General features: G+C 46.8%; 69 protein-coding genes, 2 rRNA genes and 1 other annotated feature (1 of these 72 running past the window's edge). Of the genes, 70 read left to right on the forward strand and 1 reads right to left on the reverse strand.

Going from position 1 to position 56,390, the window contains the following annotated elements:
- The 10 genes from DFQ00_RS25370 to pssA form a co-directional block, all read left to right on the forward strand.
- A 23S ribosomal RNA gene (locus tag DFQ00_RS25370) occupies positions 1–95 on the forward strand; the annotation flags it as partial.
- A gap of 151 nt (positions 96–246) precedes the next feature.
- A 5S ribosomal RNA gene (gene rrf, locus DFQ00_RS25375) occupies positions 247–363 on the forward strand.
- Positions 364–566: 203 nt separating this feature from the next.
- Positions 567–1,751, forward strand: coding sequence for a GNAT family N-acetyltransferase (locus DFQ00_RS25380; RefSeq protein WP_110899254.1), 1,185 nt, complete (start codon positions 567–569; stop codon positions 1,749–1,751).
- Positions 1,752–2,221: 470 nt separating this feature from the next.
- Positions 2,222–2,683, forward strand: coding sequence for a CtsR family transcriptional regulator (locus DFQ00_RS25385; protein ID WP_110899255.1), 462 nt, complete (start codon positions 2,222–2,224; stop codon positions 2,681–2,683).
- A 30-nt stretch (positions 2,684–2,713) separates the two neighbouring features.
- Positions 2,714–3,232 carry a protein-arginine kinase activator protein McsA gene (gene mcsA, locus DFQ00_RS25390; RefSeq protein WP_110899256.1) on the forward strand — a complete coding sequence of 173 codons (519 nt, stop codon included), beginning with the start codon at positions 2,714–2,716 and terminating at the stop codon, positions 3,230–3,232.
- Between the two features lie 28 nt (positions 3,233–3,260).
- Positions 3,261–4,331, forward strand: a complete 1,071-nt coding sequence (gene mcsB / locus DFQ00_RS25395; RefSeq protein WP_110899257.1) for a protein-arginine kinase McsB — start codon at positions 3,261–3,263, stop codon at positions 4,329–4,331.
- Positions 4,332–4,524: 193 nt separating this feature from the next.
- Positions 4,525–6,987 (forward strand): ATP-dependent Clp protease ATP-binding subunit, encoded by a 2,463-nt coding sequence (locus DFQ00_RS25400; protein ID WP_110899258.1) that lies wholly within the window; start codon positions 4,525–4,527, stop codon positions 6,985–6,987.
- A 302-nt stretch (positions 6,988–7,289) separates the two neighbouring features.
- Positions 7,290–8,657 carry a DNA repair protein RadA gene (gene radA, locus DFQ00_RS25405; RefSeq protein ID WP_110899259.1) on the forward strand — a complete coding sequence of 456 codons (1,368 nt, stop codon included), beginning with the start codon at positions 7,290–7,292 and terminating at the stop codon, positions 8,655–8,657.
- Between the two features lie 13 nt (positions 8,658–8,670).
- Entirely contained in the window at positions 8,671–9,747 is a 1,077-nt protein-coding gene (gene disA / locus DFQ00_RS25410) for a DNA integrity scanning diadenylate cyclase DisA (RefSeq protein ID WP_110899260.1), read from the forward strand.
- Between the two features lie 42 nt (positions 9,748–9,789).
- The gene (pssA, locus tag DFQ00_RS25415) at positions 9,790–10,518 is read left to right on the forward strand and encodes a CDP-diacylglycerol--serine O-phosphatidyltransferase (protein WP_110899261.1); all 729 of its coding nucleotides are present in this window, start codon (positions 9,790–9,792) and stop codon (positions 10,516–10,518) included.
- 169 nt (positions 10,519–10,687) lie between these two features.
- Here the strand turns inward: pssA and DFQ00_RS25420 are convergent, their stop codons facing one another.
- On the reverse strand, positions 10,688–11,083 hold the full coding sequence (locus DFQ00_RS25420; RefSeq protein ID WP_110899262.1) for a nucleoside triphosphate pyrophosphohydrolase family protein: 396 nt from the start codon (positions 11,081–11,083) through the stop codon (positions 10,688–10,690).
- A 171-nt stretch (positions 11,084–11,254) separates the two neighbouring features.
- Between DFQ00_RS25420 and DFQ00_RS25425 the strand changes: the two genes are divergently transcribed.
- The 60 genes from DFQ00_RS25425 to DFQ00_RS25720 form a co-directional block, all read left to right on the forward strand.
- On the forward strand, positions 11,255–12,340 hold the full coding sequence (locus DFQ00_RS25425) for a PIN/TRAM domain-containing protein (protein WP_110899263.1): 1,086 nt from the start codon (positions 11,255–11,257) through the stop codon (positions 12,338–12,340).
- 95 nt (positions 12,341–12,435) lie between these two features.
- Positions 12,436–13,128 carry a 2-C-methyl-D-erythritol 4-phosphate cytidylyltransferase gene (gene ispD, locus DFQ00_RS25430; protein ID WP_110899264.1) on the forward strand — a complete coding sequence of 231 codons (693 nt, stop codon included), beginning with the start codon at positions 12,436–12,438 and terminating at the stop codon, positions 13,126–13,128.
- A complete protein-coding gene (gene ispF, locus DFQ00_RS25435) occupies positions 13,125–13,601 on the forward strand; it encodes a 2-C-methyl-D-erythritol 2,4-cyclodiphosphate synthase (protein WP_110899265.1) in 477 nt (158 codons plus the stop codon). Before ispD ends, ispF begins: the two co-directional genes overlap by 4 nt.
- 33 nt (positions 13,602–13,634) lie before the next feature.
- Positions 13,635–15,098: a glutamate--tRNA ligase gene (gltX, locus tag DFQ00_RS25440; RefSeq protein ID WP_110899266.1), complete on the forward strand. Its 1,464-nt coding sequence runs from the start codon at positions 13,635–13,637 to the stop codon at positions 15,096–15,098.
- Positions 15,099–15,600: 502 nt separating this feature from the next.
- On the forward strand, positions 15,601–16,254 hold the full coding sequence (gene cysE, locus DFQ00_RS25445) for a serine O-acetyltransferase (protein ID WP_110899267.1): 654 nt from the start codon (positions 15,601–15,603) through the stop codon (positions 16,252–16,254).
- Between the two features lie 81 nt (positions 16,255–16,335).
- Entirely contained in the window at positions 16,336–17,736 is a 1,401-nt protein-coding gene (gene cysS / locus DFQ00_RS25450; protein WP_110899268.1) for a cysteine--tRNA ligase, read from the forward strand.
- A 53-nt stretch (positions 17,737–17,789) separates the two neighbouring features.
- The gene (locus tag DFQ00_RS25455) at positions 17,790–18,257 is read left to right on the forward strand and encodes a Mini-ribonuclease 3 (protein WP_110899306.1); all 468 of its coding nucleotides are present in this window, start codon (positions 17,790–17,792) and stop codon (positions 18,255–18,257) included.
- A 56-nt stretch (positions 18,258–18,313) separates the two neighbouring features.
- Positions 18,314–19,060 carry a 23S rRNA (guanosine(2251)-2'-O)-methyltransferase RlmB gene (gene rlmB, locus DFQ00_RS25460; protein ID WP_110899269.1) on the forward strand — a complete coding sequence of 249 codons (747 nt, stop codon included), beginning with the start codon at positions 18,314–18,316 and terminating at the stop codon, positions 19,058–19,060.
- Positions 19,061–19,065: 5 nt separating this feature from the next.
- The gene (locus tag DFQ00_RS25465) at positions 19,066–19,587 is read left to right on the forward strand and encodes an NYN domain-containing protein (protein WP_110899270.1); all 522 of its coding nucleotides are present in this window, start codon (positions 19,066–19,068) and stop codon (positions 19,585–19,587) included.
- A gap of 172 nt (positions 19,588–19,759) precedes the next feature.
- A complete protein-coding gene (gene sigH / locus DFQ00_RS25470; RefSeq protein WP_024633601.1) occupies positions 19,760–20,404 on the forward strand; it encodes an RNA polymerase sporulation sigma factor SigH in 645 nt (214 codons plus the stop codon).
- Between the two features lie 309 nt (positions 20,405–20,713).
- Positions 20,714–20,863, forward strand: a complete 150-nt coding sequence (gene rpmG / locus DFQ00_RS25475) for a 50S ribosomal protein L33 (RefSeq protein WP_072735843.1) — start codon at positions 20,714–20,716, stop codon at positions 20,861–20,863.
- A 21-nt stretch (positions 20,864–20,884) separates the two neighbouring features.
- A complete protein-coding gene (gene secE / locus DFQ00_RS25480; protein WP_024633600.1) occupies positions 20,885–21,076 on the forward strand; it encodes a preprotein translocase subunit SecE in 192 nt (63 codons plus the stop codon).
- A gap of 22 nt (positions 21,077–21,098) precedes the next feature.
- Positions 21,099–21,632 carry a transcription termination/antitermination protein NusG gene (gene nusG / locus DFQ00_RS25485; RefSeq protein ID WP_024633599.1) on the forward strand — a complete coding sequence of 178 codons (534 nt, stop codon included), beginning with the start codon at positions 21,099–21,101 and terminating at the stop codon, positions 21,630–21,632.
- A gap of 68 nt (positions 21,633–21,700) precedes the next feature.
- Complete coding sequence (gene rplK / locus DFQ00_RS25490; protein ID WP_017692062.1) at positions 21,701–22,126, forward strand: 50S ribosomal protein L11; 426 nt, start codon at positions 21,701–21,703, stop codon at positions 22,124–22,126.
- Between the two features lie 94 nt (positions 22,127–22,220).
- On the forward strand, positions 22,221–22,913 hold the full coding sequence (rplA, locus tag DFQ00_RS25495) for a 50S ribosomal protein L1 (protein WP_090924686.1): 693 nt from the start codon (positions 22,221–22,223) through the stop codon (positions 22,911–22,913).
- A 68-nt stretch (positions 22,914–22,981) separates the two neighbouring features.
- Positions 22,982–23,129 (forward strand) — a sequence feature (ribosomal protein L10 leader region).
- A 23-nt stretch (positions 23,130–23,152) separates the two neighbouring features.
- A complete protein-coding gene (rplJ, locus tag DFQ00_RS25500) occupies positions 23,153–23,656 on the forward strand; it encodes a 50S ribosomal protein L10 (RefSeq protein WP_110899271.1) in 504 nt (167 codons plus the stop codon).
- 71 nt (positions 23,657–23,727) lie between these two features.
- Positions 23,728–24,090: a 50S ribosomal protein L7/L12 gene (gene rplL, locus DFQ00_RS25505; protein ID WP_110899272.1), complete on the forward strand. Its 363-nt coding sequence runs from the start codon at positions 23,728–23,730 to the stop codon at positions 24,088–24,090.
- A gap of 98 nt (positions 24,091–24,188) precedes the next feature.
- Positions 24,189–24,791 (forward strand): class I SAM-dependent methyltransferase, encoded by a 603-nt coding sequence (locus DFQ00_RS25510; protein ID WP_110899273.1) that lies wholly within the window; start codon positions 24,189–24,191, stop codon positions 24,789–24,791.
- Positions 24,792–25,204: 413 nt separating this feature from the next.
- Positions 25,205–28,750, forward strand: a complete 3,546-nt coding sequence (rpoB, locus tag DFQ00_RS25515) for a DNA-directed RNA polymerase subunit beta (protein WP_110899274.1) — start codon at positions 25,205–25,207, stop codon at positions 28,748–28,750.
- 113 nt (positions 28,751–28,863) lie between these two features.
- Positions 28,864–32,478, forward strand: coding sequence for a DNA-directed RNA polymerase subunit beta' (gene rpoC, locus DFQ00_RS25520; protein WP_110899275.1), 3,615 nt, complete (start codon positions 28,864–28,866; stop codon positions 32,476–32,478).
- A gap of 200 nt (positions 32,479–32,678) precedes the next feature.
- A complete protein-coding gene (locus DFQ00_RS25525; RefSeq protein WP_110899276.1) occupies positions 32,679–32,927 on the forward strand; it encodes a ribosomal L7Ae/L30e/S12e/Gadd45 family protein in 249 nt (82 codons plus the stop codon).
- A 152-nt stretch (positions 32,928–33,079) separates the two neighbouring features.
- Positions 33,080–33,502: a 30S ribosomal protein S12 gene (rpsL, locus tag DFQ00_RS25530; RefSeq protein ID WP_017692070.1), complete on the forward strand. Its 423-nt coding sequence runs from the start codon at positions 33,080–33,082 to the stop codon at positions 33,500–33,502.
- An 87-nt stretch (positions 33,503–33,589) separates the two neighbouring features.
- The gene (gene rpsG / locus DFQ00_RS25535) at positions 33,590–34,060 is read left to right on the forward strand and encodes a 30S ribosomal protein S7 (protein ID WP_007432586.1); all 471 of its coding nucleotides are present in this window, start codon (positions 33,590–33,592) and stop codon (positions 34,058–34,060) included.
- 49 nt (positions 34,061–34,109) lie between these two features.
- Positions 34,110–36,188 carry an elongation factor G gene (fusA, locus tag DFQ00_RS25540; RefSeq protein ID WP_110899277.1) on the forward strand — a complete coding sequence of 693 codons (2,079 nt, stop codon included), beginning with the start codon at positions 34,110–34,112 and terminating at the stop codon, positions 36,186–36,188.
- A gap of 95 nt (positions 36,189–36,283) precedes the next feature.
- The gene (gene tuf / locus DFQ00_RS25545; protein ID WP_110899278.1) at positions 36,284–37,474 is read left to right on the forward strand and encodes an elongation factor Tu; all 1,191 of its coding nucleotides are present in this window, start codon (positions 36,284–36,286) and stop codon (positions 37,472–37,474) included.
- A 432-nt stretch (positions 37,475–37,906) separates the two neighbouring features.
- Positions 37,907–38,215, forward strand: coding sequence for a 30S ribosomal protein S10 (rpsJ, locus tag DFQ00_RS25550; protein ID WP_017692074.1), 309 nt, complete (start codon positions 37,907–37,909; stop codon positions 38,213–38,215).
- A 47-nt stretch (positions 38,216–38,262) separates the two neighbouring features.
- A complete protein-coding gene (gene rplC / locus DFQ00_RS25555; protein WP_110899279.1) occupies positions 38,263–38,886 on the forward strand; it encodes a 50S ribosomal protein L3 in 624 nt (207 codons plus the stop codon).
- Between the two features lie 25 nt (positions 38,887–38,911).
- A complete protein-coding gene (rplD, locus tag DFQ00_RS25560) occupies positions 38,912–39,535 on the forward strand; it encodes a 50S ribosomal protein L4 (protein ID WP_110899280.1) in 624 nt (207 codons plus the stop codon).
- A complete protein-coding gene (rplW, locus tag DFQ00_RS25565; protein WP_110899281.1) occupies positions 39,535–39,825 on the forward strand; it encodes a 50S ribosomal protein L23 in 291 nt (96 codons plus the stop codon). Before rplD ends, rplW begins: the two co-directional genes overlap by 1 nt.
- A 31-nt stretch (positions 39,826–39,856) precedes the next feature.
- Positions 39,857–40,687, forward strand: a complete 831-nt coding sequence (gene rplB / locus DFQ00_RS25570; RefSeq protein ID WP_076292169.1) for a 50S ribosomal protein L2 — start codon at positions 39,857–39,859, stop codon at positions 40,685–40,687.
- Between the two features lie 71 nt (positions 40,688–40,758).
- On the forward strand, positions 40,759–41,037 hold the full coding sequence (rpsS, locus tag DFQ00_RS25575) for a 30S ribosomal protein S19 (RefSeq protein WP_056697694.1): 279 nt from the start codon (positions 40,759–40,761) through the stop codon (positions 41,035–41,037).
- A 35-nt stretch (positions 41,038–41,072) separates the two neighbouring features.
- Entirely contained in the window at positions 41,073–41,405 is a 333-nt protein-coding gene (gene rplV, locus DFQ00_RS25580) for a 50S ribosomal protein L22 (protein ID WP_110899282.1), read from the forward strand.
- 15 nt (positions 41,406–41,420) lie between these two features.
- Positions 41,421–42,086, forward strand: coding sequence for a 30S ribosomal protein S3 (gene rpsC / locus DFQ00_RS25585; protein WP_110899283.1), 666 nt, complete (start codon positions 41,421–41,423; stop codon positions 42,084–42,086).
- A 2-nt stretch (positions 42,087–42,088) separates the two neighbouring features.
- Positions 42,089–42,523 carry a 50S ribosomal protein L16 gene (gene rplP / locus DFQ00_RS25590; RefSeq protein WP_024633581.1) on the forward strand — a complete coding sequence of 145 codons (435 nt, stop codon included), beginning with the start codon at positions 42,089–42,091 and terminating at the stop codon, positions 42,521–42,523.
- Positions 42,513–42,710, forward strand: a complete 198-nt coding sequence (gene rpmC / locus DFQ00_RS25595) for a 50S ribosomal protein L29 (protein WP_017692083.1) — start codon at positions 42,513–42,515, stop codon at positions 42,708–42,710. Before rplP ends, rpmC begins: the two co-directional genes overlap by 11 nt.
- A 46-nt stretch (positions 42,711–42,756) precedes the next feature.
- On the forward strand, positions 42,757–43,023 hold the full coding sequence (rpsQ, locus tag DFQ00_RS25600; protein WP_110899284.1) for a 30S ribosomal protein S17: 267 nt from the start codon (positions 42,757–42,759) through the stop codon (positions 43,021–43,023).
- A gap of 36 nt (positions 43,024–43,059) precedes the next feature.
- Positions 43,060–43,428, forward strand: coding sequence for a 50S ribosomal protein L14 (gene rplN / locus DFQ00_RS25605; RefSeq protein ID WP_024633579.1), 369 nt, complete (start codon positions 43,060–43,062; stop codon positions 43,426–43,428).
- Positions 43,429–43,469: 41 nt separating this feature from the next.
- On the forward strand, positions 43,470–43,823 hold the full coding sequence (gene rplX, locus DFQ00_RS25610; protein WP_090924672.1) for a 50S ribosomal protein L24: 354 nt from the start codon (positions 43,470–43,472) through the stop codon (positions 43,821–43,823).
- Between the two features lie 32 nt (positions 43,824–43,855).
- Positions 43,856–44,398 carry a 50S ribosomal protein L5 gene (gene rplE / locus DFQ00_RS25615; RefSeq protein WP_110899285.1) on the forward strand — a complete coding sequence of 181 codons (543 nt, stop codon included), beginning with the start codon at positions 43,856–43,858 and terminating at the stop codon, positions 44,396–44,398.
- A gap of 74 nt (positions 44,399–44,472) precedes the next feature.
- A complete protein-coding gene (locus tag DFQ00_RS25620; protein WP_013312154.1) occupies positions 44,473–44,658 on the forward strand; it encodes a type Z 30S ribosomal protein S14 in 186 nt (61 codons plus the stop codon).
- A 32-nt stretch (positions 44,659–44,690) separates the two neighbouring features.
- Positions 44,691–45,089, forward strand: a complete 399-nt coding sequence (gene rpsH, locus DFQ00_RS25625) for a 30S ribosomal protein S8 (RefSeq protein WP_110899286.1) — start codon at positions 44,691–44,693, stop codon at positions 45,087–45,089.
- 30 nt (positions 45,090–45,119) lie between these two features.
- A complete protein-coding gene (rplF, locus tag DFQ00_RS25630) occupies positions 45,120–45,662 on the forward strand; it encodes a 50S ribosomal protein L6 (RefSeq protein WP_110899287.1) in 543 nt (180 codons plus the stop codon).
- Between the two features lie 117 nt (positions 45,663–45,779).
- Positions 45,780–46,148, forward strand: coding sequence for a 50S ribosomal protein L18 (gene rplR / locus DFQ00_RS25635; protein WP_110899288.1), 369 nt, complete (start codon positions 45,780–45,782; stop codon positions 46,146–46,148).
- A gap of 27 nt (positions 46,149–46,175) precedes the next feature.
- Positions 46,176–46,673, forward strand: a complete 498-nt coding sequence (gene rpsE, locus DFQ00_RS25640; RefSeq protein WP_024633574.1) for a 30S ribosomal protein S5 — start codon at positions 46,176–46,178, stop codon at positions 46,671–46,673.
- A 12-nt stretch (positions 46,674–46,685) separates the two neighbouring features.
- Positions 46,686–46,871, forward strand: a complete 186-nt coding sequence (gene rpmD / locus DFQ00_RS25645; RefSeq protein ID WP_090924668.1) for a 50S ribosomal protein L30 — start codon at positions 46,686–46,688, stop codon at positions 46,869–46,871.
- Between the two features lie 45 nt (positions 46,872–46,916).
- Complete coding sequence (gene rplO, locus DFQ00_RS25650) at positions 46,917–47,357, forward strand: 50S ribosomal protein L15 (RefSeq protein ID WP_110899289.1); 441 nt, start codon at positions 46,917–46,919, stop codon at positions 47,355–47,357.
- Positions 47,357–48,655 (forward strand): preprotein translocase subunit SecY, encoded by a 1,299-nt coding sequence (gene secY, locus DFQ00_RS25655; protein WP_110899290.1) that lies wholly within the window; start codon positions 47,357–47,359, stop codon positions 48,653–48,655. The genes rplO and secY overlap by 1 nt, the downstream gene beginning before the upstream one ends.
- A 90-nt stretch (positions 48,656–48,745) precedes the next feature.
- Entirely contained in the window at positions 48,746–49,390 is a 645-nt protein-coding gene (locus DFQ00_RS25660; protein ID WP_110899291.1) for an adenylate kinase, read from the forward strand.
- 3 nt (positions 49,391–49,393) lie between these two features.
- Positions 49,394–50,146, forward strand: a complete 753-nt coding sequence (gene map / locus DFQ00_RS25665) for a type I methionyl aminopeptidase (RefSeq protein WP_110899292.1) — start codon at positions 49,394–49,396, stop codon at positions 50,144–50,146.
- A gap of 10 nt (positions 50,147–50,156) precedes the next feature.
- A complete protein-coding gene (locus DFQ00_RS25670) occupies positions 50,157–50,465 on the forward strand; it encodes a KOW domain-containing RNA-binding protein (RefSeq protein WP_110899293.1) in 309 nt (102 codons plus the stop codon).
- 3 nt (positions 50,466–50,468) lie between these two features.
- Complete coding sequence (gene infA / locus DFQ00_RS25675; RefSeq protein ID WP_017692098.1) at positions 50,469–50,684, forward strand: translation initiation factor IF-1; 216 nt, start codon at positions 50,469–50,471, stop codon at positions 50,682–50,684.
- A gap of 152 nt (positions 50,685–50,836) precedes the next feature.
- Positions 50,837–50,950 (forward strand): 50S ribosomal protein L36, encoded by a 114-nt coding sequence (gene rpmJ, locus DFQ00_RS25680; protein WP_003333770.1) that lies wholly within the window; start codon positions 50,837–50,839, stop codon positions 50,948–50,950.
- 20 nt (positions 50,951–50,970) lie between these two features.
- A complete protein-coding gene (gene rpsM / locus DFQ00_RS25685; RefSeq protein WP_095293406.1) occupies positions 50,971–51,339 on the forward strand; it encodes a 30S ribosomal protein S13 in 369 nt (122 codons plus the stop codon).
- 19 nt (positions 51,340–51,358) lie between these two features.
- Positions 51,359–51,754 carry a 30S ribosomal protein S11 gene (rpsK, locus tag DFQ00_RS25690; RefSeq protein ID WP_068537278.1) on the forward strand — a complete coding sequence of 132 codons (396 nt, stop codon included), beginning with the start codon at positions 51,359–51,361 and terminating at the stop codon, positions 51,752–51,754.
- Positions 51,755–51,890: 136 nt separating this feature from the next.
- Positions 51,891–52,835, forward strand: coding sequence for a DNA-directed RNA polymerase subunit alpha (locus tag DFQ00_RS25695; protein WP_024633566.1), 945 nt, complete (start codon positions 51,891–51,893; stop codon positions 52,833–52,835).
- 34 nt (positions 52,836–52,869) lie between these two features.
- Positions 52,870–53,235: a 50S ribosomal protein L17 gene (gene rplQ, locus DFQ00_RS25700; RefSeq protein ID WP_110899294.1), complete on the forward strand. Its 366-nt coding sequence runs from the start codon at positions 52,870–52,872 to the stop codon at positions 53,233–53,235.
- 158 nt (positions 53,236–53,393) lie between these two features.
- Positions 53,394–54,167 carry a tRNA pseudouridine(38-40) synthase TruA gene (gene truA / locus DFQ00_RS25705; protein WP_110899295.1) on the forward strand — a complete coding sequence of 258 codons (774 nt, stop codon included), beginning with the start codon at positions 53,394–53,396 and terminating at the stop codon, positions 54,165–54,167.
- 205 nt (positions 54,168–54,372) lie between these two features.
- Positions 54,373–54,810 (forward strand): 50S ribosomal protein L13, encoded by a 438-nt coding sequence (gene rplM, locus DFQ00_RS25710; protein WP_024633564.1) that lies wholly within the window; start codon positions 54,373–54,375, stop codon positions 54,808–54,810.
- A gap of 19 nt (positions 54,811–54,829) precedes the next feature.
- Positions 54,830–55,222 carry a 30S ribosomal protein S9 gene (gene rpsI / locus DFQ00_RS25715; RefSeq protein ID WP_090924661.1) on the forward strand — a complete coding sequence of 131 codons (393 nt, stop codon included), beginning with the start codon at positions 54,830–54,832 and terminating at the stop codon, positions 55,220–55,222.
- 616 nt (positions 55,223–55,838) lie between these two features.
- On the forward strand, positions 55,839–56,390 hold the 5' portion of the coding sequence (locus DFQ00_RS25720) for a phosphoadenylyl-sulfate reductase (RefSeq protein ID WP_110899296.1). 141 nt of this gene lie beyond the right edge of the window; 552 of the gene's 693 nt are visible here — the first part of the coding sequence; the start codon lies at positions 55,839–55,841; the stop codon falls past the right edge of the window.

Below are 56,390 nucleotides of genomic sequence, written 5' to 3' on the forward strand. Positions count from 1 at the left end.
AAGACCCCTTGAAGACGACGAGGTAGATAGGCTGGGGGTGGAAGTGCAGCAATGCATGGAGCTGACCAGTACTAATCGGTCGAGGGCTTATCCAATAAGCAAGCTAATGAGCGTAAGTTTCGTTTCGAATCTAGTTTTCAGAGAACAACACTCTGAACGAAGTGAAAATCGGTACATCACCGAGTGTGTGTATGATTTTCAATTCTCTATTTGATATGGAAAGAAGGTAGCTTCGATCCAATCGCGTTTGGTGGCGATGGCGGAGGGGTTCCACACGTACCCATCCCGAACACGACCGTTAAGCCCTCTAGCGCCGATGGTACTTGGACCGCAGGGTCCTGGGAGAGTAGGACGCCGCCAAGCAAAGAACCACTGCCGATGATATTCGGTGGTGGTTTTTATTTTTTTATAGATTAAGTTTAAAAGCCGTCAAACAGGAGATGCACATACCGCATCTCCTGTTTGACTTTAGAGGTGACCTCTGACACACTCAAATGTAAGGAATAGCTCAATATAATTTTTAAGCAAAGAAATTTACATTACAACAGAATGGGGTGCGAGATCATATGGAACTTCGCAAATTAACCATTGACGATTATGAGGCATGTATGGCGCTTTCCGAGTATGCGTTTCAATTTACATTGACGGAAGAGCAGCTGGAGAGACGCCGCCAGGAGTTCGCTGCGCAAAATGTACTGGGTGTTTATGCAGATGGACAGATTGGGGCCAAGCTTCAGATTATTCCCTTTCAGACGTATATACAGGGACGCTCCTTTGAGATGGGCGGGATCGCAGGTGTAGCCACATGGCCGGAATACAGACGCAAAGGCTGGGTCGCAGGTCTGCTGCAGTATGCTCTCGAAGAAATGAATCGAAACAAACAGAGCGTATCCTTTCTGCATCCGTTTGCATTTGCTTTTTACCGGAAATATGGGTGGGAAACTTACGTTGAATTCAAGAAATACAAACTGACGACCTCCCAGCTGCCAGCCAAGAAACAGACGCCGGGTACAATCAAGCGGGGCAATGCTGATCTTATTGTATTAAAGCAGGTATATGATGCATATGCCGCACGATATAATGGGACCTTGAATCGAAGTGACGCTTGGTGGGAGAATTCGGTTTATGTCAAAAAGGGCAGTCAGCGAGCTGTATATTATGATGAGACAGGGGCACCCCAAGGTTATGTATTCTATGAGGTCAAAGACAGAAACTTCACCATCGGTGAAATGATCCATCTGAACGAAGAGGCTAGACAAGGGCTGTGGACGTTCATTGCGAATCATGATTCCATGATTGATGAAGTCACTTTACAAGCGCCTGCTAGTGACATGCTTGCATTTCAACTGGACAACCCACGGATTCAGCAAGAGGTCGTACCTTACTTTATGGCACGAATTGTGAGTGTGGAGCAGTTCATCTCGCAGTATCCTTTTGCAAGCCAGCACGCCCCTGTACAGATTTTGCTTGAGGTGGAGGATGCACATGCTCCGTGGAATGAAGGGGTATGGGAGTTGAACGTGGCGATGAACGGAACAGCCTCTATATGGAAAAAAGCAGATACAGAGCGGCACGCTCAGAACGACCATGCGGTTCGCCTTACAATTCAATCCCTTACGGCTGTTCTGATGGGGTATCGCAGACCGCTAGAGATGGCTCAGATCGGTAGACTGGAAGGCTCCGCTGACATGATTGAAGCGTTGGAAAAGGCTGTTCCGAAACGTGAAACCTATCTGCTTGATTTTTTCTAATTCACGGCCACAGATTTGATTTCTGGATTCGAGCGATAGGGAATGTAATGAAGAGACAATCAGACTTCTCCTGAAATTTGGGAGAGGTTTTTTTGTGTCCTGCGAATATTTCGTGTAAAATCGTAAAAAATGAATAGTACCCCCACTTGGCAAACCTGCAAAATATGCTATAATGTATATAAAGTCAAAGAAAGTCAAAGTCAACCGAAGGATAATAAGTCCTGTTTCACTTCCAATAGGGTGTTTGACTTTTCTGCTCTCTGATGAGAAATGCTCTGTAGGCTTGTACATCTCATTAGAAGATCAAGTGGTAATAAAGGACCTTCGTGCTTCCTTTGTTCTCCTGTTTAACTTACGACGCAGCAAGATTCGCTGTTTCTCTGAGTGGTTAAATGGGTGGAGAAGGTGTACTCTGTGGGGGCGTGTGGGTCCTTATTGACTTAACGTTTCAGACAGTGGAGGATGATTGGATGCGTAATATCTCTGATATTATCGAACGATATCTGAAGGGTATTTTGCATGAAAGTCCCGAAGGAATGATTGAAATTCAGCGTAATGATCTGGCGGATCAGTTCTCCTGTGTACCTTCCCAGATTAATTATGTCATCAGTACCCGTTTTACTTTGGAAAAAGGCTATCTTGTCGAGAGTAAACGCGGCGGTGGTGGATATGTTCGCATACAGCGCATTGAATTGCCCGCCCAATCGGCTTTGCACAATCATCTGCATCATAGCATTGGTGAAGAGATTGGACAGACTGCTGCAGAAGGGCTAATCTATCAACTGGAGGAAGCGCGTTTTCTAAGCAAGCGGGAAGCCGGATTGATGCGTGCAGCTGTTTCGAGAGAAGTTCTAATGGTCAAACTTCCTTACCGGGATCAAATTCGTGCCAGAATGTTGAAGGCGATGCTAATATCTTTGCTCGGTAAATGAAACTATCGGGATCAAAGGAGGTACATCTATATGCTGTGCCAAGAATGTAATAAACGTCCGGCTACACTGCATTTTACGAAAATTGTAAATGGAGAAAAGACGGAATTTCATATCTGTGAATCATGTGCCCGTGAGAAGGGGGAGATGATTCCTGGAACCGCAGGCGGATTTTCCATTCACAATTTGTTGTCCGGGTTGCTTGATTTTGATCCGGCAGGCAAAGGTTCAGGTGCAGCTCCTGCCAAGGCGCTGCAATGTGAAGAGTGTGGCATGACTTATGCCCAGTTTAGCAAAATTGGCCGTTTTGGCTGCAGCTCCTGTTACAAGTATTTTGACAGTCGTCTGGACCCGTTGTTTAAACGAGTGCATGGCAGCACGTCTCATGTAGGTAAAGTTCCTGCCCGAGCAGGTGGCCGCATTAAGGTCAAACGGCAGATCGCCGATCTGAAGCAGCATTTGCAGCAAAGCATTGCGCAAGAAGAATTCGAAGAGGCAGCTCAGATTCGTGACCAGATCAGAGAACTTGAAAAAGAAATAACTCAGGAGTAAAGTTTGTCATGAGTAGGAGGGAAGTGTAATGCCTAATCTGCGTTTTACAGAGAAGGCGCTCAGTGACTGGATGCGCAGTGATGCAGTAGACTCGGAAATTGTGATCAGCAGTCGTGTCCGGATCGCACGCAACCTTCAGCATATCCCGTTTCCGATGCTGGCTTCCAATGAGCAATCAGAAGAGGTGCTGAATAAGCTGAGCGAAGTACTTCAATACGATGACGTACACGCTTTTGGTGATTTTACTACACTCGACCTGACGGATATTGGTGAACTCGACAAGCGGGTGCTGGTGGAGAAACATCTGATTAGTCCGAGCCTCGCGAATGAGTCGAGACATGGTGCAGTTATTCTGAGTGAGGACGAATCGGTCAGCATTATGATTAACGAAGAGGATCATCTGCGTATCCAGTGCCTCTATCCGGGGTTCCAGGTGAAAGAGGCCTGGGAGAAAGCCTCCGCTATAGATGATGCATTTGAAGCGCATGTGGATTATGCTTTTGATGATCACAGAGGGTACCTGACCAGTTGTCCAACGAATGTCGGGACAGGAGTAAGAGCATCCGTTATGGTGCATCTCCCGGCGCTGGTAATGACACAGCAGATTGGACGTATTCTCAGTGCAGTATCCCAAGTCGGGTTAACTGTAAGGGGAATCTACGGTGAGGGTAGTGAAGCGATGGGCAATCTGTTCCAGATTTCCAACCAGATTACGCTGGGACAGACGGAACAAGAAGTCATCGACAACCTGCATAGTGTTGTTTTGCAGATTATCGGACATGAACGCACAGCCAGAGAACGGCTGCTTACCGACTCCAGACTTCGAATTACGGATCGTGTGATGCGTTCGTACGGGATTTTGTCTCATGCAGCTATCGTGGACACGAAGGAAGCAGCACAGCGGTTATCGGATGTGCGACTTGGTGTAGACCTTGGATTGCTGGAGGGGCTATCTATTACCGTGATGAATGAGCTGAATGTGATGACACAGCCCGGATTTCTACAAAAAACGTTCGGTGATATGCGTACAGATGAGCGTGACATCTATCGGGCTCAATTAATTCGTGATACGATCAATTCAACCAAAAGCTCTGGATAAACTTCCCTTGAGCTAGGCTACAGGTTTCATGCCGCATCTGCGGTTTTATATAATAGGTCTTTCGCATCTGTTGGAATGACCAATGATTTTATTCGCAGCATGGCTGCAAACAAAATGATATGAAGAATACGAAGAGTTATTCAATTCAACGTAATTCCTTCGTTTTATCCAAAACCATGGAGGTGCAGGAGATATGATGTTTGGAAGATTTACGGAACGGGCCCAAAAGGTGCTCGCACTCGCGCAGGAAGAAGCTGTCCGTCTCGGTCATAATAACATCGGTACAGAGCATATTTTGCTCGGCCTCATTCGTGAAGGTGAAGGCATTGCTGCCAAAGCACTGATCGGCCTGGGACTCGGATTGGAGAAAATTCAGGATGAAGTAGAGACGCTAATTGGCCGCGGCCAGGAGCAACCTACGAACATTGCATATACGCCAAGAGCGAAGAAAGTTATTGAGCTGTCCATGGATGAGGCACGCAAACTGGGTCACACCTATGTGGGCACAGAGCATATTCTTCTCGGTCTCATTCGTGAGGGTGAAGGGGTTGCTGCACGTGTACTGAACAACCTCGGCATCAGCTTGAACAAAGCACGTCAGCAGGTGTTGCAATTGCTGGGCAGCAGTGAAGCTGTTTCCAGTCATAACGGCACCCCTGCCAATGTAAGCACGCCAACACTGGATAGCCTGGCTCGTGATCTCACGGCTTATGCCAGAGAGAATAACCTGGACCCAGTCATTGGGCGTAGCAAAGAGATTGAACGCGTTATTCAAGTGCTGAGCCGTCGTACCAAGAACAATCCGGTGCTTATCGGTGAGCCAGGTGTAGGTAAAACAGCGATAGCTGAAGGACTCGCACAGAAAATTATTGCTAATGAAATTCCGGAAACCTTGCGTGACAAGCGTGTAATGACACTGGATATGGGATCGGTTGTAGCCGGAACCAAATATCGTGGTGAATTCGAGGATCGTTTGAAAAAAATCATGGATGAAATTCGTCAAGCCGGCAACATTGTGTTGTTCATTGACGAGCTGCATACTCTGATTGGTGCAGGTGGAGCGGAAGGCGCTATAGATGCATCGAATATCTTGAAGCCGGCTCTGGCCCGCGGTGAATTGCAGTGCATCGGTGCAACGACACTGGATGAGTATCGCAAATATATCGAGAAGGATGCTGCGTTGGAGCGTCGTTTCCAACCGATTACAGTAGACCAGCCTTCACCAGAAGAAGCTATTCAAATTTTGCACGGTCTGCGTGATCGTTATGAAGCCCATCACCGCGTAAAAATTACTGACGAAGCGATCGTTCAGGCAGTAAAATTGTCTGACCGTTATATAACAGACCGCTTCCTGCCGGACAAAGCGATCGACCTGATTGATGAAGCCGGTTCAAAAGTAAGGCTGAACTCCTATACGATTCCACCAAACCTGAAGCAATTGGAGAGCCGTCTGGAAGATATCCGCAAGGAAAAAGATGCTGCGGTACAGAGTCAGGAGTTTGAAAAAGCTGCGGCACTTCGTGATACAGAACAAAAAATTCGTGAAGAGCTGGATACCACGAAAAATCAATGGAAAGAAAAACAAGGTCGTACTGATTCTGAGGTAACACCAGAGGATATCGCTCAAGTGGTAGCCAACTGGACTGGAATTCCGGTGAACAAGCTGAAAGAAGAGGAAACACAACGCTTGATGAACCTTGAACAAATCCTGCATGAGCGGGTTATCGGACAGGATGAGGCTGTTAAATCTGTCAGTCGCGCCGTTCGCCGTGCACGTGCCGGACTTAAAGATCCAAAACGTCCAATGGGCTCATTCATCTTCCTTGGTCCTACCGGGGTAGGTAAAACCGAGCTGGCTCGTGCCCTTGCTGAAGCGATGTTTGGTGATGAGAATGCTGTAATTCGGATTGATATGTCCGAGTATGGAGAGAAGCATTCCACAGCACGTCTGGTCGGAGCGCCTCCAGGATATGTAGGCTACGAAGAAGGCGGTCAGTTGACCGAGAAAGTTCGCCGTAAACCTTACTCGGTGGTCCTGTTGGATGAAGTCGAGAAGGCTCACCCGGAAGTATTCAACATTCTGCTGCAAGTGCTGGAAGATGGTCGTTTGACCGACTCCAAAGGTCGTGTCGTTGACTTCCGCAATACGCTGATTATCCTGACATCCAACGTAGGTGCAGAAGCGATCAAACGTAACTCTACCCTTGGTTTCACCGCGGTTGTCGATGCAGGTGCAGATTACGATAACATGAAGGGCAAAGTGATGGATGAGCTGAAGAAAAGCTTCCGTCCAGAGTTCCTGAACCGGATTGATGAAATTATCGTATTCCACTCCCTGGAAGAGAAACATATTGCAGAGATTGTTACCCTGATGAGCGAGGACCTGCGTAAACGTCTTAATGAATACGAGGTTGATTTCGAGCTTACAGATAACGCCAAGGCTTTCCTGGCTAAAGCGGGCTTCGATCCTGCTTATGGTGCGCGTCCACTTCGCCGTGCAATTCAGAAGCATATCGAGGACAAATTGTCCGAGGAGTTGCTTACAGGCAACGTAACCAAAGGCGACTCCTTGCTCATTGATGAAGAGAACGGTGCTTTGTCCGTAACGAAAAAAGATGTCCCGGTTCCATCCAATGAGGAAATCGAAACGAAATAAATAGGGCGTGCGTGGCTGCTCGACAGCAGAATGCATGCAGATTAAGATCCTTCCTGGCTTGAGCCGGGGAGGATTTTTTCGTATGTGGGGGGTATGGCGATTACATGGTTTTGATAGTGACTTGATATGTGATTGAGATGTAACCATAATGACTACAAGGATGTGTAAAGTTTGCGATAATCACTTACGAAAAATCTCAAACAATGGTAAACTTTTAGTAACCCTAAATGTCAGGGTGAGATAGCAATAATCGTCGAATAATGCAAAGTGCTGTAATAAAAATAAATGGTAGGAGTGCTGAAGTGGCCAAAGTAAAAACCAAGTTTCAATGTACGGAATGCGGCTATGAAGCCCCCAAATGGTACGGAAAATGTCCTGGTTGCCAGTCCTGGAATTCAATGATAGAAGAAACCGAAACGGTGGTCAAAACGCAAGGGAGAAATTCTCCTTTGTTTGACAGTAAAGATAAACCGCTTCCTATCATAGATATAGATAGCGGTCAGGAGCCGCGTGTACAGACTGGAATCGGCGAGCTGAACCGTGTATTGGGCGGCGGGATTGTGCCAGGTTCACTTGTTCTGGTCGGGGGTGACCCGGGGATCGGGAAATCCACATTAATGCTACAGACGTCTCATGCACTGACCCATTCCGGTTTGCGTGTGTTGTATGTATCCGGGGAGGAATCCGTAAAGCAGACGAAGCTGCGGGCAGATCGTCTGGGTGCGCTCTCGCCGGAGCTGTATGTGCTGTGTGAAACCAATATGGAGCGGATCGAGGAGGCGGTGGATCATATCCAGCCGCATTTTCTTGTCATCGACTCTATTCAGACGGTATATTTGCCCGAAGTTACCAGCGCACCTGGAAGTGTAGCTCAGGTAAGGGAATGTACGTCCAGATTTATGCGGATTGCCAAAGGCCGAGGCATTGCAACGGTTCTTGTAGGGCATGTTACCAAAGAAGGTGCCATCGCCGGCCCCCGCATGCTGGAGCATATGGTGGACTGTGTGCTTTATTTTGAAGGAGAGCGGCATCATACGTATCGTCTCCTTCGCGCAGTCAAGAATCGTTTTGGTTCCACCAACGAGATTGGCATATTTGAAATGGGGGAGGACGGCCTTCGTGAAGTCGGTAATCCCTCGGAATTATTTTTATCGGAGCGTCCGCTTGGGGTAGCGGGTTCTACCGTTGTGGCAAGCATGGAGGGCACAAGGCCGTTGCTGGTCGAGCTCCAGGCGTTGATCTCGACGACGCACTTTCCTTCTCCACGCCGTATGGCAACAGGCATTGATCATCACAGGCTCAATCTGATTATCGCGGTGCTGGAAAAACGTATGGGCATGTTCCTGCAAACACAGGATGCGTACCTAAACGTGGCGGGCGGGGTAAGACTGGATGAGCCAGCTGTTGATCTGGCAGTAGCCATCAGCATTGCCTCCAGCCTTAGAGATGTGCCAACCAAGCCGGATGATGTCATCTTTGGCGAGATTGGCCTGACAGGTGAGGTTCGTGCCGTATCGCGGGCAGAACAGCGTGTGAAAGAAGCCGCCAAGCTGGGCTTTAAACGAGTTATTTTACCAGAAAAAAGCTTAAAGGGCTGGAAACATCCTCGCGGGATACAACTGATCGGTGTGAATACCGTGGCAGATGCACTAGCGGTTGCTTTAGATTAGGGGGCATAACAAGATGAAGGATTCAAGCCAACTGGACAATATGAATGATTTGTTAAGGCTGATCGCACCGGGTACACCTTTCCGCGAAGGTCTGGAAAACGTGCTGCGTGCCAAGACGGGCGCCCTGCTTGTTGTAGGATACAGCCCTGAAGTAATGGAAGTGGTGGACGGGGGATTTTCGATCAACTGTGATTTCTCACCGAACTACCTGTACGAGCTTGCCAAGATGGATGGTGCAATTATTCTGAGTGAGGATCTGAAGCGGATTTTGTACGCAAACACCCAACTGATCCCGGACTCCTCCATCTCTTCATCAGAGACAGGCATACGTCACCGGACGGCTGAACGAGTGGCGAAGCAGACCGGCAAGCTGGTTGTGTCTATATCACAGCGACGGAATATTATTACCCTGTATCAGGGAACACTTCGGTATTCACTCAAGGAGATCGGGGTTATTTTGACCAAAGCCAATCAAGCGATTCAAACGCTCGAAAAATATAAGGCTGTGCTGACACAATCCCTTACCAATCTAAGTGCCTCCGAATTTGAGGAACTGGTGACGATTCCCGAGGTTGTGAATGTTATTCAGCGCACCGAGATGGTGCTACGGATCAAAACGGAGATCGAACGTTATATTGATGAGCTGGGTAATGAAGGAAGACTCATCTCCATGCAGATGGAGGAGCTTGTTGGTACAACGGAGGAAGAGGCTGGGCTGCTTTATAAAGATTATGCCCGTGACGATAGTGATGACAAGATTCGTGAAATAATTACGGGATTGAAAAGATTGTCGGATGAAGAGCTGCTGGATGCACACCATATTGTACGTCTGTTGGGGTACCCTTCATCGGCTGCAACTTCCGAGGACTCGGTTGCACCACGCGGCTATCGGGTATTAAATAAGATTCCTCGTTTGCCTAATGTTATTATTCATAACCTGGTGGATCAATTTGAACAATTGCCTCATGTCATTACAGCTACAATTGAGGAGCTGGATGAGGTGGATGGGATTGGTGAAGTTCGTGCCCGCACCATCAAGGAAGGACTCAAGCGTCTGCAGGAGCAGATGTTTATTGACAGACAGATGTAGGAATCGCCTATTAATGGCTTCTAATGGATGAGGTGAAACAACATGTTAACCAGATTCATTCCAAATCTCTTTACCTTGGGTAATCTGTTTCTTGGGATGCTGGCCATTCTGCTTGCAATTAACGAAAGATACAGTTTGGCCGCGATTATGGTCATCATTGCGATGCTGCTGGATGGTCTGGATGGACGGGTAGCTCGGGCATTGAATGCGCAAAGTGAATTTGGCAAGGAGCTGGACTCCTTGTCGGATATGGTTTCTTTTGGTGCAGCGCCGGCCCTGATTATTTTTATGGTGTCATTCCAGGATGCAATGCCAATCTTCGCCTGGATTGCGACGGCTGCTTTCCCAATCTGTGGAGCGATACGTCTGGCGAGATTTAATGTGCGGCCCGGAATTCCCGGGTATTTCACAGGTTTGCCGATTCCAGCGGCGGGCGGCGTCCTGGCAACGCTCTCCCTTTTCCATAAGGATATCGGTCCCATCTCCATGATGATTGCTACGTTGCTGTTATCATATCTGATGGTAAGCTCACTGAAATATCCCAATTTCAAAAAGGTTGGGCTACCTCGCAAGGCGATCTGGATCGCCCCGTGGGTTATACTGCTGGCGGTCGGGCTGGCTCTTCTTTTCCCGGATCAGCTGTCCAAGCTGATTTTCATTCCGCTCGTGCTGTATGCCTTGTACGGCATGAAGCATAGCGTACGGATTGCGGCTTCTCGCAATCGTGCCAAAAAACGCAAGGGCGAGAAATCATCTCGTTCCGACAGGTAGCTTTGTTCGAGCTTATACGAGTTAATACGAAGCTGTACCCTGCATACGATCTAGCAAACAAACCAATCAATAAAAACAAAAAGCACGTACGTTTCCTGAACGGAGAGTACGTGCTTTTTTGCTATGTGCTTATGCTGATATATAAGCAACCAAGTATATGATCATGGAGCTAAGACAAGTTGAACATGCCAAGCGTCGAACATTTCTGTGATTCGTGATTCACAACCTCTTCCATATTGATGTCCAGCAGATTGCAGAGTGCAGACATATAGAACAGGTTCCGTCCTAATTCGGAACTGATGACCTCTTTGCAGTTTTCACACAATTCACCCTCGACATGTGTTTCCAGTGAACCTTTCGCCTGAGAGATACCACTCTCGGGGGCGTACTGCTGTTTGGTGGCGTGCAGCTCAATGCAGCCGCATTCGGTAATGGCTTTGGACACAGCGCGATTAACAGAGGCTCCGGCTTGTCCAGTTTTGGACAGTACATCAATCAGGCTGCGATGGCGCAGCAACAGTTCGGAAACTTGATCCTGAAAAGCCTGTAAACTTAGCGTACTCATTTTGCCACTCACCTCGGGATATGAATTGAATTCATTATATGCCAATAAAAGTCTTACTTTCAACTGACGATTGAAACATTTCCAAAAAGTTCTTGCGGACGGGATTAGCTTTTTGGGAATTGGATCATACTGGATATGAAGATGAAGATTGATTGAGGAGGTGCAGAACTCATGTGGAGAAAAGGCATTTTAACTTTTACTGGATTGTGCGGCGCATGGTTCGGGTACACGGCATATCATCTGGCAGGCAAGTCCATCCCCTGGATGGCCGAATGGATTCAATCCGCAGGTCTGCTGGGGGCTGGTGTATCTACACTGCTGGGAGCGGTGCTTTTTATGTCCGTATGTACGATTGGCGGCACGATGATGGCAAACAGGCTACATAGCGGGATTGATTCATTAGCCAAAATACCGATGAACGAGCTGGCTGCTGGTGCAGCAGGCATCGTGACGGGTCTGCTGGCGGCTTTGTTGCTGTACCCTTGCCTGGTCTGGCTGGGAACCGCAGGAGAGGTGCTGCAGGTTGGGCTGACTGCGATTGCTGCGTATTCCGGGTATAGTTTGGCTATGGCCAAGAAAGACGATCTGGCGGCATTCTGGAAGTCGGGACGATGGGGCCACCCCGAAGTGGACGAGGCACGGCGTATGGAAGAGCACAAAATTTTGGACACCAGCGTCATTATTGACGGAAGGATTGCGGATATCTGCAAGACAGGTTTCATTGAGGGGACAATCGTCATTCCTGAATTTGTGCTGGAGGAGCTACAGCATATTGCGGATTCATCGGATCTGCTCAAGCGGAACCGCGGACGGCGCGGACTGGACATTTTAAACAAAATCCAGAAGGAGCTTGATGTACAGGTGCTAATCTATGAAGGAGACTTTGAAGAAATCTCCGAGGTGGACAGCAAGCTGGTGAAACTCGCCAAAGTGCTTCAAGGGAAAGTTGTGACGAACGACTTTAACCTGAACAAAGTGTGTGAGCTTCAAGGCGTATCGGTGCTGAACATCAATGATCTGGCCAATGCGGTGAAGCCGGTGGTGCTGCCAGGAGAAGAGATTATGGTGCAGATTATCAAGGATGGCAAGGAGCATGGACAAGGTGTAGCCTACCTGGACGATGGCACCATGATTGTGGTAGAAGGTGGACGGGAGTATATCGGCATGATGATGGAAGTGCTGGTGACCAGTGTGCTGCAGACATCTGCGGGACGAATGATATTTGCCAAGCCGAAACTGTTGGAAAAAGCCCAATAAAGGGGTATGATGGGTAGTGTATCGTAATGAGCTATAATAGGTGATGTATTGTAGACTCCAGACGATAAACTGACAGACGAGGCAGGGATTGCGGCATGGATAAAGGGTGGGGCGTTGTCATTGTGGCGGCAGGTCGGGGAACCCGTATGGGCACAACCGAGAGCAAGCAATTTCTGCTGCTGCAGGGCAAGCCCGTTTTCATACATACGCTTGAAGTGTTTGCCGCGCTGGACGAGATTCGAGAGATGATTCTGGTCACGGGCGCTGCAGATGTTGAACGATGCCTGGATTGGGTAAAAGAATACCAACTGGAATCGCGCGTCCGCGTTATCCCCGGAGGGAAAGAGAGACAGCATTCGGTCCATGAAGGCCTTCGGGCATTAGGAACCGATGGGGTTCTCGTTCACGACGGGGTACGTCCTTTTGTGACGCGCGAGCAGATCAGGGACTGCATGGCTGCCGCCGCCTCGGGCGAAGGAGCTGTGCTGGCCGTGCCGGTGAAGGATACGATCAAACAAGTGAATGCGGAGGGTTTCGTTACGGCGACGCCAGATCGCAGCAGTCTGTGGAGCATTCAAACCCCGCAGGCTTTTCGTCTTTCTTCCCTGCTGGAGGCTTACAATTCGGCGGAGCGGGACGGATTTCTGGGCACGGATGATGCCATGCTGGCCGAGCGCCAGGGCATGTCGGTGAAGGTTGTGGAAGGCAGTTACACCAACATCAAGCTAACAACGCCTGAAGATTTACAGTATGCCGCATTTTGGCTTGGGGGAGAGAAGAAGCGATGATACGTGTAGGACAAGGATTTGACGTGCACCAGCTGGTGGAGGGAAGACCGTGCATTATTGGCGGGGTAACAATTCCTTATGACAAAGGGCTGCTAGGCCACTCGGATGCAGACGTGCTGCTGCATGCGATTAGTGATGCGATTCTTGGTGCACTTGCACTCGGGGATATCGGCAAGCATTTCCCGGATACCGATCCGGAATTTAAAGATGCCGACAGCTTGAAACTGCTGGAGCATGTATGGCAGCTCGTGAAGGAGCGCGGCTATAAGCTTGGTAATATTGATTCGACTATTATTGCCCAGAAGCCCAAGATGGCACCTTATATTCCGCAGATGGCTGAAGTGATTGCCAAGGCGCTGGAAGCCGATGTGACACAAGTGAACGTGAAGGCCACAACGACAGAGCAGCTCGGGTTCCCTGGGCGGGGAGAGGGCATTGCAGCCCAATCGGTTGTGTGCCTCGTACGTGTGTGATATCATCAACGAATTAGAGACGGAGGGGATCATATGAGCGCAGAAATTCGGGTGCGCTACGCACCAAGCCCAACGGGACACCTGCATATCGGGAATGCCCGTACGGCGCTGTTTAACTACTTGTATGCCAAGCATAATAACGGTAAATTTATTATTCGTATCGAGGATACGGACGTAAAACGCAACATTGCGGGTGGCGAGGAAAGCCAGCTGAAATACTTGAAATGGCTCGGCATCGAGTGGGATGAAAGTATTGATGTAGGTGGAGAATACGGACCGTACCGTCAGACGGAGCGCCTTGATCTGTATCGTAAATACACTCAGGAGCTGCTGGACAAAGGTCTGGCGTATCGCTGCTACTGCACGGAGGAGGAGCTGGAGCAGGAGCGCGAAGAGCAGTCGGCTCGGGGAGAAACTCCGCGTTATTCCGGCAAGCATCGTGATCTGACACCGGAGCAGATTGAGGCATTTGAAGCAGAAGGCCGCGTGGCGAGCATTCGTTTCCGTGTACCGGCAGATCGCACATATACCTTCAACGACATGGTAAAAGGAACAATCTCGTTCAACAGCAAGGAATCAGGCGACTTTGTCATTGTGAAAAAGGATGGCATTCCCACGTACAACTATGCCGTTGCCGTGGACGATCACTTGATGAAGATCTCCCACGTATTGCGTGGGGAGGATCATATCTCCAACACCCCGCGTCAGCTGATGATCTATGAAGCGCTTGGCTGGGAGCCGCCGCAATTCGGTCATATGACGCTGATTGTGAATGAAAACCACAAAAAATTGAGTAAACGGGATGAATCCGTGATTCAGTTTATTGAACAATATGATCAGCTCGGCTATCTGCCGGAGGCGATGTTCAACTTTATCTCTTTGCTTGGCTGGTCGCCGGAAGGAGAAGAGGAAATCTTTTCACAGGAGCAGCTGATCTCCATTTTTGATACGAAGCGTTTATCCAAGAGTCCGGCCGTATTTGATACACACAAGCTGGCGCATTTGAACAACCATTACATCAAACATGCAGACCCGTCGCGTATTGCCGAGATGGCGATTCCTCATCTGCAAAAAGCAGGACGTCTTCCTGCCGAGCTGCCCGCGGAGCAAAAAGAATGGGCGTATACGCTCGTACATCTCTATCAGGAGCAGATGAATTCGGCATCCGATATTGTAGCGCTGTCTGAAGTGTTCTTCCGTGCTGAGGTTGAGCTGGAGAGTGAAGGTGCTGCGGTTCTTGCTGAAGAGCAGGTGCCAGCCGTGCTGAAGGCATTTGCTGATAAGGTGCAGGCGAGTGAAGAGTTTACGCCGAGTAAAATGGCTGCGTTGATCAAGGAAGTGCAGAAGGAAACAGGCTTCAAGGGCAAACAGCTCTTTATGCCAATCCGTGTGGCCTTGACGGGACAAACACATGGACGTGATCTGAATCAGACGATTGTGCTGCTGGGTAGAGACACCGTCATTGAGCGTTTGCTGGCACAGGTAACTGGCGCGTAGTTGGATTCTGCTGGTTGTCAGTGCGAATGCTTTTCGCTATAATAGCAACACAAGGTTGAATTGTCATAATACGTTTATATAGAACAGCAAAGACCGGGAGAAGTAAGCTGATACGGACAAATCCAGAGAGGATGGCCCCGCACTCAGGCAGAGAACAGATCTGTTTGGTGTGCGGTGGCTGCGAGCCATCCATTGTCCGGCAGTCCGAAATGCACCCGTGAGCTGCACCGTCGAATCCGGCCCCGCCTCTGTTCACAGGATAGAGGAAAACGTCAGGATAGATGGCGACGACTGGTTCCCGTTACCGAGCCGCCAGAGGATTTATTTTACTCCTGATTTATCAGGAATCAAATAAATCAAGCAGAGTGGGACCGCGATTAACGCCTCTGCAGCTTCGTGCTGCAGGGGCGTTTTTTGTTTTGGCGAGTGCGCAGTACACTACCAAGGAACACGCCGTCCGGCATACCCGGAGGACGAGAACCGGAACAAGAGGGGAACGAGCATGTTCAAAAAGATCAGATCAGATATCCAGACGGTCTTTGAAAATGATCCGGCCGCCCGGAGTTGGTTTGAAGTTGTATTTACGTATTCAGGGCTGCATGCCATATGGGCCCATCGTTTCGCGCACTACCTATACAAGCGAAGATGGTACTCGCTCGCCCGGTTTATCTCGCAGGTTAGCCGGTTTATGACAGGCATCGAAATTCATCCTGGGGCTACCATTGGTGATCGTTTGTTCATTGACCACGGGATGGGGGTTGTCATTGGAGAAACCTGTGAGATCGGTGACGATGTTGTGATCTATCAGGGTGTAACCCTTGGCGGTACTGGGAAAGAAAAAGGGAAGAGACACCCGACAATTGGTAATAATGTGGTTATCTCTTCGGGAGCAAAGGTGCTGGGATCGTTTCGTGTAGGGGATCAAAGCAATATCGGTGCGAACTCTGTTGTCTTAAAGGAAGTGCCAGCGAACAGTACAGTCGTAGGCATTCCGGGCCGAATTGTCAAGCAAGATGGGCGGCGGGTGGATCGTCTCAATCAGCAATTGCCCGATCCGGTTATCGACTCTTTGCGCAGCCTGCAACTGGAGATTGAACGACTACAGGAGGAAGTGCGTACACTGCAAAATACGCGTGAATCCGAGAAATGCACATAAGTTGATTCATCCACGTTCGCGGATTCATGCATAGGAAGCAGGTATACAGTACAGCAGTTTAGAACGAAAGGAAAAGTGACCATGACACTTCAGATTTATAATACGATGAGTCGTACCAAAGAGGAGTTTGTTCCACAAGAGCCCGGCAAGGTGAAAATGTATGTATGCGGACCGACCGTATACGACTATATTCATATCGGGAATGCCCGTCCAGTGATCTTTTTCGACACGGTTCGTGGATATTTGGAGCAGACTGGACATGAAGTGAATTATGTCGTAAATTTCACGGATGTAGATGACAAATTGATTCGCAAAGCCGAGCAGCTGGGGACTGACGTTCCGCATGTGGCAGAAAAGTTTATAGCTGCTTATTATGAGGACCTTGAAGGGCTGGGCATTCCTAAAGCGAGCAGCAATCCTAGAGTTACGGAGAACATGCCGCTGATTATTGATTTTATTCGTGAACTTGTTGAAAAAGGTTTCGCTTATGAAAATGGCGGTGACGTATATTACCGAACAGGAAAGTTCGAAAAATACGGACAATTGTCGAAACAGAACCTTCAGGAGCTGCAGTTTGGCATTCGAATCGGTGTAGATGAGCGCAAGGAGCACCCGGAGGATTTTGTGCTGTGGAAGGCAGCCAAACCAGGGGAGATCTTCTGGTCCAGCCCTTGGGGGGATGGACGTCCAGGCTGGCACATCGAGTGCTCTGCTATGGCAAGGGAGTATCTTGGCGATACGCTGGATATTCACGGCGGCGGTCAGGATTTGCAGTTCCCTCACCATGAGTGTGAATGTGCACAATCTGAAGCGATTACGGGGAAACCACTCGCTAATTACTGGATGCATAACGGCTTTATTCGTATTGATAACGAGAAAATGTCGAAATCACTCGGCAATGGCGTTTTGGTAAAGGATCTGCGAAGCCAGTACAAACGTGAAGCCATTCGTTACTTTATGCTGTCTACTCACTATCGTAACCCGCTCAATTTTACAGAGGATACGATGGAGCAGGCACAGAACAGTGTGGATCGTATTGCGAATGCGGTGGGCAACCTGAAGCATCGACTCGGGGCCGTGACGGTGAATGAGGAGATTACGGCGGCATTCTCGGCAAAACTAGACGAGATTCGACAGCAATATCATGAAAAGATGCAGGATGACTTCAATACACCGGATGCCATTACAGCGTTGTTCGAATGGACTGCAGAAGCGAACCAACTATTGCAACAGGATGTGGCCAATGCAGCTGAGATTCATGCATTGCTGGAGCTGTTCGGTGAACTGAATGCGGTGCTGCGAATCTATACAGACGTGGAGCCTGAACTTTTGGACGAAGAGATTGAACGTTTGATTCAAGAGCGCGTGGAAGCACGCAAATCCAAAAACTGGGCGCGTGCAGATGAAATTCGTGATGAATTGTCTGCTCAAGGTATCCTGCTGGAGGATACGGCTCAGGGAATGAGATGGCGGCGCAAATGAGCGAGGAAAAAGAGGGGATTTTGTCTCAATCTGTCGAGCAATCGGTACAAGGCATGCAGACCGAAGGAAAGAAGAATCAGGTGGATACATCGGAGGGAGGGTGGTTTCCTTATCCTCCTTCCAGACCGGCGCGGCTGATTCCACCGATTGCGCTGGCTTACATTGGTGATGCGGTATATGAGGTTGCGGTGAGGCAGTATCTGTTATCAAAAGCGAATATGCGTCCCAACCACTTGCATCGCAGTGCAACAAAGCTAGTATCTGCCAAGGCGCAAAGCCGCATACTGACAAGTATAGAGGCTGCATTGACGGAAGATGAGCTGGACGTGGTGCGGCAAGGACGCAATGCGAAGTCGGGCAGCGTTCCCAAAAATGCAGATGTGCTGGAGTACAGACATGCTACTGCGTTTGAATGCCTGATCGGTTATCTGTATAGCAGCAGTCAGCATCATCGAATGGTTGAGCTGATCGGGCTGGGAATTGAACAGGCGGAGCAGGCAGCTGCATCAACGTCAAAATAGCTGAATTTCGTTGACTGTTTTATATAAAAAAGCAATACAGAGAGGAACGAACAAGGATGGAAGAAGAGTGGATTGCCGGTAAACACTCCGTAACGGAGGCGCTGCGTTCAGGCCGGACCATTAATAAAATATGGATTGCCGACACGGCGCAGAAACATCTGACACAGCCAATTATTGCGGAGGCCAAAAAACAGGGAATTGTTATTCAACATGTAGACAAGCGTAAGCTGGATCAGACGGTTCCCGGTATTCAGCATCAGGGCGTCGTTGCTCAGGCAGCGCCGTATGCCTATGCCGAGGTTGAGGATATTTTGGAAGCAGCCAGATCCAAAAATGAACATCCGTTTATTCTTCTGCTGGATGAGATTGAAGACCCTCATAATCTGGGTTCCATCTTGCGTACAGCAGATTGCACAGGAGCTCACGGCGTTATTGTGCCTAAGCGGCGCTCCGCTTCTGTAACGGCAACGGTATCCAAAACGTCTGCTGGTGCTGCGGAGTATGTACCTGTTGCCCGGGTAAGCAATCTGGCGCAAACGATTGATCGTCTCAAAGAAGAGGGCGTATGGGTTGTCGGTACGGATGTGACCGCACGGGAGGCTGTATTTGGCAATGGGGTGTTTACAGGACCGGTAGCGCTTGTCATCGGGAACGAAAACAAAGGCATGGGCCGTCTCATTCGCGAGAAATGTGATGTGCTGGTCAAATTGCCAATGCAAGGTCAGATTAATTCCCTGAATGCTTCCGTGGCTGCGGGTGTTGTTATGTATGAGGTGCTCCGTTCCCGCCAAGCGCAGGGATAGATGATATGGCTGATTCCCGTGATGTGCTTCTTGTAGACGGGTACAACATGATTGGTGACTGGCCGGAATTATCCAAATTGGCAGAAAGCGGTCTGGAGGAGGCGCGAAACAGGTTGCTCTTTCGGCTTGCGGACTATCAGGCCTTTTCCGGCAGGCGCGTCATCGTTGTGTTTGACGCCTACCTAGTGCCTGGACTCGGTAAATCCTTTACACAGAGCAAAGTTCAAGTTCATTTTACAAAGGAAAAAGAGACGGCAGACGAATGCATTGAGAGACTCGTTCGGGAACTAAGCATGCGAAGACGCCAAATCTATGTAGCTACCAGCGATATGGTAGAACAACATGTTATTTTCGGCCAGGGAGCGCTGCGTGTATCTGCCAGAGAGCTGCTGATTGAAGTGGAGCAGAATGAAAAGGAGCTTCAGCAGCGGCTTGCGGAGGATCAGGCGAGATCAACTCGTAATACAATTGGAGGGAAATTAAGTCCTGATATTTTGAAGCAGTTTGAACGCTGGAGACGAGGCTGACAGCGGGTTTCTTACAAATTTTACAATATTGAAACTATTGACAATTATGTTATAGCTGTTCTTTTTTAGGGATAGCGTGGTTGACGGTGGGAGGTACCATCATATATACTGTTCGTATATTTCATAGAGTAGAGTAACGGGGTACCTTGCGTTGCAGCCGGAGGGATTGTCTGTGAGTGTCGACCTCAAAGATATCATGTTATCGAAGTATGATTACCAAAGTGACGAAGACATTGTCGAAGCGGTCCGTGAAGGCGAGAGCGAAGCGCTGGAGTTTTTGATCAACAAGTATCGCAACTTTGTACGCGCCAAGGCAAGATCTTATTTTTTGATCGGAGCTGACAGGGAAGACATTATTCAAGAAGGAATGATTGGCCTTTACAAATCGATTCGTGATTTTAAAGGGGACAAGCTTGCCTCTTTCAAGGCGTTTGCCGAATTGTGCATTACAAGACAGATTATAACGGCGATCAAGACAGCCACACGACAGAAGCATATTCCGCTGAATTCTTACGTATCTCTGGACAAGCCCATTTATGATGAAGAGTCTGATCGTACGTTACTCGATGTGATTTGTGGAACACAGGTCAGTGATCCGGAGGAATTGATTATTAACCAGGAGGAGTTCGTTGGCCTGGAAGATAAAATGTCCGAGATTTTGAGTGACCTGGAACGTAAAGTGCTGATGTTGTATCTGGACGGAAGATCCTATCAGGAGATTGCAGTTGATCTGGATCGTCATGTGAAGTCCATTGATAATGCATTACAGCGTGTGAAGCGCAAACTTGAAAAGTACCTGGAAGTTCGAGATAATTGAACAGAGGTTGTTGTCGTTGATGGAAAAGGCTCGGTGTTTGAGTCTTTTTTTATTGTCTGAAGTTTATATTGTTAAGGATTGATAAATACTAGTAATCGCTCGGTTCATGCCGGAGAAGTGAAAAAATCAGAGATAAGAGATGCGGCACGTCTAGTACGGAATTAATACCCAATGATGAAAGGTTATTCTTTCATTGACATGCTTATACCCTTGTGATAAAGTGTTTTAGGTAGGCCTATTTTACGGCTTTTTTTTCAGGATCAATTTAGAGACTCTGCTCACTGCGGAAGTCTTCGGGAGGTGTACATCATGCGGGTAATTATTACTTTGGCTTGTACAAACTGCAAACAAAGAAATTACACTACGACAAAAAACAAGCGTAATCACCCCGACCGCATGGAGATGAAGAAATTTTGCAAGTTTTGTAACGAGCAGACTTCTCATCGCGAAACCAGATAGTTTTTGGGAGGTGTAGTCGGCGTGAAACGTAGTTTCAAATCTCTGATTTCCTTTTTCTCTGAAAGCTGGGCTGAACTTAAAAAGGTTCGCTGGCCTAATCGTAAAGAGCTGACGAACTACACGTTAATCGTACTTGGTACTGTTGTGGTTATGACGCTGTTTTTTTGGGTCGTAGATATCGGCATCTCCGCTGTGATCGAAGCGATTATTTAAGAAGGGTCCCAGGTGGCTTGATATGGAAAAAAGATGGTACGTCGTTCATACCTATTCAGGGTATGAGAATAAGGTCAAAGCCAATTTGGAAAAACGCGTAGAGTCCATGGGTATGGAAGACAAGATTTTCCGCGTTCTTGTTCCGATGGAAGAAGAAGTGGTGAACAAAGACGGTAAGAAAAAGACCGTTATGCGTAAAGTTTACCCCGGATATGTCTTGGTCGAAATGGTTCAAACCGATGATTCTTGGTATGTTGTTCGCAATACACCAGGTGTTACCGGCTTTGTCGGTTCGACAGGTTCCGGCTCGAAACCAACAGCCTTGTTGCCTGAAGAAGTGGAACAAATTCTGAAGCACATGGGCATGGTTGAGCCTAAGCCTAAAATTGAATTCGATATTAAGGAATCCGTACGAATCAAAGTCGGACCTTTTGCGAATTTTGTGGGCTCCGTGGAAGAGATTTTGGTAGACAAAAGCAAGCTGAAAGTACACGTCAACATGTTTGGACGGGAAACACCGCTTGAGTTGGAATACACGCAAGTGGAGAAGATATAGTCTCTTCAAGTTTCTTGTGGGAGGGCTGAGAGGCCCGTTGACCACTATTTTGCAAGGAGGTGTCAATCATGGCAAAAAAGGTAATCAAAATGGTAAAACTGCAGATTCCAGCAGGTAAAGCAAATCCAGCACCACCAGTAGGTCCGGCATTGGGTCAAGCAGGTGTCAACATCATGGCATTCTGTAAAGAATTCAACGCTCGTACAGCTGATCAAGCAGGATTGATCATTCCAGTTGAAATCTCTGTATTCGAGGACCGTTCCTTCACATTCATCACTAAAACTCCACCGGCAGCAGTTCTGTTGAAAGTGGCAGCTAAAGTTGAAAAAGGATCCGGCGAACCGAACAAGAAAAAAGTTGCTACCGTTAAACGTGATGCGGTACGTCAAATCGCGGAAACAAAAATGCCTGACCTGAATGCTGCTGACGTTGAGTCTGCAATGCGTATGGTCGAAGGTACTGCCCGCAGCATGGGTATCACCATCGAAGACTAATTTTCACAAGAAACATGGCTTCGTAAAGCCGGCCGATTCGCGACCGGTCAATGTGGGAGGTATATCCGCTAAAACCACAAAGGAGGAATAAAACATGGCTAAACACGGTAAAAAATACCTGGAAGCTGCCAAGCTGATTGACAGCGAAGCAACTTACGAGCCTTCAGAAGCGGTTGAGCTTGTGAAAAAGGCAGCTACTGCAAAGTTCGATGAAACGATCGAAGCAGCAGTTCGTTTGGGCGTAGACCCTCGTAAGCAAGACCAGGCTGTACGTGGTGTTGTTGTCCTGCCACATGGTACAGGTAAAACACAACGCGTATTGGTATTTGCGAAAGGTGACAAAGCGAAAGAAGCGGAAGCGGCTGGCGCGGACTATGTTGGTGATGCAGACATGATCAACAAAATCCAACAAGGCTGGTTCGAATTCGACGTCTGCGTAGCGACACCGGATATGATGAGTGAAGTAGGTAAATTGGGCCGTCTGCTCGGCGGTAAAGGTCTGATGCCTAACCCTAAAGCCGGAACGGTAACTTTCGATGTAACTAAGGCTGTTCAAGAAATTAAAGCCGGTAAAATCGAATATCGTCTGGATCGTGCAGGTCAAATTCATGCACCGATCGGTAAAGCTTCTTTCTCTTCCGAGCAACTGAATGAGAACCTTAAAGCTCTCATGGACGCTCTGAACCGTGCTAAACCGGCGGCAGCAAAAGGTGTTTATCTGAAGAACGTAAGTCTTTCTTCTACGATGGGCCCTGGCGCACGCGTGAACGCAGCAGCTTTTAGATAATATATCTTGACAAGGTTCGCCTTGTTCTGGTATGATATAAAAGTTGTGAGTCCGAGTGACTGACCGTTGACATTTGAATATGCTTGCCGTAGACAGTAGGTGCCCTGTGGCTTAATTTCCTACCGAGGTGTGATTATACAACTTGAAACGATGCAAATCGGTTGCGAGTATATATCAAGCCTTCGTGATTCTACGGAGGCTTTTCTTAATGGGATAAATTTGATCAGGAGGTGTACAGATTGGCAAACGCAAAAGTGATTCAAGCAAAACAAGAGTCCGTTGATGCAGTAACAGCAAAATTGCGCGAAAGCGCGACAACAGTTGTTGTTGACTACCGCGGATTGAACGTTGCCCAAGCTACTGAACTGCGCAAGCAGCTTCGTGAAGCTGGTGTAGAATTCCAAGTGCTGAAAAACACATTGCTTCGCCGTGCGACTGCTGCAGCAGAATTGACAGAACTCGATAGCGTTCTGACAGGTCCTACTGCAATTGCATTCAGCGGAGAAGATGCTGTAGCTCCAGCCAAAATTCTGAACGACTTCGCGAAAAAGAACGATGCACTGAAATTGAAAGGTGCTGTCGTAGAAGGTCGCGTAATTGGAGTAGAAGAAGTTAAAGCGTTGGCAGAACTGCCATCCCGCGAAGGTCTCCTCTCCATGCTCCTCAGCGTGCTTCAAGCCCCTATGCGCAACTTCGCGCTTGCGGTTAAAGCCGTTGCAGAAAAAGAAGAGCAAGGCGCGTAAGCTACTTGATCTGAATACTGCGTAGCAGTAATGAAATACAAAAAAATAAAATTATATATGGAGGTTCAATCATGAGTAAAGAGCAAATCTTGGAAGCAATCAAAGGCATGACTGTACTGGAACTGAACGATCTTGTTAAAGCAATCGAAGAAGAATTCGGCGTAACTGCTGCAGCTCCAGTAGCTGTTGTAGGTGGCGGCGCAGCTGCAGCTGAAGCTGAACAATCCGAATTCGACGTAATCTTGGCTAACGCTGGTGCTTCCAAAATCAACGTTATCAAAGCAGTTCGCGAAATCACTGGTCTGGGCTTGAAAGAAGCAAAAGAACTGGTTGACAACGCTCCAAAAGCACTGAAAGAAAAAGTGGCTAAAGAAGAAGCAGACGCAATCAAAGCTAAGCTTGAAGAAGCTGGCGCTACAATCGAAGTTAAATAATTTAGCTTATCCAAGCTGAATGAACAAAACAACAAACCCCTTGACTTATATCAAGGGGTTTGTTGCTGTAAATGTAACTATGGAAAGTGAGTGAGGGCATGTCCAATCATTATTATTCGGACAAACCGCAAGCAGCACATGATCGCAAGTCCGCAGAAGCTGTGCTTCGGGGAGTTAGTCTGAAGCTGGTGACGGATGCTGGTGTTTTTTCCAAGAACGGAATCGATTATGGCAGCAGAGTATTAATTGATGCGATGGAACTGCCGTCAGGCGCTCAGGTTCTCGATGTGGGATGTGGTTATGGGCCGATCGGGCTTACAGCAGCAAAGCTAGTACCGGATGGACATGTCACCATGGTCGATATCAACGAGAGAGCGGTTGAACTTTCCAGGGAAAATGCCAAAGGCAATGGCATTACTAATGTTACGATTATGCAAAGCAATCTACTAACTGAAGTAAAGCAGCGGGATTTCGATGTGGTTCTGACTAATCCTCCTATACGAGCCGGCAAAGAAACAGTTCACACGATCTTTGAGCAGGCGTATGACCATTTGAAGATTGGCGGGGCGTTATGGATTGTCATTCAAAAGAAACAGGGTGCACCTTCTGCGAAAGCGAAGCTGGAATCGTTGTTCTCGAGAGTGGAAGAAGTTACAAAGGATAAGGGCTATCGAATCTTTAAAGCGGTGAAGGAAGAGTAGAGGAATCTATTCGTGGTTCATACGAATTTGTAAAGTAAGCAGGGCAGTGTTTTTTTTGCAATAGGACTATTGACTTGAAATTCAAGCCGTGGTATAGTTGTAAAATGTCAGTATTAAGATGCCCTACTTGGCTTTAGCTAACTAAAAATGTCAACCTTTTTTACGCCGAACCGGGCTTATTATGCCTATGTTTGGCGTATAATATGTACATTTTGGGCAAACTGGGGATATGAATGATTTGGAAAGACATCCGCCGATCAAAGTTGCTCTTTTATCGAACGACATTTCGAATAAGGGCTTTTCTTTATTTGCGGGTGCATTGCTTTGCTCTGTATGTGTACCATTATAAGGTTACAAACAGAGGTTCGCAACGAAATTTTTAAAGTGAGTAGACATTGAGGGGTGAGTTTAAGTTGGCAGGACATCTTGTTCAATATGGTCGACGCACTCGGCGCAGTTATGCACGAATTAACGAGATACTCGAAGTTCCGAACCTGATTGAAATCCAACAAAAATCGTATGACTGGTTTTTGGAGGAAGGGTTGCGCGAAATGTTCCAGGATATCTCGCCGATCCAGGATTTCACAGGCAACTTGATTTTGGAATTTATCGATTACAGTCTCGGGGAACCGAAGTATACAGTAGACGACGCAAAAGAGCGTGACGTTACTTATGCAGCACCGCTTCGGGTCAAAGTCCGGCTCATTAATAAGGAAACCGGAGAAGTCAAAGAGCAGGAAGTATTCATGGGAGATTTCCCGCTGATGACCAGCACCGGAACATTCATTATTAATGGTGCGGAACGGGTTATTGTCAGCCAGTTGGTTCGCTCTCCTAGCGTTTACTTCAGCACAAAAGTAGATAAGAACGCCAAAAAAACGTATACCGCTACAGTAATTCCTAACCGCGGCGCATGGCTTGAGCTGGAGATGGATGCGAAGGACGTCGTTTACGTCCGGATCGACCGTACGCGTAAAATACCGGTTACGGTTCTCCTGCGTTCCCTTGGTTTTGGCACAGACGCTGAGATTCTGGATTTGCTCGGTAATGACGAATATATCCGTAACACGCTGGACAAAGACAACACGGACTCTACGGAGAAAGCCCTCATCGAGATTTATGAGCGTCTTCGTCCGGGCGAGCCTCCAACGTTGGATAATGCGAAGAGCTTGCTCGTTGCACGATTCTTTGATCCAAAACGTTATGACCTCGCAAACGTAGGTCGTTACAAAATCAACAAAAAGCTGCACATCAAAAACCGTTTGTTTAACCAGCGTTTGGCTGAGTCTCTCATCGACGCTGAAACAGGCGAGATCATTGCAGAAGCAGGTCAGATGGTTGACCGTCGTTTGCTCGACGAAATCATGCCTTACCTGGAGAAAAGCGTTGGCTTCCGCACATATCACGTGGGGAACGGCGTTCTGGATGCCAATGATATCCCGATGCAAACGATTGACGTATTTTCACCAATTGAAGACGGTAAAGTGGTTAAGCTGATTGCCAATGGTGACATTGACAAGTCCGTGAAAAATATCACTCCAGCCGATATCATCTCTTCCATCAGTTACTTCCTGAACTTGCTGCATGGCATTGGCAGCACGGATGATATCGACCACCTGGGTAACCGTCGTTTGCGTTCCGTGGGTGAGCTCTTGCAGAACCAGTTCCGTATCGGTTTGTCCCGTATGGAGCGTGTGGTTCGTGAGAGAATGTCCATTCAGGATGCAAATGTGATTACACCACAGGCTTTGATCAACATACGTCCGGTCATTGCATCCATTAAAGAGTTCTTCGGTAGCTCCCAATTGTCACAGTTTATGGATCAAACGAACCCGCTGGGTGAGTTGACGCATAAACGTCGTCTGTCCGCACTCGGACCGGGCGGTTTGACACGTGAACGCGCCGGCATGGAAGTCCGTGACGTGCATCCATCCCACTATGGACGGATGTGTCCGATCGAGACACCGGAGGGACCAAACATCGGTTTGATCAACTCCCTGTCGACTTTTGCACGCGTAAACGAATATGGCTTTATCGAAGCTCCTTATCGTTGGGTTGATCCGAAGACTGGTGTCGTAACCGAGCAGATTGATTACCTGACAGCAGACGAAGAGGACAACTATGTTATCGCTCAAGCGAATGCAAAGCTGAACGAAGATAGCACCTTTGCAGAAGACGCGATCATTGTACGTTACAACAAACAGTCGGATAACATCCTTACGATGCCGAGTGAACGAGTAGACTACATGGACGTATCTCCTAAGCAGGTTGTATCGGTCGCTACAGCACTCATTCCGTTCCTTGAGAACGATGACTCCAACCGTGCCCTCATGGGATCAAACATGCAACGTCAAGCGGTTCCTTTGTTGATTCCTAAAGCTCCGCTCGTAGGAACGGGTATGGAACACAAAGCAGCGAAAGACTCCGGTGTATGTATTGTTGCCGATTATGACGGAATTATTGAGCGTTCTTCTGCGAACGAGATCTGGCTCCGTCGTATTGAAGAGGTAGATGGTCAGGAAGTCAAAGGCGATATCGTTAAATATAAATTACACAAATTTATGCGTTCGAACCAAGGAACATGCATCAACCAACGTCCGATCGTGAAAAGAGGCGCTGCTGTCAAAGCTGGCGATATCCTTGCTGACGGTCCATCGACGGAAATGGGTGAACTTGCACTTGGACGTAACGTTGTAGTTGCCTTCATGACATGGGAAGGTTACAACTACGAGGATGCGATCCTGCTCAGTGAAAAACTCGTGAAGGAAGATGTTTACACATCCATCCACATCGAGGAATATGAGTCGGAAGCTCGGGATACCAAGCTCGGACCTGAAGAGATCACACGCGATATCCCTAACGTTGGGGAAGAAGCGCTGCGTAATCTGGATGAGCGCGGTATTATCCGCATCGGTGCCGAAATTGCAGCTGGCGACATTCTCGTTGGTAAAGTTACACCAAAAGGTGTTACCGAGCTGACTGCAGAAGAACGTCTCTTGCATGCTATCTTTGGTGAGAAAGCACGTGAAGTACGTGATACTTCCTTGCGTGTGCCTCACGGTACAGATGGTATCGTAGTCGATGTAAAAGTATTTACCCGTGAAAACGGAGATGAACTGCCACCAGGTGTGAACCAGCTCGTTCGTGTTTATATTGCCCAAAAACGGAAAATTTCCGAGGGTGATAAAATGGCGGGCCGTCACGGTAACAAAGGGGTCGTGGCCCGCATCTTGCCGGAAGAAGATATGCCTTTCCTGCCAGATGGCACACCAGTTCAAATTGTTCTTAACCCGCTGGGCGTACCTTCCCGTATGAACATCGGTCAAGTGCTCGAAGTTCACTTGGGTATGGCAGCAATGCAGCTAGGTATCCACGTAGCAACACCTGTATTCGACGGAGCGAAGGAGTATGACGTCTTCGATACGATGGAAGAGGCAGGTATGCAGCGTAACGGTAAAACCGTGCTGTATGATGGTCGTACGGGTGAAGAGTTTGAACGTGAAGTTACCGTTGGTGTCATGCACATGATCAAACTGGCACACATGGTTGACGATAAAATCCATGCCCGTTCTACAGGTCCTTACTCACTTGTTACGCAACAGCCGTTGGGTGGTAAAGCCCAATTCGGTGGACAGCGTTTCGGGGAGATGGAGGTTTGGGCGCTTGAGGCTTACGGTGCCGCTTATACACTGCAAGAAATCTTGACTGTTAAATCCGATGACGTTGTGGGTCGGGTGAAAACGTACGAGTCCATTGTCAAAGGCGAGAACGTGCCGGAGCCAGGTGTTCCTGAGTCGTTCAAAGTATTGATTAAAGAGCTGCAAAGCTTGGGTATGGACGTTAAGATTTTGAGCGAAGATGAGCAAGAGATTGAAATGAAAGAAATGGACGATGAAGATGACGCTGCGAGCGATAAGCTCAGCCTCAACCTTGAGGGTACAGAGGTCGGAGCGGAATAATCGCTTCGGGCGCAAGATGACCGGCGTTTTTCATCAGGCTCGCGTCATGCTCCGGCTACGGCTGGAGCAGGCGTAACCTAGAATACAGGAATTAGGTTAAGGAGGGTTGCTCCTTGTTGGACGTCAACAATTTCGAATACATGAAGATCGGGCTTGCTTCCCCAGAGAAAATTCGTTCTTGGTCCCGCGGAGAAGTGAAAAAACCGGAAACGATCAACTATCGTACGTTGAAACCGGAAAAAGAAGGGCTGTTCTGCGAAAAGATTTTTGGCCCTACAAAAGACTGGGAATGTCATTGCGGTAAATATAAACGCGTTCGTTATAAAGGCGTTGTCTGTGACCGCTGTGGCGTTGAAGTAACACGTGCGAAAGTCCGTCGTGAACGGATGGGCCATATTGAGCTTGCTGCTCCGGTATCGCATATCTGGTACTTCAAAGGTATTCCAAGCCGTATGGGTCTCGCTTTGGATATGTCTCCGAGATCTCTGGAAGAGATCATTTATTTTGCATCATATGTTGTAACAGATCCAGGAGAAACTCCACTGGAGAAAAAACAGCTGTTGTCCGAAAAGGAATATCGCAGCTACCGTGAAAAATACGGCTATGGGTTCCAAGCAGGCATGGGTGCAGAAGCAGTTAAAAAATTGCTTCAAGACCTCGATGTAGATAAAGAGCTTGAATTCTTGAAGGAAGAGCTCCGCACTGCACAAGGACAACGTCGTAACCGTGCAATCAAACGTTTGGAAGTAATCGAAGCTTTCCGTAACTCTGGCAATAACCCTGAGTGGATGATCATGGATGTACTTCCTGTCATTCCGCCGGAGCTTCGTCCGATGGTGCAGCTGGATGGTGGACGTTTTGCAACGTCTGACTTGAATGACCTGTATCGCCGTGTAATTAACCGGAACAACCGTCTGAAACGTCTGCTTGACCTGGGCGCACCAGATATTATCGTACAAAATGAAAAACGGATGCTGCAGGAAGCGGTTGACGCCTTGATTGATAACGGTCGTCGTGGACGCCCTGTTACAGGTCCGGGTAACCGTCCTTTGAAATCCCTCAGCCACATGCTGAAAGGTAAACAAGGTCGTTTCCGTCAAAACTTGCTCGGTAAACGTGTTGACTATTCCGGTCGTTCCGTTATCGTTGTCGGACCTTACCTGAAAATGTATCAGTGTGGTCTGCCGAAAGATATGGCACTTGAACTGTTCAAGCCTTTTGTCATGAAAGAGCTTGTGAATAAAGGGCTTGCCCACAATATCAAGAGCGCGAAACGTAAAGTGGAGCGTGTAAGTCCTGAAGTATGGGATGTTCTTGAAGAAGTAATCAAGGAGCACCCGGTTCTTCTGAACCGTGCCCCTACGCTTCACAGACTCGGTATTCAAGCATTTGAACCGATTCTGGTTGAAGGTAAAGCGATTCGTCTTCACCCGCTCGTATGTACGGCGTACAATGCCGACTTTGACGGTGACCAAATGGCCGTGCACGTTCCGTTGTCTGCTGAAGCTCAAGCGGAAGCACGTATCCTGATGCTGGCATCAGGTAACATTTTGAACCCGAAAGATGGTAAACCGGTTGTTACTCCTTCCCAGGATATGGTCCTTGGTTCATACTATCTGACGATGGACAACAAGGAAGAGAAGGGTACTGGTATGGTTTTGCGTACGGTCAATGAGGCTGTATCGGCATACCAACGGGGTACTGCTGGACTGCATGCACGTGTAGCTATTCCGGTTAAGGCGCTTGGTAAAACAAGCTTCACCGAAGAACAGCAAAAAGGCATGCTGCTGACAACAGTGGGTAAAATTATCTTCAACGAAATTTTCCCGGCAAGCTTCCCTTATATCAATGATGCGACTCGTGCCAACCTGTATCAAGGTACTGCTGATCACTTCTTTGTATATGAAAAAGGGGCTGACCTGAGAGAAGCGATCATGAATTCTCCTCAAGCAGGCGGTGTCGGCAAGGAATATCTGGGTTCAATCATCGCACGCTGCTTTGAAATTTATCATACAACCGAAACAGCGGTTATTCTCGATAAAATCAAACAGCTCGGATTCACATACTCTACTCGTGCGGGTATTACGGTAGCCGTGTCTGACGTTGTGGTTCCAGATGAGAAAACAGACATTCTGAAACAATCCGAGGAGAAAGCACAAATCGTTACGAATCAGTACCGTCGTGGTCTGATTACGAATGAAGAGCGTTATGACCGCATCATTGATATTTGGTCGAAATCCAAAGATGACATCACAGATATCCTGATGAAATCCATGGATCGTTACAACTCGATCATGATGATGGTTGACTCCAAAGCACGGGGTAACAAATCGCAAATCACTCAATTGGGCGGTATGCGTGGTCTGATGGCCAACCCGTCTGGTCGAATTATCGAACTCCCAATCAAATCGAACTTCCGTGAAGGTCTGACAGTACTCGAGTACTTTATTTCCACTCACGGAGCGCGTAAAGGTCTCGCGGATACAGCCCTGCGTACAGCTGACTCAGGTTACCTGACTCGTCGTCTCGTAGACGTAGCCCAAGACGTAATTGTGCGTGAGGACGATTGTGGTACAGATAAAGGCTTTACCGTTAGCCGTATCCAGGATGGTAAAGAGGTCATCGAGGATCTCTACGACCGTATTGAAGGCAGATACTGCTTCGAAACTGTTCGTCATCCGGAAACAAAAGAAATCATCGCTGGCCGCAATGAGCTGATTGATTCTGACAAAGCAGAAGCGATTATCAAAGCTGGCATAACCAAATTGCAAATCCGCTCCGTTCTCAGCTGCCGTGCAAGCCATGGTGTCTGCAAGAAGTGTTATGGTCGCAACCTTGCGACAGGTAAACACGTGGAGATTGGTGAAGCGGTTGGTATCATTGCCGCACAATCCATTGGTGAGCCAGGAACACAGCTTACAATGCGTACGTTCCATACCGGCGGTGTAGCCGGAGACGACATCACGCAAGGTTTGCCGCGTATCCAGGAGCTCTTTGAGGCTCGTAATCCTAAGGGTCAAGCAACAATCAGTGAGATTGATGGTGTGGTTAAAGAGATTCGCGAAGCGAAAGATCGTCGTGAAATCGAAATTCAAGGTGAAGCGGAATCCAAAGTGTACTCCGTTACTTACGGTTCCCGTGTTCGCGTAAGCGAAGGCATGGAAATCGAAGCGGGTGACGAGTTGACAGACGGTTCCATTGATCCAAAAGAAATGCTTCGCATCAAAGGCGTACGTGGTGTACAGAACTACATTTTGCAGGAAGTACAGCGCGTATACCGTAACCAGGGTGTAGAAATCAATGACAAACACGTTGAAGTCATGATTCGTCAAATGCTGCGTAAAATCCGTATCGTGGATGCGGGAGATACGACACTGTTGCCAGGATCATTTGTTGATACGTATGAGTACGAAAGAGCGAACAAAATTGCGATTCTTAGTGATAAAGAGCCTGCGGTTGCTAAGCCAATCCTGCTCGGTATTACAAAAGCATCTCTTGAAACAGACTCCTTCCTCTCTGCGGCATCGTTCCAAGAGACAACACGTGTATTGACGGATGCAGCGATTAAAGGTAAAGTTGACCAATTGTTGGGTCTGAAGGAGAATGTTATCATTGGTAAATTGATCCCTGCAGGTACGGGTATGAACCGCTACCGCAGCATCAAATTTGCTGAACCTGAAGACGGCCAATCTTCTGTAGAAGAGCTGGAGCCGGTTTCGGTAGACTAACATTGACTCTGATGATCTGAATTTATAAAGAATGTGTATGTCAGGGGACAACGTTGGTGTCAAGCGAGCGAAGGATCCTGACGTACACAAACTTTTTAAAATCTTTTATGATTAGCATTGACAATGCTTGCGCTAGATGCTAATATATCAAAGGTGCGTGGGCAGCTGATTGTTAATGGTCCTATTCGGAGGAATGTATGATGTCTAATGAAAAAGGCTTGCAAGATGCTCATGTCAAAATTGGTACCAAACAGACCATGCGGACCGTGCAGACAGGAATGGCTTCTGAAGTCTATGTCGCAGAGGATATTGATCCGCAGCTCACTTCCAAAATCATTGCCTTGTGTGAACAGCACAATGTGAAGTACACGAAAGTGGACACAATGAAAAATCTCGGCAAAGCTTGCGGGATTGGAGTGGGAGCAGCCATGGCTGCTGTCGTAAAATGATAGTGCAAGGAACGTTTTTGTCCGAGAACTTTTAAGGATTCTCCAAGGCAAAAACTTTTCATTTGTCTTTTTATGAACCGCCTGGGTCTGTGGGCTTAGCGTATAAGGTTTATAAAGAAACATGAATAATTGAGGAAGGGGGTGGCAATCACATGCCAACTATTAACCAACTGGTTCGTAAAGGACGTCAAGCAAAAGTTGAAAAGTCTAAATCACCAGCTTTGCAAAAAGGATTCAACGCTTTGAAACGTGAATCCACTAACATCAGTGCCCCACAAAAACGTGGTGTCTGCACTCGTGTAGGAACAATGACTCCTCGTAAACCGAACTCTGCACTTCGTAAATATGCCCGTGTTCGTTTGACGAACCGTCTCGAGGTAACTGCTTATATCCCGGGAATCGGACATAACCTTCAAGAGCACAGTGTGGTATTGATCCGCGGAGGTAAAGTAAAAGACCTTGCAGGGGTTCGTTATCACATCGTTCGTGGAGCTCTCGATACTGCAGGTGTTAACAACCGTATGCAAGCTCGTTCTAAATACGGTGCAAAACGTCCAAAAGCTAAAAAAGCCTAAATTACGATAAGCAGTTAGCCTGATAGCCTTCTGGCTTAGGTCTGGAAGGTACAGGTTCTGCTGAACAAGAAAGAAAGGGGGATATCCATGCCACGCAAAGGTCCAGTTACGAAAAGAGACGTGTTGCCAGATCCGGTATACAACTCCAAGTTGGTTACTCGTTTGATCAACCGCATCATGCTCGACGGAAAACGCGGTGTTGCTCAAAGCATTCTGTATAATGCGTTCAAGTTGATTCAAGAACGTACGGGTAATGACCCGATGGAAGTATTTGAAGCAGCAATCAAGAATATCATGCCAGTCCTGGAAGTTAAAGCTCGCCGTGTCGGCGGTGCCAACTACCAAGTACCAATCGAGGTAAAACCAGAGAGACGTACTTCTTTGGGATTACGTTGGCTCGTGAACTACTCCCGCAACCGCGGTGAGAAAACAATGGAAGAGCGTTTGGCGGCTGAGATCATCGACGCTTCCAACAACACAGGCGCTTCCGTTAAGAAACGCGAAGATACGCACAAAATGGCTGAAGCGAACAAAGCGTTTGCTCACTACCGTTGGTAGGATTCAGTTCACAATAAAAAAACTTCAATTTTGAAGGGAGACCCATTTCATGGCTAGAGAGTTCTCCTTGAAAAATACACGTAATATCGGGATCATGGCTCATATTGATGCGGGTAAAACCACGACAACTGAGCGGATCTTGTTTTACACAGGACGTACGCACAAAATCGGTGAAGTTCACGAAGGCGCTGCGACAATGGACTGGATGGAACAGGAACAGGAGCGCGGGATTACAATTACTTCCGCTGCGACTACCGCTGCTTGGAAAGGTCACCGCGTAAATATCATTGATACCCCGGGACACGTTGACTTCACTGTTGAAGTTGAACGTTCCCTTCGTGTATTGGACGGAGCAGTAGGTGTATTCAGTGCGAAAGAAGGCGTTGAGCCTCAGTCTGAAACTGTATGGAGACAGGCTGATAAGTACGGCGTACCTCGTATCGCATATGTAAACAAAATGGATATCATCGGTGCTGACTTCCTGAACGTTGTATCTGACATGCGTGATCGCCTTCAAGCGAACGCTGTTGCGATTCAACTTCCAATCGGTGCTGAGAATGATTTCAAAGGTATCATTGATATCGTTGCTCAAAAGGCTCATATGTACAAAGATGACCTGGGACAAGATATTGAAGAAACCGACATTCCTGCGGAATTCGTAGAGCAAGTTGAAGAACTTCGCAACGAATTGATTGAGCGTGTTGCAGAGCTCGACGAAGAATTGACAATGAAATACCTGGAAGGCGAAGAGATCACTATTGATGAGATCAAATCGGCTCTCCGTAAAGGTGTTGTAGATGTTAAGATCTTCCCGGTTATCTGTGGTTCCTCATACCGCAACAAAGGTGTTCAACTGATGTTGGATGCTGTTATCGACTACTTGCCAGCTCCAGTTGACGTTCCGGCAATCAAGGGTCTCCTTGAAGATGGAACTGAGGCAGTTCGTAAGTCTTCCGATGAAGAGCCTTTCTCTGCATTGGCTTTCAAAATTATGACTGACCCTTACGTTGGTAAATTGACATTCTTCCGCGTATACTCCGGCGTGCTTCAATCCGGATCTTATGTATTGAATGCCACTAAAAACAAACGTGAGCGTATCGGTCGTATCCTTCAAATGCACGCAAACAGCCGTCAAGAAATCACTGAAGTTTACTCCGGTGATATCGCAGCAGCTGTTGGTTTGAAAGATACAGGTACAGGTGATACACTATGTGATGAGAAACACCCGGTTATCCTGGAATCCATGAACTTCCCTGATCCGGTAATCGAAATCGCTGTTGAACCTAAAACCAAAGCTGACCAAGATAAAATGGGTGTGGCTCTCGGTAAGTTGACGGAAGAGGATCCAACTCTTCGCGCTCATACTGACGAAGAAACAGGTCAAACGATCTTGGCAGGTATGGGTGAGCTTCACCTTGATATCATCATCGACCGTATGCGTCGTGAGTTCAAGGTTGAAACTACTGTGGGTAAACCACAAGTAGCTTACCGCGAAACATTCCGTGCTCCAGCGCGCGTTGAAGGTAAATTCGTACGTCAATCCGGTGGTCGTGGTCAATACGGTCACGTATGGGTTGAATTCGAACCTCTCGAGCCGGGTACAGGCAGCCAGTTCGAAAGTAAGGTTGTCGGTGGTTCCGTTCCAAGAGAATACATTCAACCTGCACTGTCAGGGATTGAAGAGCAAATGAAAAACGGCGTTATTGCAGGCTTCCCGCTTGTAGACGTTAAGGCTACTATCGTAGACGGATCTTACCATGATGTCGATTCCAACGAGATGGCATTTAAAATTGCCGGATCTATGGCGCTGAAAGCAGCGAAAGACAAATGTAGTCCAGTTCTGCTTGAGCCTATCATGAAAGTAGAAGTAACTGTTCCAGAAGAGTACATGGGTGACGTAATGGGTATGTTGAACTCCCGTCGTGGCCGCATTGAAGGTATGGATTCCCGTAGTGGAGCTCAAATCATCCGTGCTAAGGTACCTCTCTCTGAGATGTTTGGATACTCTACAACTCTTCGTTCCGGTACTCAAGGCCGCGGCGTGTTCTCCATGGAACTCTCTCACTATGAAGAAGTTCCTAAGAGCATTGCTGAAGAGATCGTTGCCAAAACAAAAGGCACCGAGTAGTTTTCTCACACTGAATGCTTGTGCTTGAAACCTGGTTTGAAGCACCGCATTCAGTGAAAACATAAAATTATAAATTTTAAGGAGGCCACGTTCAAATGGCAAAGGCTAAATACGAACGTACTAAACCACACGTTAACATTGGTACTATTGGTCACGTCGACCATGGTAAAACAACTCTGACTGCTGCAATCACAACTGTATTGTCCAAAACTTACGGTGGTGCTGCTGTAGCATTCGACCAAATCGACAAAGCTCCAGAAGAGCGCGAGCGCGGTATCACAATCTCCACAGCGCACGTTGAGTACGAAACTGACACTCGTCACTACGCTCACGTAGACTGCCCAGGTCACGCCGACTATGTTAAAAACATGATCACTGGTGCGGCACAAATGGACGGAGCTATCCTGGTAGTATCCGCTGCTGACGGCCCAATGCCACAAACTCGTGAGCACATCTTGCTCTCCCGCCAAGTAGGCGTACCATACATCGTTGTTTTCTTGAACAAATGTGATATGGTTGAAGACGAAGAGTTGCTTGAATTGGTTGAGATGGAAGTTCGCGACCTTCTGAACGAATACGAGTTCCCAGGTGATGACACTCCAATCACTCGTGGTTCCGCTCGTGAAGCTCTGCAAAACCCTGATGGTGAGTGGGCTCAAAAAATCGTTGAGATGTTCAAAGAAATCGACACTTACATCCCACTGCCTGAGCGTCAAACTGACAAGCCTTTCTTGATGCCTGTCGAGGACGTATTCTCCATCACTGGTCGTGGTACCGTTGCTACAGGTCGTGTAGAGCGTGGTACTGTTAAAGTCGGCGAAGAGATCGAGATCGTTGGTATCACTGAAGAAACTAAAAAATCCGTAGTTACGGGCGTTGAGATGTTCCGTAAATTGTTGGATTCCGCACAAGCGGGTGACAACATCGGTGCGTTGCTGCGTGGTGTTGACCGTACTCAAATCGAGCGTGGTCAAGTACTTGCTAAACCAGCATCTGTTAAACCACACACAGAATTCACTGCACAAATCTACGTTTTGACTAAAGAAGAGGGTGGCCGTCACAAGCCTTTCTTCACTGGATACCGTCCACAGTTCTACTTCCGTACAACTGACGTAACTGGTATCATCAACCTGCCAGAAGGTACTGAAATGGTAATGCCTGGTGACAACATCACGGTTACTGTTCAACTGATCTCTCCAATCGCGATCGAAGAAGGAACTAAGTTCTCTATTCGTGAAGGTGGACGTACAGTTGGTGCAGGTTCCGTAGCATCTATCCAAAAATAATTTGGCTTTTGCCAAATAACTATAAGCAACAGTGTGCTGGAACGAGTAACATTGTATTGTAACGAAGCTTCGGAAGAGTTCTTTATCCGACATCGGATGAAGAACTCTTTTATTATGTCAACGTTTCGGAACCTGCGTCATTTAAAATGAACAAAATTCATCTTATAGATTGATAGGTTAGGCAGCCTGGATATTTCAAAAACATCGTCCTAAACAGTATCTTTTCATTAGAAAAGATTTGTTTACATGTTTTTTTTAAATATGCTTGCAATATGCCCATCTTTTCTATATAATAATGAATGTTGTTCTTGTGACGTTGCGATGATGTGAGAGGTTACTGACACACCCGGCCCCTTTGCCATGGGAGAGTGGTTAGAAAATTTTCACGGAGTATGTCCGATAAAAAATTGGGCGATAGAAGGAGGGACTAAAATGGCAAAGCAAAAAATTCGTATTCGTTTGAAAGCTTACGACCACAGAATTCTTGATCAATCCGCGGAGAAAATTGTTGAAACAGCAAAACGTTCCGGTGCTGGTGTATCCGGTCCGATTCCGCTTCCTACTGAAAAACAAATCATTACTATTCTTCGTGCGGTGCACAAGTACAAGGATTCTCGGGAGCAATTCGAGCAACGCACTCATAAGCGTTTGATCGACATCGTTAACCCGACTCCACAAACTGTGGATGCCTTGATGCGCTTGGATCTGCCGTCCGGTGTAGATATCGAAATTAAATTGTAATATATAGCAACAAACAAGACCACGTATAAAGGAAAAGAGGTGTCAACATGAAAGGTATCTTAGGAAAAAAACTTGGAATGACTCAAGTGTTTACCGCTGAAGGTAACGTAGTTCCAGTAACGGTTATCGAAGCAGGCCCTTGTGTTGTTTTGCAAAAGAAAGATCTTGAGAACGATGGCTACGAAGCAGTTCAAATCGGTTTCTCCGATAAGAAAGAGAAAAGTGCTAACAAGCCAGAAGCAGGACACGCTAAAAAAGCGAATACTGCACCTAAGCGCTACGTTCGTGAGCTTCGCGGCATCAACATCGCGGAATATGAAGTTGGCCAAGAACTGAAAGCTGACATTTTCGCTGAAGGCGAATTCGTTGACGTAACGGGTATTTCTAAAGGTAAAGGTTTTGCCGGCGTAATCAAACGTTGGGGACAAAGCACTGGACCTATGTCTCACGGTTCGCGTTACCACCGTGGCCCGGGTTCGATGGGTTCGATCCAAGCAAACCGCGTTCCTAAAGGCAAACACTTGCCAGGACACATGGGACATGAAACAGTTACAATTCAACGTCTTGAGGTTGTTAAAGTAGACGCTGAGCGTAACGTAATCCTTGTTAAAGGTTCCATCCCTGGTGCGAAAAACAGCCTTGTAAAAGTTAAAGAAACGGTGAAAAAATAACCACTGAAGAAAGGAGGAACACAAAATGCCAAAAGTATCAGTTTACAATGTAGATGGTAGCCAAGTAGGTGAAGTTGAATTGAATGATGCTGTATTCGGAATTGAACCGAATCAACACGTTCTGTACGATGCAGTTCTTATGCAACGCGCTTCCCTTCGTCAAGGTACCCACAAAGTAAAAGGACGTTCTGAAGTACGTGGCGGTGGACGTAAGCCTTGGAAACAAAAAGGTACAGGTCGCGCTCGTCAAGGTTCGATTCGTTCTCCACAATGGAAAGGCGGCGGTATCGTATTTGGTCCGACTCCACGGAGCTATGCGTACAAACTGCCTAAGAAAGTTCGCCGTTTGGCGATCAAATCAGCACTTTCATCCAAAGTGCAAGACAATGACATTATCGTTTTGGATGCTCTGACTCTGAGCTCTCCTAAAACTAAAGAATTTGCAGCTATCTTGAATAACCTCAAAGTAGGCCGCAAAGCTTTGATCGTAGCACCTAGCTATGATGATAATGTAGCTCTTTCCGCACGGAATATTCCTGGCGTGAAATTCGTAGCTGCTGACGGCATTAATGTTCTTGACGTGCTTGGGCACGACAAACTGATCATTACGAAAGAAGCAGTTCAGAAGGTAGAGGAGGTGCTCGCGTAATGAAGGATCCTCGTGATATTGTTAAACGTCCGATTATTACGGAACGTACTGCTGACATGATGAACGACTTGAAATATGTATTTGAAGTCGATATCCGTGCAAACAAAACCGAGATCAAAAAAGCGGTTGAAGCTATTTTCGGCGTAAAAGTGAAAAACGTGAACACTCTTCGTGTTCCAGCTAAACCGAAACGGTACGGACGTTATTCCGGATATACAAGCGAATGGAAAAAAGCGTTTGTAACGCTGACGCAAGACAGCAAAGCGCTTGAGTTCTTTGAAACTGTATAATTGAAATTTTTGAAGTAAGGAGGGAAAACTAGTGCCAATCAAAAAGTATAAACCAACATCCCCGGCAAGACGGAACATGTCCGTTTCTACATTTGAGGAAATTACCACAGATAAGCCGGAGAAATCGTTGTTGGCCCCACTGAGCAAACAAGCAGGCCGCAACAACCAAGGTAAAATTACAGTTCGTCACCATGGTGGTGGACACAAACGTAAATACCGTATCATTGACTTCAAACGTACTAAAGATGGAATACCGGGCCGCGTTGCTACAATCGAGTATGACCCGAACCGTACTTCCAACATTGCGTTGATTCACTATGCTGATGGTGAGAAACGTTACATCATCGCTCCTAAAGGTCTGAAAGTTGGAGATCAAGTATTCTCTGGTCCAGACGCAGACATCAAAATCGGTAACGCACTGCCACTCGAAAACATTCCAGTAGGTACTGTTATCCACAACATCGAGTTGAAACCAGGTAAAGGCGGACAATTGGTTCGTGCAGCCGGTACTGAAGCTCAATTGCTTGGTAAAGAAGAAAAATACGTTTCTGTTCGTCTCTCTTCCGGAGAAGTTCGTCGTATTTTGAAAGTTTGCCGCGCGACAATCGGATCTGTTGGTAACCAAGACCACGAGCTTATCAAAATCGGTAAAGCCGGTCGTAGCCGTTGGTTGGGTCAACGTCCTGAGGTTCGTGGTGTGGTAATGAACCCTAACGATCACCCTCACGGTGGTGGTGAAGGTCGTGCTCCTATCGGACGTAAATCGCCAATGTCACCATGGGGTAAACCTACTCTTGGTTACAAAACGCGTAAGAAAAATAAAGCTTCTGATAAATACATCATCCGTCGCCGCACGAAGTAATACACACTGTGCATAACTTCGTGAGGCATCTACGGATGCATAAAAGCTATGTTTGAAGGGAGGATCTCCACATGAGTCGCAGTTTGAAAAAAGGGCCATTCATTGATGGCTACATGCTCAAGAAGGTAGAAGAGATGGAAGCATCAGGCAAGAAGAACGTAATCAAAACCTGGTCCCGTCGTTCTACAATTTTCCCACAATTCATCGGACACACATTTGGCGTTTACGACGGTCGTAAACACGTGCCAGTGTATGTAACTGAGGACATGGTCGGACACAAACTGGGTGAGTTCGCTCCAACCCGTACGTACAAAGGCCATACTGATGATGACAAGAAAACTAGAAGATAAATGAACATCTCTAATGTTTGAGAGGAGGTTACACAATGGAAGCAAAAGCACATGCTAAGTTTATCCGGATTGCTCCTCGTAAAGTTCAACTCGTTGTTGACTTGATTCGCGGCAAGCAAGTAGGTGAGGCGGTTGCCATTCTCCGTCACACTCCGAAATCCGCTTCTCCGGTTGTTGAGAAGTTGCTTAACTCCGCTATTGCGAATGCGGAACATAACTATTCTTTGGATGTTAATAACTTGGTGATCTCGCAAGTTTATGTAAACCAAGGACCAACGATGAAACGTTTCCGCCCTCGTGCAATGGGACGTGCAAGTCGTATTAACAAACGTACTAGCCACATCACTTTGGTGGTATCTGAAAAGTAGAAGGAGGGAAAACGTGTGGGCCAAAAGGTAAATCCAGTCGGACTCCGTGTCGGAGTTATCCGTGACTGGGAGTCTAAATGGTATGCAGGCAAAGACTTCGGTGATCTTTTGATGGAAGACGTGAAAATTCGTGAATTCCTCAAAAATAAATTGAAAGACTCCGCTGTATCTCGTGTGGAAATTGAGAGAGCAGCTAACCGCGTAAACGTAACGATTCACACTGCGAAACCAGGTATGGTAATCGGTAAAGGTGGATCTGAAGTTGAAAATCTTCGTAACCAAATTACGAAAATTGCTGGCGGTAAAAAAGTACACATCAACATCTCTGAAATTAAAAACCAAGACCTGGACGCAATCCTGGTAGCAGAAAGCATTGCACAACAATTGGAACGTCGTGTTTCTTTCCGTCGTGCGTTGAAACAAGCTATTCAAAGAACGATGCGCTCCGGTGCTAAAGGTATTAAAACTCAAGTAGGCGGACGTCTTGGCGGTGCTGAGATTGCACGTTCTGAAGGCTACAGCGAAGGAACTGTTCCACTGCACACACTGCGTGCTGATATCGACTACGGTACAGCAGAGGCACATACAACTTACGGACGTATCGGCGTAAAAGTATGGATCTATCGTGGAGAGGTTCTTCCTACGGCTAAGAAACAAGCTGCTAAGGAAGGAGGCAACTAATCATGTTGGTACCAAAACGCGTAAAACACCGTAAGCAACAACGCGGACATATGAAGGGCCAAGCAAAAGGTGGAACAACACTGAACTTTGGCGAATATGGTCTGCAAGCTACGGAACCGGCTTGGATTACGAACCGTCAGATCGAAGCGGCTCGTATTGCGATGACTCGTTACATCAAACGTGGTGGTAAAGTCTGGATCAAAATTTTCCCTGACAAACCAATCACTCAAAAGCCTCTCGAGGTTCGGATGGGTAGCGGTAAAGGTAACGTAGAAAAATGGGTAGCAGTAGTGAAACCAGGTAAGATCATGTTTGAACTTGCTGGTGTACCGGAGGATGTTGCTCGCGAAGCAATGCGTCTTGCCGCTCACAAACTGCCAATCAAAACGAAGTTCGTGAAACGTGAAGAATTGGGTGGTGAAGCAAATGAAAGCTAGTGAATTTCGCAACCTAACCTCTGCTGAAATCGAGCAAAAGATTGCCGGATTTAAAGAAGAACTCTTTAATCTCCGCTTTCAACTCGCTACCGGTCAGCTGGATAACCCGACTCGAATCCGTGATGTGCGGAAAGAAATAGCTCGTGCTAAAACCATCATCCGTGAAAGAGAACTGGGAATCGGTTAATCAGAGGTCGGATATATTCCGTCCGTAATCAGGAAGGAGGCCAACAATGAGCGAAGAACGTAACGCACGTAAAGTGCAAATCGGTAAAGTGGTCAGTGATAAAATGGACAAAACGATCGTTGTTGCTGTAGAAACCTACAAAAAACACGACTTGTACCATAAACGTATCAAGTACACTAAAAAATTCAAAGCGCATGACGAAGAAAACACTGCGAAAATCGGTGACACGGTGAAAATCATGGAGACTCGTCCGCTTTCGAAAGATAAACGCTGGAGACTTACTGAAGTCGTTGAAAAAGCGGTTATCATCTAATTGCATGATCAGCATAGCTGGAAGGAGGAATACTAAATGATTCAACCATTTACACGTTTGACTGTAGCCGACAACTCCGGTGCGAAGGAATTGATGTGTATCCGCGTACTCGGCGGTACGGGACGTCGTACAGCTCAAATCGGTGATCTGATCGTTTGTTCTGTAAAACAAGCAACACCAGGCGGCGTTGTCAAAAAAGGTGATGTAGTTAGAGCGGTTGTCGTTCGTACGAAACGTTCTGTACGTCGTAAAGACGGTTCCTACATCGGTTTTGATGAAAATGCAGCTGTTGTTGTAAAAGACGACAGAAGCCCACGTGGAACACGTATTTTCGGACCTGTTGCTCGTGAACTTCGCGAGAAAGACTTCATGAAAATCGTTTCCTTGGCCCCAGAGGTTATCTAATAGATTAAGCTCGTGATGTTTAGAAACAGGAGGTGTACGAAATGCCAAGAGTGAAAAAAGTTCTGGAATCCCATAACAACAAACTTCACGTTAAAAAGGAAGATACGGTTATGGTGATCAGCGGTAAAGACAAAGGCAAAAAAGGCCGTGTCATCGCTGCTTATCCTCGTGAAAACCGCGTCCTTGTGGAAGGTGTTAACATGGTGAAAAAACACCAGAAGCCTAACCAGCAAAACCCGCAAGGCGGCATTATCGAGAAGGAAGCTCCGATTCACGTTTCCAACGTGATGCACATCGATCCAAAGAGCGGAAAAGTAACCCGTATCGGTTACAAAGTGTTGGATAACGGAAAGAAAGTGCGCGTTGCAAAACGTTCCGGAGAAATCATCGACTAATTGAACCGATTGAGAAAGGAGGGCTATGATTCATGGCAGCAAGAATGAAAGAACGTTACCAGCAAGAAATTGCTCCTGCTTTGATGCAGAAGTTTAACTATACAACGGTAATGCAAGTGCCGAAAATCGAGAAAATCGTTATCAACATGGGTGTGGGCGACGCTGTCCAAAACTCCAAAGTGTTGGATTCCGCAGTAAACGATTTGCAACTGATCGCAGGTCAAAAACCTGTCATCACTCGTGCAAAAAAATCTATCGCAGGTTTCAAACTGCGTGAGAACATGCCTATCGGTGTGAAAGTAACATTGCGCGGCGAGCGTATGTACTACTTCCTCGATAAATTGTTCAACGTTACACTTCCACGTGTACGTGACTTCCGTGGTGTATCGAGCAAAGCGTTCGATGGTCGCGGTAACTACACTCTGGGTCTGAAAGAGCAATTGATCTTCCCAGAGATTGAGTATGATAAAGTAGACAAAGTCCGCGGTATGGATATTGTCATCGTAACAACGGCGAAAACAGACGAAGAGTCCCGCGAGTTGCTCACGCAACTGGGAATGCCTTTCGTTAAATAATGTTGGCATAAACGTTCCGGGTGTCTGGAAAGACTCCCTTTTCTCCGAAATTATTTAGGAGGTGTCAGGCTAAAGTGGCAAAAACTTCGATGAAAGTTAAACAACAACGTACACCAAAGTTTAAAGTACGTGCTTATACACGCTGTGAGCGTTGCGGTCGTCCACATTCGGTACTGCAAAAGTTCAAAATTTGCAGAATTTGCTTCCGTGAATTAGCTTATAAAGGCCAGATCCCTGGCGTGAAAAAAGCAAGCTGGTAAAAAGTCCTGAACGGGAAGGAGGTTAACTCACAATGACTATGTCTGATCCAATTGCAGATATGCTTACTCGTATTCGTAACGCGAACACTGTTCGTCACGAAACGGTAGAAATGCCTGCTTCGACAATGAAAAAACAAATCGCCGATATCTTGAAGCGCGAAGGTTTCATCCGTGACGCTGAATTTATCGAAGATAACAAACAAGGGATTATCCGTGTTTTCCTGAAATACGGTCAAAATAACGAGCGCGTTATCACTGGTCTGAAAAGAATCAGTAAACCTGGTCTTCGTGTTTACACGAAAAGCAATGAAGTACCTCGCGTACTTGGCGGCTTGGGTATCGCGATCATCTCGACATCCAAAGGTGTTATGACGGACAAAGAAGCTCGTCAAGCAAAATCCGGTGGAGAAGTCGTTTGCTACGTTTGGTAATATAACGTCACAAGATAGGAGGTGCAACACATGTCTCGTATTGGTCGCAAACCAATTACAGTACCAAGTGGTGTAGACATCACTTTGGACAATTCCGTTATTACGGTAAAAGGACCAAAAGGAACTTTAACTCGTGAACTTCACAAAGACATGAAGGTTACAGTTGAAAACAACGAAATTACAGTTGTGCGTCCTTCCGATAACAAAACTCACCGTTCTTTGCACGGCACAACACGCAGCGTTGTCAGCAATATGGTGAGCGGCGTAACTGAAGGATTCGCAAAATCTCTGGAGCTGGTTGGGGTCGGATATCGTGCAAGCAAATCCGGAGATAAAATCGTTCTGAACGTTGGATACTCTCACCCGGTTGAAATTACACCGGAAGCGGGAATTGAGTTCGAAGTACCTTCGAACACAAAAATCATCGTTCGCGGTATCGATAAAGAGCGCGTAGGTGCTTACGCTGCTAAAATTCGTTCCGTTCGTGAACCTGAGCCGTACAAAGGTAAAGGTATTAAATATGAAGGCGAGCGTATCATCCGTAAGGAAGGTAAAGCCGGTAAGAAGAAATAAGATTTCTCTTACCGCCTTTTCGCGGCTTTCGGCTTGCTTGCTTCGTTTGTTTCTAATATACCCCGTGGCTTCCGGCTTGAAGCCAGCGAGGTAACCTGAAAGGAGTGAATCCCTGAGATGATTACGAAACCAGATAAAAACAAGGCTCGTCTGAAAAGACACTTGCGCGTTCGTAAAAAAATCCAAGGAACGGCAGCACGTCCTCGTTTGAACGTATTCCGTTCTGGTAAACATATGTACGCTCAAATCATCGATGATGTAGCTGGTGTAACGATCGCTTCCGCGTCTACTGTAGACAAAGAATTGAGCGGTGACATCAAAAACGGTGCATCTGTTGAATCTGCTCGCAAAGTTGGCGAACTCGTTGCTAAACGTGCGAAAGACAAAGGTGTTTCCAACATCGTATTTGACCGTAGCGGATATCTGTACCATGGTCGTATCGCAGCATTGGCTGAAGCGGCTCGTGAAGCAGGACTTGAGTTTTAAGATATTTTTCAAAAGGAGGTTAACGACTTGCGTGTAGATCCGAATACTTTGGAACTGTCTGAAAGAGTAGTAAACATTAATCGCGTAGCTAAAGTAGTAAAAGGCGGACGCCGTTTCAGCTTTAGCGCACTGGTTGTAGTCGGCGACGGCAACGGCTGGGTTGGAGCGGGTATCGGTAAAGCGGGCGAAGTACCTGATGCAATTCGCAAAGGTATTGAAGATGCTAAGAAAAACCTTGTACACGTTCCACTCGTAGGAACTTCGATTCCTCACTTGGTAACAGGTAAGTTCGGCGCAGGACGCGTTCTGTTGAAACCAGCATCTGAAGGTACTGGTGTTATCGCTGGTGGTCCTGTACGTGCGGTTCTCGAACTTGCTGGTGTGGGTGACATTTTGACAAAATCTCTGGGTTCTTCGAATTCCATGAACATGGTCAATGCGACTTTGGAAGGTTTGTCCCGTTTGAAGCGTGCTGAAGACGTGGCTAAACTGCGCGGAAAATCCGTCGAAGAGCTTCTGGGTTAGGAGGGAATTCTCATGGCTAAATTAGAAATTACCCTCGTCCGTAGCTTGATCGGACGTCCGGAGACGCAAAGAACAACTGTGAAAACATTGGGATTGCGCAAAATCAACAGCAAAGTGATTCAAAACGATAATCCAGCCATCCGTGGTATGATTAACAAAGTGAGTCACTTGGTAGCTGTTAAAGAAGTAGAAGCTTAATAAACGGGAATAATCCCACAAATCTTTAAGGAGGTGCAACGAACGATGAAGTTACATGAGCTTTCACCATCTCCTGGATCGCGTAAAGAACGCAAACGTGTTGGTCGCGGTCCAAGTAGTGGTACAGGTAAAACATCAGGTCGCGGTCATAAAGGACAAAACGCTCGTTCTGGCGGTGGTGTTCGTCCAGGCTTCGAAGGTGGACAAAATCCACTGTATCGTCGCTTGCCGAAACGCGGTTTCGTAAACCCAACTCGCAAAGAATATGCAGTTGTTAATATCGAAGACCTGAACAGTTTGCCTGCGGGTACTGAAGTAACTCCAGAATTCTTGATGACGAATGGCGTTGTGAAAAACGCTAAATCCGGAATCAAAATCCTGGGTAACGGTGAAGTCACTGTGAAGCTGACTGTTAAAGCTAATAAGTTTTCTCAATCTGCGGTAGAGAAAATCGAAGCTGCCGGCGGTACAACCGAGGTGATTTAATGTTCAAGACCCTAAAGAATATCTGGCGGGTTGAGGATCTGCGCAAAAGGGTATTATTTACCCTTTTTGTACTGATCATTTACCGCATCGGCTCCTTTGTTCCCGTTCCGGGTGTTAACAAAGATGTGTTCGAAGCGACAAATTCTGCGGGTAAAGAAGTTTTTGGACTTCTCAATACGTTCTCGGGTGGAGCACTGTTCCAGTTCTCGATATTTGCACTCGGGATCGTTCCTTACATCACTGCGTCTATCATAGTACAGTTGCTTTCCATGGACGTTATTCCTAAATTAGCGGAGTGGGCAAAGCAAGGTGAACAAGGTAAGAAAAAATCAGCACAATTGACCCGTTATTTAACCATCGGGCTTGCATTGATTCAAGCGTTTGGTACGTCGATCGGATTTAACCGCTTGTACAATACAGAGATGGTTCCTAACGCAACATTTGCAGATTATATCTTGATCGCGATTGTACTTACGGCCGGTACTTCATTCTTGATGTGGCTTGGTGAGCAGATCACCGAGAAGGGCATCGGAAACGGAATTTCGATTTTGATCTTTGCAGGTATCTTGTCAACAGTACCTAACATTATCAAACAAACCATCGAGTCCGACTTCATTCAACCTGATCAGTTGTTTATGAACATCCTGAAAGCTGTGATCATCGCGATTGTCATCGTGCTGATTATCATCGGGGTCATATACATCCAACAGGCGATTCGGAAAATTCCGGTACAGTACGCTAAACGTGTCGTGGGTAACAAAATGTACGGTGGACAGAATACACATATCCCGCTGAAGATTAATGCAGCTGGTGTTATCCCTGTCATCTTCGCATCATCGCTGTTGATGTTCCCAACGATTATCGCCAACTTCTGGGCTAATCAAGGTTGGGCACAGTGGATCGGTCAAAACTTGACTACACACAAACCTCTTGGTATGGTGCTGTATGTTGTGATGATCTTTGGATTCACATTCTTCTATACGTTTGTACAGATGAATCCTCAGCAGATGGCTGATAATATGAAAAAGAACGGCGGTTACATCCCAGGCATTCGCCCGGGTAAAGCAACCGAGAAATATCTGACCCGTGTCATGACTCGTTTGACAATGGCCGGAGCCATCTTCTTGGCTGTCATTTCCGTTCTGCCTGTATTCTTAGGGGCACTTTCTGGTTTGCCTCAATCAGCGCAAATTGGAGGAACATCCCTCCTGATCGTTATCGGTGTAGCGCTGGATACGATGAAGCAAATCGAAAGCCAATTGATCAAACGCCACTACAAAGGTTTTATCAATAAATAGGCAATAGGTTCCGGTTGAGTAAAGATTTACTTGCCGGCACCTATTGTGCTGTTTGTTGATGTAGGGTAGTCTTGGAGGGAGTGACATAACGTGAACATCCTATTCATGGGCCCTCCGGGGGCAGGAAAAGGTACGCAAGCAGACGTCATTGTGAAAGAGTTCGGTATTCCCCATATTTCAACAGGCGATGCATTTCGTCTCGCGATTAAACAGGGAACTCCCATTGGCCTGAAAGCCAAGGAATATATGGATCAAGGATTACTTGTACCAGATGATGTAACCATCGGCATCGTTGAAGAACGTTTGCAGCAAGCGGACTGCAGAGAAGGTTTTCTCTTGGATGGATTTCCAAGAACCCTGTCTCAAGCAGAAGCGCTGGATGGCATACTGGCACGACTGAACTCAGGTCTTGATCATGTGATCAACCTGAAAGTGGATCGCAACAAATTGCTCGCTCGTTTGACGGGGCGTCGCATTTGTAAAAACTGTGGCTCCACGTATCATGTCGTATTTAATCCACCGAAGCAGGAAGGTATCTGTGATAAATGCGGCGGCGAGCTGTATCAGCGTTCTGATGATAATGAAGAGAGCGTAGGCACTCGTTTGGACGAATATATCAACAAAACAGCACCACTCCTCACGTTCTACGAAACTAAAGATCTTCTTCGTCAAATTGACGGAGAACAGGATATCGATCAAGTTTCTCAAGAAATCGTGTCCTTGTTGAGAGGTTAATTGATGATCATTGGTAAGTCCGAAACGGAACTGGGTTTGATGAGGGAAGCGGGGAGAATTGTTGCGGAAACGCATCGTCTCTTGGCAGAGCATATCGCTCCCGGTATTACGACTGGTGAACTTGACCATATGGCTGATCAATATATCCGCAGTCAAGGAGCTGTGCCGTCTTTCAAAGGTTATAACGGTTTCCCTGCCAGTGTGTGCGCTTCAGTGAATGAAGAGTTGGTACATGGATTTCCCGGCAAACGCAAGTTGAACGAGGGCGATATCGTTACGTTTGACATTGGCGCGCAGTACCAGGGGTATCATGGAGATTCTGCCTGGACCTATCCAGTCGGCCGTATTTCCGAAGAAGCCCGTCGTCTTCTGGACGTCACCGAGGCTTCGTTATACGCAGGTCTGGCGCTGGTAAAACCAGACGTTCGCTTGTTTACAATATCTCATGCAATTCAGAAATATATCGAAGATGAGGGGTTCTCCGTCGTTCGTGAATATGTCGGTCACGGCATTGGAGCGGATCTGCACGAGGAGCCATCAATTCCGAACTATGGTCTTCCTGATCGTGGACCAAGGCTAAAGGCTGGTATGGTGCTGGCCATTGAACCTATGGTTAACGCAGGCAGACGGTATGTGAAAACGTTGGAAGATAACTGGACTGTCGTAACAGTTGATGGATCGTTATGCGCCCACTTTGAACACACCGTAGCAGTTACATCTGATGGTATGGAAATTTTCACAAAACTGAATGCGTAGGTGATTAGGCATGAACAATCCGTCGAATCCGCAGCTCGGTCAACTTGTGAAGATCCGTAAAGGCCGCAATGCGGACCAAGCCGCAGTAATTGTTGCTATAGTGGACAGTAGGTTCGTATATATAGCGGATGGAGACAAACGAAAGTTTGACCAACCCAAGAAGAAGAACATTCTTCATCTTGAACTTCAGCCCATGATTAGCAATGAGGTTGTAAACAGTTTAAACGAGAGTGGTCGGGTGACAAACGGAAAGCTCCGCTATGCGGTTCATTCTTTTCTGGAATCCACCAACATTCAAGCTGAAGAGAAAGGAGACTGACTAATGGCCAAGGAAGATGTCATTGAAGTGGAAGGTACGGTTCTTGAACCGCTACCGAATGCAACGTTCAAGGTTGAGCTTGAGAATGGTCATCAAATTCTCGCTCACGTTTCCGGGAAATTACGGATGCACTTCATCCGTATCCTGACTGGAGACAAAGTAGTTGTTCAGTTATCGCCTTATGATCTAACAAAAGGTCGTATAACTTACCGTAAATAGTAGTAGACAGTTGCAATGAACTGTGAAGCTTATGAAGCGGGTTTTGCCCGGCAAAACTTGCGAAAGCTTCGAAGCCGGTTTTACAATAGTAGAACAAGGTCAATGCTTACGAAGAGGGTTTTGCTAAGCAAAACTTTGAGGAGGTAATTCACATGAAGGTAAGACCTTCGGTCAAGCCGATTTGCGAAAAATGCAAAGTCATTCGCCGCAAAGGGAATGTAATGGTTATCTGTGAAAATCCGAAACACAAACAAAAACAAGGTTAATGAAGGGGGTGTAGCGTAAAATGGCACGTATAGCTGGTGTGGATTTGCCACGTGATAAGCGCGTTGAGATCGCCTTGACTTATATTTTCGGAATCGGTAAAACGACTTCCCAGAAAATTCTGAGCTCTACAGGCATCAATCCGGACACTCGTGTTCGTGATTTGACGGAAGATGAAGTCAGCAAATTGCGTGAAAGTATCGACAAAGAGGTCAAAGTAGAAGGTGACCTGCGTCGTGAAATCTCTTTGAATATTAAACGTTTGACGGAGATCGGTTGTTACCGTGGAGTTCGTCATCGTCGTGGTCTGCCTGTTCGTGGACAACGTACGAAAACGAATGCTCGTACTCGTAAGGGTCCTCGTCGTACAGTAGCGAACAAGAAGAAATAATAAGGGGGGATAAGAGAAAATGGCTAAACCGAAAAAAGTCGTACGTACTAAACGTCGTGACCGTAAAAATATTGAATCTGGCGTGGCACATATCCGCTCCACTTTCAATAACACTATCGTTACTATTACGGACCCTCACGGAAATGCGATTTCGTGGGCAAGCTCAGGCGGCCTCGGATTCAGAGGTTCCCGTAAATCGACTCCGTTTGCTGCACAAATGGCTGCTGAGACTGCTGCCAAAGCTGCAATGGAACATGGGATGAAATCCGTTGAGGTTATGGTTAAAGGACCAGGCGCAGGCCGTGAAGCAGCGATCCGCTCTTTGCAAGCTGCTGGTCTTGAAGTTAACCTGATCAAAGACGTAACTCCAGTCCCGCATAACGGATGCCGTCCTCCAAAACGTCGTCGTGTCTAATGAGATTTGCCCCTGCGTGTGGTATACTTCCGGCACAATCTGCTAATAATGGTTGTTTAGGCATACTACTACATGTTTTCGCAAGAGAAGGTAAATGTTTCATAGAGGACCGACGTTTTGAAGGAGGGGTATTGCAGTGATAGAAATCGAAAAGCCGAAAATTGAGACGGTAGACGTCAACGATGATGGCACCTATGGGAAATTCGTAGTAGAACCGCTAGAGCGCGGATACGGTACGACGCTTGGAAACTCGCTTCGCCGAATCCTGCTCTCGTCACTGCCGGGTGCGGCAGTGTCTTCGGTTCAAATCGATGGCGTTCTGCATGAATTTGCTACAGTTCCTGGCGTAATGGAAGACGTAACAGAGATTATCCTTAACCTGAAAGCTTTATCGCTCAAAATTCACTCTGATGAGGAGAAAGTGCTCGAGATTGATGCTGAAGGCGAAGGAGCAATCACGGCTGGAGATATTCGTGCTGATTCCGATGTTGAAATCCTTAACCCGGATCTTCACATTGCTACGCTTGGACCAGGTTCGAGACTTCACATGCGTATTTTTGCCAATCGCGGTCGCGGCTACGTCCAGGCAGATCGGAATAAACGCGATGACCAGCCGATCGGCGTCATCCCTGTCGATTCCATCTTCACCCCGATCAGCCGTGTAAACTACGCTGTGGAAAATACGCGTGTAGGCCAAGTAACCAACTATGACAAGCTCACGTTGGAAGTTTGGACTGACGGAAGTATTCGTCCTGAAGAGGCTGTAAGCCTTGGCGCTAAAATTTTGACCGAGCATCTGATGCTCTTCGTGGGTCTTACAGACGAAGCGAAGGATGCAGAGATCATGGTTGAAAAAGAAGAAGACAAAAAAGAAAAAGTACTCGAAATGACGATCGAAGAGCTGGATCTCTCTGTTCGTTCCTACAACTGCCTCAAACGTGCTGGTATTAATACCGTACAAGAGCTGACCACGAAAACGGAAGAAGACATGATGAAAGTCCGTAACCTCGGACGCAAGTCTTTGGAAGAAGTTCAAGAGAAGCTTGAGGAACTGGGATTGGGACTTCGTACAGAAGAATAGACAGCTGAGTGCTTGAAGTGAAGGAGGGAAAACAATGGCATACCAAAAGTTGGGCCGTAATTCCAGCGCACGTAAAGCTTTGTTCCGTGACCTGGTAACCGACCTGTTCTTATACGAGCGCATTCAGACAACTGAAGCGAAAGCAAAAGAGGTTCGCTCTATTGCTGAAAAACTGATCACTAAAGCGAAAAAGGGAGATCTTCATGCCCGTCGCCAAGTGGCAGCTTATGTTCGCCGCGAAACAATTGATGGTGAGCAAGATGCAATCCAAAAACTGTTTAGCGATTTGTCCGATCGTTACGCTGAGCGTCCAGGCGGATACACACGTATCCTGAAGCTGGGACCTCGTCGTGGTGACGCAGCGCCTATGGTTTACTTGGAACTGGTAGACCGCGCGTAAAACAGATGAGATGAGGAAAGGGGACAGAATCTGACGATTCTGGGTCAACCCTTTTTTTCACTTCATTTCGAATTCGTGCTGTAAATGAAGCTCCGTAAGGGGCTTCTTTTGCTGTTCGGGATAGGCTTATGTATAGTATGGAACAAAGGTGTGGTAATATGCGCAACTTATGTATGACGGTCACTTACGACGGAACGGCCTATTACGGCTTTCAAGTACAGCCAGGAGGCAATACCATTCAGGACCACCTCGAAGATGCCATTCGTGCCTTGACTGGTGAGACGATTAAGATCACAGGGTCAGGTCGAACGGATGCAGGCGTTCATGCTCGCAGACAAATTTTCAATTTTCCTACAGCATCACAGATCCCGGTAGAGCGCTGGTGTATCGCACTCAATTCGAGATTGCCATCCGATATTGTTGTTATTGATGCAATTGAGGTACCGCTAGATTTCCATTCTCGTTATGCAGCGAAAAAGAAAACCTATCGATACACGGTCAATGCAAATCAATTCCCGGATGTCTTTAACCGAAGACTGCAGCATCACCACCATGCAAAGCTGGACATCGCTGCTATGGAAGAGGGCCTGCGTCATTTCATAGGCACATATGACTTTACATCCTTTGCTTCACGCAAGTCGCAGAAAGAGAATCATGTACGTTCGGTGTACGAAGCATGGATAGAAGTGGACCGTTCAATGTGCAGAGACCATCCGCGCGATCAAGGCGTCATTCACATCTACGTGAGTGGTAACGGCTTTTTGCAGCATATGGTAAGGATCATTGTAGGAACGCTGCTGGAGATCGGAGAGGGCAAACGGAAAGCCTCTGATGTGCCGAATATGATTGCTGCATGCAATCGTTCTGCCGCAGGACCTACTGCGGTTAGCTGCGGTTTGATGCTCTGGGACCTTGAATACAAAAAAGATTAAATTTGGTGAGTAAAAAGCTTAATTTATACTTGCGATTTAATCGCCTATCATGTAATATAAAAGTTGTGTTTTCTTAATGGCTTTCCCACAGCCCCAATTAAGATGTTCACATCGCAACAACTATCCATCAACACCTAAAGTTATCACTTAACGAACGAAGATAAATGAAAAATGATGATTTTGAACATTTAAGGAGGAACTTTTCATGCGTACTACGTACATGGCGAAGCCTAACGAAGTTGAGCGCCAATGGCACATCATTGATGCTGAAGGCAAAACCCTCGGACGTTTGGCGAGCGAAGCAGCTGCTTTGATCCGCGGCAAACATAAGCCACAATTCACTCCACATGTGGACACTGGCGATTTCGTTGTTATCATCAATGCAGAGAAAATTGTATTGACTGGTAAAAAAATGCAAGGTAAAAAATACTACCGTCACTCGATGCACCCAGGTGGTTTGAAAGTAACTACTGCAGAAGAGATGGTTAAAAACAAACCTGAACGTATGTTGGAATTGGCTGTTCGCGGTATGCTTCCTAAAACTCGCATGGGCGAGAAAATGAAGCTGAGACTTAAAGCGTACAGAGGCACTGAGCATCCACACGCAGCACAAAAACCAGAAGTTTACGAACTTCGCGGTTAATTAAAAGGAGGACAGTTTCATGGCACAAGTACAATACTATGGGACAGGTCGTCGTAAACATTCGGTAGCACGTGTTCGCCTTGTACCGGGTGAAGGACGCATTGTCATCAATAAACGTGATATTAATGAATACTTCGGTTTGGAAACACTTAAACTGATCGTAAAACAACCACTGACTTTGACAGAAACGCTCACTAACTATGACGTTTTGGTTATCGCTCATGGTGGCGGTATCTCCGGTCAAGCCGGCGCGATCCGTCATGGTATCTCCCGCGCTCTGCTTAAAGCAGATCCAGAATACCGTGCATCCCTGAAAAAAGCAGGATTCCTGACTCGTGACCCACGTATGAAAGAGCGTAAAAAATACGGTCTTAAAGCGGCTCGTCGCGCACCTCAGTTCTCCAAACGTTAAGATTTTTCAAAGCTCTTGGCCCTCGGCCAAGGGCTTTTTTTGTTGCGGACAAGACTAGATTAATCATATCACTAACTTTTACCAAAACGTCGAATAGCATATTCACTGCTTACATCAATCTTGAAACCCAGTAGTCGTCACTAACGATATACTTCACGCGAACGTTATACGTGAATTCCTGGTTATCAGTCTTTCTTATGAATACGATAAAGGCTTCTTACATTTGAAAATGCATAACGTATCCAGCCGATAGTAGAAAATCGGATATCTTGCTCTTCTTTTAAGCCCAATCAGACATTATGGAATGGTTGTTTGATTATGCTAGTCATCTTGAAAATCCAGTAGTAGCAAAGGTTTAGGCCATTTTATGGTTTGTGATGTATTCGTGATTAGCCACCTCGCCTTTAAACGATTTTGTCTGTACATGTTGAAGATGCTTAAATGACACTAAAATGATATTCAATATTGCCCACTATTTATGGGGTTCAGTCGCTGTATTTTACCATATGGCAGGCATTGACATAGCGAGTGAAAGATTTATACTATACATAATTCATATTAGATTAGTCGGCTTTATTTTATTGTTTTTGAAATGAAGAATGGGGGAAAAGGAATTATGAATTTGTTAGAAAAGGAAGAACTCGCACGGACCAAAGCAGAGGAATTGGAGCAAGCAAGTCCTGAGGATATTATTCGATATGCAATTGAAACATTCCCAAACATTACTTTTGCGTGCAGCTTCGGCGCTGAAGATGTTGTGCTCGTAGATATGCTTCAAAAAATCAGCCCATCCACGGATATTTTTTATCTGGATACTGATTTTCACTTCCAGGAAACGTATGATACGCGTGACCGGATGCAGGAGAAGTATAACCTTGATTTTGTAAAAGTATCGCCTAAAATTACACCAGAAGAACAGGCTGCCCGGCACGGGGAAGAGCTGTGGAAATCAGATCCTAATGCCTGCTGTAATATTCGCAAGGTAGAGCCGTTAACTCGTATTCTTTCGCAGTACGATGCTTGGATTACAGGTATCCGCAGGGATCAGGCTCCAACACGTGCGAACGCAAAGAAGGTTGAATATGATGCAAAATTTGGACTGATGAAATTTAACCCGATTGCACATTGGACGAGTGACGATGTGTGGGAATACATTCGCGCCAATAAC

This window comes from Paenibacillus barcinonensis, assembly GCF_003217495.1.
In the GTDB taxonomy this organism is placed as follows: domain Bacteria; phylum Bacillota; class Bacilli; order Paenibacillales; family Paenibacillaceae; genus Paenibacillus; species Paenibacillus barcinonensis.

Coding starts and splice junctions, on each gene's coding strand:
- DFQ00_RS25380 (WP_110899254.1), top strand. CDS start 567: ATGGAACTTCGCAAATTAACCATTGACGATTATGAGGCATGTATGGCG.
- DFQ00_RS25385 (WP_110899255.1), top strand. CDS start 2,222: ATGCGTAATATCTCTGATATTATCGAACGATATCTGAAGGGTATTTTG.
- mcsA (WP_110899256.1), top strand. CDS start 2,714: ATGCTGTGCCAAGAATGTAATAAACGTCCGGCTACACTGCATTTTACG.
- mcsB (WP_110899257.1), top strand. CDS start 3,261: ATGCCTAATCTGCGTTTTACAGAGAAGGCGCTCAGTGACTGGATGCGC.
- DFQ00_RS25400 (WP_110899258.1), top strand. CDS start 4,525: ATGATGTTTGGAAGATTTACGGAACGGGCCCAAAAGGTGCTCGCACTC.
- disA (WP_110899260.1), top strand. CDS start 8,671: ATGAAGGATTCAAGCCAACTGGACAATATGAATGATTTGTTAAGGCTG.
- pssA (WP_110899261.1), top strand. CDS start 9,790: ATGTTAACCAGATTCATTCCAAATCTCTTTACCTTGGGTAATCTGTTT.
- DFQ00_RS25420 (WP_110899262.1), bottom strand. CDS start 11,083: ATGAGTACGCTAAGTTTACAGGCTTTTCAGGATCAAGTTTCCGAACTG.
- DFQ00_RS25425 (WP_110899263.1), top strand. CDS start 11,255: ATGTGGAGAAAAGGCATTTTAACTTTTACTGGATTGTGCGGCGCATGG.
- ispD (WP_110899264.1), top strand. CDS start 12,436: ATGGATAAAGGGTGGGGCGTTGTCATTGTGGCGGCAGGTCGGGGAACC.
- ispF (WP_110899265.1), top strand. CDS start 13,125: ATGATACGTGTAGGACAAGGATTTGACGTGCACCAGCTGGTGGAGGGA.
- gltX (WP_110899266.1), top strand. CDS start 13,635: ATGAGCGCAGAAATTCGGGTGCGCTACGCACCAAGCCCAACGGGACAC.
- cysE (WP_110899267.1), top strand. CDS start 15,601: ATGTTCAAAAAGATCAGATCAGATATCCAGACGGTCTTTGAAAATGAT.
- cysS (WP_110899268.1), top strand. CDS start 16,336: ATGACACTTCAGATTTATAATACGATGAGTCGTACCAAAGAGGAGTTT.
- DFQ00_RS25455 (WP_110899306.1), top strand. CDS start 17,790: ATGCAGACCGAAGGAAAGAAGAATCAGGTGGATACATCGGAGGGAGGG.
- rlmB (WP_110899269.1), top strand. CDS start 18,314: ATGGAAGAAGAGTGGATTGCCGGTAAACACTCCGTAACGGAGGCGCTG.
- DFQ00_RS25465 (WP_110899270.1), top strand. CDS start 19,066: ATGGCTGATTCCCGTGATGTGCTTCTTGTAGACGGGTACAACATGATT.
- rpmG (WP_072735843.1), top strand. CDS start 20,714: ATGCGGGTAATTATTACTTTGGCTTGTACAAACTGCAAACAAAGAAAT.
- nusG (WP_024633599.1), top strand. CDS start 21,099: ATGGAAAAAAGATGGTACGTCGTTCATACCTATTCAGGGTATGAGAAT.
- rplK (WP_017692062.1), top strand. CDS start 21,701: ATGGCAAAAAAGGTAATCAAAATGGTAAAACTGCAGATTCCAGCAGGT.
- rplA (WP_090924686.1), top strand. CDS start 22,221: ATGGCTAAACACGGTAAAAAATACCTGGAAGCTGCCAAGCTGATTGAC.
- rplL (WP_110899272.1), top strand. CDS start 23,728: ATGAGTAAAGAGCAAATCTTGGAAGCAATCAAAGGCATGACTGTACTG.
- DFQ00_RS25510 (WP_110899273.1), top strand. CDS start 24,189: ATGTCCAATCATTATTATTCGGACAAACCGCAAGCAGCACATGATCGC.
- DFQ00_RS25525 (WP_110899276.1), top strand. CDS start 32,679: ATGTCTAATGAAAAAGGCTTGCAAGATGCTCATGTCAAAATTGGTACC.
- rpsL (WP_017692070.1), top strand. CDS start 33,080: ATGCCAACTATTAACCAACTGGTTCGTAAAGGACGTCAAGCAAAAGTT.
- rpsG (WP_007432586.1), top strand. CDS start 33,590: ATGCCACGCAAAGGTCCAGTTACGAAAAGAGACGTGTTGCCAGATCCG.
- fusA (WP_110899277.1), top strand. CDS start 34,110: ATGGCTAGAGAGTTCTCCTTGAAAAATACACGTAATATCGGGATCATG.
- tuf (WP_110899278.1), top strand. CDS start 36,284: ATGGCAAAGGCTAAATACGAACGTACTAAACCACACGTTAACATTGGT.
- rpsJ (WP_017692074.1), top strand. CDS start 37,907: ATGGCAAAGCAAAAAATTCGTATTCGTTTGAAAGCTTACGACCACAGA.
- rplC (WP_110899279.1), top strand. CDS start 38,263: ATGAAAGGTATCTTAGGAAAAAAACTTGGAATGACTCAAGTGTTTACC.
- rplD (WP_110899280.1), top strand. CDS start 38,912: ATGCCAAAAGTATCAGTTTACAATGTAGATGGTAGCCAAGTAGGTGAA.
- rplW (WP_110899281.1), top strand. CDS start 39,535: ATGAAGGATCCTCGTGATATTGTTAAACGTCCGATTATTACGGAACGT.
- rpsS (WP_056697694.1), top strand. CDS start 40,759: ATGAGTCGCAGTTTGAAAAAAGGGCCATTCATTGATGGCTACATGCTC.
- rplV (WP_110899282.1), top strand. CDS start 41,073: ATGGAAGCAAAAGCACATGCTAAGTTTATCCGGATTGCTCCTCGTAAA.
- rplP (WP_024633581.1), top strand. CDS start 42,089: ATGTTGGTACCAAAACGCGTAAAACACCGTAAGCAACAACGCGGACAT.
- rpmC (WP_017692083.1), top strand. CDS start 42,513: ATGAAAGCTAGTGAATTTCGCAACCTAACCTCTGCTGAAATCGAGCAA.
- rpsQ (WP_110899284.1), top strand. CDS start 42,757: ATGAGCGAAGAACGTAACGCACGTAAAGTGCAAATCGGTAAAGTGGTC.
- rplN (WP_024633579.1), top strand. CDS start 43,060: ATGATTCAACCATTTACACGTTTGACTGTAGCCGACAACTCCGGTGCG.
- rplX (WP_090924672.1), top strand. CDS start 43,470: ATGCCAAGAGTGAAAAAAGTTCTGGAATCCCATAACAACAAACTTCAC.
- rplE (WP_110899285.1), top strand. CDS start 43,856: ATGGCAGCAAGAATGAAAGAACGTTACCAGCAAGAAATTGCTCCTGCT.
- rpsH (WP_110899286.1), top strand. CDS start 44,691: ATGACTATGTCTGATCCAATTGCAGATATGCTTACTCGTATTCGTAAC.
- rplF (WP_110899287.1), top strand. CDS start 45,120: ATGTCTCGTATTGGTCGCAAACCAATTACAGTACCAAGTGGTGTAGAC.
- rplR (WP_110899288.1), top strand. CDS start 45,780: ATGATTACGAAACCAGATAAAAACAAGGCTCGTCTGAAAAGACACTTG.
- rpmD (WP_090924668.1), top strand. CDS start 46,686: ATGGCTAAATTAGAAATTACCCTCGTCCGTAGCTTGATCGGACGTCCG.
- rplO (WP_110899289.1), top strand. CDS start 46,917: ATGAAGTTACATGAGCTTTCACCATCTCCTGGATCGCGTAAAGAACGC.
- secY (WP_110899290.1), top strand. CDS start 47,357: ATGTTCAAGACCCTAAAGAATATCTGGCGGGTTGAGGATCTGCGCAAA.
- map (WP_110899292.1), top strand. CDS start 49,394: ATGATCATTGGTAAGTCCGAAACGGAACTGGGTTTGATGAGGGAAGCG.
- DFQ00_RS25670 (WP_110899293.1), top strand. CDS start 50,157: ATGAACAATCCGTCGAATCCGCAGCTCGGTCAACTTGTGAAGATCCGT.
- infA (WP_017692098.1), top strand. CDS start 50,469: ATGGCCAAGGAAGATGTCATTGAAGTGGAAGGTACGGTTCTTGAACCG.
- rpmJ (WP_003333770.1), top strand. CDS start 50,837: ATGAAGGTAAGACCTTCGGTCAAGCCGATTTGCGAAAAATGCAAAGTC.
- rpsM (WP_095293406.1), top strand. CDS start 50,971: ATGGCACGTATAGCTGGTGTGGATTTGCCACGTGATAAGCGCGTTGAG.
- rpsK (WP_068537278.1), top strand. CDS start 51,359: ATGGCTAAACCGAAAAAAGTCGTACGTACTAAACGTCGTGACCGTAAA.
- rplQ (WP_110899294.1), top strand. CDS start 52,870: ATGGCATACCAAAAGTTGGGCCGTAATTCCAGCGCACGTAAAGCTTTG.
- truA (WP_110899295.1), top strand. CDS start 53,394: ATGCGCAACTTATGTATGACGGTCACTTACGACGGAACGGCCTATTAC.
- rplM (WP_024633564.1), top strand. CDS start 54,373: ATGCGTACTACGTACATGGCGAAGCCTAACGAAGTTGAGCGCCAATGG.
- rpsI (WP_090924661.1), top strand. CDS start 54,830: ATGGCACAAGTACAATACTATGGGACAGGTCGTCGTAAACATTCGGTA.